Origin of the sequence: Micromonospora sp. NBC_00389 (assembly GCF_036059255.1) — a bacterium.
In the GTDB taxonomy this organism is placed as follows: Bacteria; Actinomycetota; Actinomycetes; order Mycobacteriales; family Micromonosporaceae; genus Micromonospora.
Map to the genome: position 1 here is coordinate 2,323,468 of NZ_CP107947.1, position 57,671 is coordinate 2,381,138.

Genomic DNA, 57,671 nt, shown 5'->3' on the forward strand with positions numbered 1-57,671 from the left:
ATGCCCCCGCAGGCGGCGATGAGCTGGCTGCTCGGCTCGCACCTGGTCGAGATGGTCACCCCGCCGGAGTGGCAGTTCGTGATGGGCGGCAAGGGCGACCACCGCTCGTTCGTGCTGCACCACGACGCGCTCTTCGCGCTCGCCTGGGTGCTCGGGCTGACCAAGCAGCTCGACCCGACCCTTGCCGTGGACGAGCAGCTGATGGAGCGGTTGCCGCACATCGCCGCGGGGGAGATGTTCCCGCACTGGCGATCCCGGATCCTCACCGCGCCGCAGCACCCCGCCGATGTGGCCGCCCTGCTCGACCTGCACTACTGCCTGGACTGGGCGTACCTGGAGACCGAGCGGAGCGGCCGGCCGGTGCCCGGGCTGGTCGACGCGAACGCGATCGGGCAGCGGCGTTGGGCGCTGGAGTGGGCGGTGATCCTGCGCGGGCCGTACCACGACGAGCCCCCCGGCTGGGAAGAGGTCGACCTCTCCACCTGAGCGGCCGGGTCGGGTGCCGGCACGGGAAGCGGCGGGTGGTCAGCGGGGCATCGGGCGCCAGACGGTCAGCCGCACCGCGACGGTCACCCGTACCGGCTCGGCGAGGGCCGTCACCCGGGCGGCGAGCCCGGCCGGGTCGGTGTGCCAGGCGCTGGGGCCCATCCCGACCAGCGTCGCGACCTCCGGGCCGGTCAGTGCCAGCTCCCGCCGGTGCACGGTCGACGTCGCCGGGGTGAAGTGCCCCCCGAGGCTCTCGGCGACCCGGTCGGCCTTGGCCGGGTCCACCCGCAGCAGGCCGAGGGCGCCGACCAGTTCGGTGAGGTGGTCCTCGGCTGGCGTCACCACGAGCAGGGACCCGGCCGGGTCGAGCACCCGGTGGAACTCCGCCCCGTTGCGCGGGGCGAAGACGTTCAGCAGCACGGCCGTGCCGGCGTCGGCCAGGGGCAGCCGCTGCCAGGTGTCGGCGAGCGCCGCCGCCGCGCGCGGGTGCGCCCGCGCGGCCCGGCGCAGCGCCGGCTTCGACACGTCCAGGGCGAGACCCGCGGCGTCCGGCAGCGCCGCCAGCACCGCCGCGAGGTGCCGGCCCGTCCCCGCCCCGGCATCCACCACCAGGGGGTACGACCCGACGGCGCGCTCCCCGGCCATGTGCTCCTCGGCCAAGTGCTCCCCGGCCAGGTGCTCAAGGGCCTGTGTCGCGGCGGCGGCGAGGGCGGTCGAGATCAGGTCGTAGTGGCCGGCGGAGAGGAAGTCGGCGCGGGCGGCCACCATCTCGGCGGTGTCCCCGACGTGCGGGGCGCGGCCGGCGAGCAGGTTCACGTAGCCCTGGCGGGCCACGTCGAAGCTGTGCCGGCGCGGGCAGCGCAGCGCGCTGGCACCGCCGGCGGCGACCTCGGCCAGCGGCTCGGCGCAGACCGGGCAGCGGAGCCGGTCGACGATGCGGGGGTCCACGTCAGGCGTCCAGGTAGGTCAGCACCGCGCGGACCCTGCGGTGGTCGTCGTCGCAGTCGCGCAGGTCGAGCTTCGCGAAGATCGAGTTGATGTGCTTGCTGACCGCCTTCTCGGTGACCACCATGCGCTGGGCGATCGCGCCGTTGGAGCGTCCCTCGGCCATCAGCGCCAGCACCTCGTGCTCGCGCGGGGTGAGCCGGCGCAGCGGTGCGGCCCGGGCGGGCCGGGCCAGCAACTGCGAGATCACCTCGGGGTCCATCGCCATCCCGCCGTCGGCGACCCGGTGCACCGCGGCGACGAACTGCGTCACGTCGGCCACCCGGTCCTTGAGCAGGTAGCCCACCGCCCCGGCGCCGTCGGAGAGCAGCTCCCGGGCGTAGAGCTGCTCGACGTACTGGGAGAGGACCAGCACCGGCAGGCCGGGAAGCCGTTCCCGGGCGGTCAGCGCGGCGCGCAGCCCCTCGTCGGTGTGGGTCGGCGGGAGGCGGACGTCCACCACCGCCACGTCGGGACGGTGCTCCAGCAGGGCGGCGAGCAGTTCGTCGCCGGTCTCCACGGCGGCCACCACCTCGTCGCCGTACGCGGTGAGGAGGCGGATCAGCCCGTCGCGCAGCAGTGCCAGGTCCTCGGCGATCACGACTCGCACGGCAGCTCCACGTCGACCACGGTAGGCCCACCGGCCGGCGAGCTGATCCGGACGCGGCCGTCGAAGACGGCGAGCCGCTGGCGGATGCCGGCCAGCCCGGTGCCCCGCTCCGGGTCGGCGCCGCCCCGGCCGTCGTCGGAGACGGTCAGCCGGACCGTCGTGCCGACCCGGCGCAGCCGCATCGCCACCCGCTCCGCCCCGCTGTGTCGGGCCGCGTTGGTGAGCAGCTCGGCGGCGGTGAAGTAGAGCGCCGACTCCAGCGGGGGTGCCAGCCGATCGGGCAGGTCGACGTCCAGGTCGACCGGCAGGGCCGCGCCGAGGGCGAGGGCGGCGAGGCCGCCGGCGAGCCCTCGGTCGGCCAGCACCGGCGGGTGGATGCCGCGTACCACGTCGCGCAGCTCGGACAGGGCGGTGCCGGCGCTCGTACGGGCCTCGGTGACCAGCCCGCGGGCTGCCTCCGGGTCGCGGGCCAGCAGCTCCTCGGCGAGGCCGAGGTTCATCGCCATCGCGACCAGCCGCGCCTGCGCGCCGTCGTGCAGGTCCCGCTCGATGCGGCGCAGCTCGGCCGCCTGCGCGTCGACGCTCTGGGCGCGGGTGTCGGCCAGTTCCACCACCCGCTCGGCGAGGGCAGCCCGGGCGGTCGGCGCGAGCAGCGCACGGGTCAGAGCCTCGTCCAGGTGGACCAGCCCCCGGGGCAGCCAGTACGCCCCGACCCCCACCAGCAGCCCGAGCACCACGGCCAGCCCCGCGTTGCCCAGTGAGTCGATCGGCAGGCCCAGGTAGTTGTCGACGGCGCCGGGCGCCACGGTGTGGATCGCCGGCATGGCGAGGCCCTGCGCGGCGCCGAGCCAGATACCCACGGCGAGCACCACGGCGACCGGGGCGTAGGCGAAGTGGGCGAACAGGAACGCGAGGTCCCGGTAGGTGGCCGGGTCGCCGGCCATCGTCCGCAGCCGGGCCGTCAGCCCGCCCGACACCGGCCGGTACGCCGACCGGATCGGCGGGTCGGGCACCCGGTGACGCTGCCGCTCCAGCAGCGCCCGGGTGCCGGTGAGGGTGCGGTCGAGCAGAGGCAGGCCGACGCCGAGCAGGCTGAGCCCGGCGGTCAGGAGTGTGGCCAGCGCGAAGCCGATGCCCGCGCAGGCCAGCCCTGCCGTGACGGCCAACTGGTTCAGCTCGCCCCAGGCCCGCCGCACCCCGCTCATCGGGCCATTGTCCCAGCCGTCACGGCGTCCGCCGCCAGCGCGGGGGCCGAGGCCGTGTCGCCCGCCGGCAGGGTGGCCGCACCGGGCTCGGGACGGGTACGGGCCGGCCAGAAGGCCACCCGGCCGGTGAGCGCGGTCGACGCCGGCACGAGCAACCAGGAGAGCCCGAACGTGGCGATCAGTACGCCGACGGCGACGGCGAGCCCGATCTGGGCCATCATCGGCGACGCCACGAGCACCCCGAAGCTGCCGGCCAGGATCACCCCGGCCGCGGCGACGGCGGGCCCGGCCCGGCGTACCGCCTCCTCGGCGGCCTGGCGGGGCGAGCGTCCCGCGCGCAGCTCCTCCCGTAGCCGGGCGACCATCAGGATGTTGTAGTCGGTTCCGATCGCGGTGACGAAGAGGAACACGACCAGCGGCAGCTGGAAGTTGAGCCCGGACTGCCCGCCGAGGACCTGGAACACCAGCACACTGGTGCCGAGGGTGGCGGCGAAGCCGAGCGCGACGGCGGCGAGCAGTCCCAGCGAGGCGAGCAGGCCGCGCAGCATCAGCAGCAGGAGCAGCCCGATCAGCCCGGCGGCCACCGGGAAGACCAGCCGGAGGTCCTCGTCGAGCACGGTCCGGATGTCGGCGAAGGTGGCGGTCTCCCCGCCGACGTACACCTGGGTGCCGGGCGGCGCCGCGGCGTGCGCGGCCGGCCGCAGTTGGTGCTCCACCGCGTCCATGGCGCGCTGCGAGTACGGCGGCTCGGCGAGCAGCACCTGAACCTGGGCCACGTCCCCCTTGACCTCGACCCCGCCCGGTGCCGCCACGATGGGCACCTCGGCGAGCCGTGCGGCGAACCGTTCGGCGGCGATCGCGTCCACCCCGGGCCCGGTGAGGTAGACGACGGTCGGGGAGAGGGTCCCGGCCGGCAGCCCGGAGCGGAGCCAGTCCAGGGCCCGGGCCGACTCGGAGCCGGGCGGCAGCGCGTCGAGTTCGTAGCTCGGCCGGTGGTGCAGCGCGCCGAGGCCGAGCAGCCCGAGCGCGGCGACCGTGGCCAGCACGACCCGGGCGGGCCGGCGGGCGACCAGCCGGCCGGCGCGGGCCGCCAGACCGGTCGGCGCGGCGGCACCGTCACCCGGCGTCCCGCCGTCACCCGACGCGACCAGCTTCGCCGGCCAGTACGCCCGGCGGCCGAGCAGCGAGTAGACCGCGGGGAACAGCGTCAGCGCGGCCGCCACCATGAGCAGGACGGCGACGGCCAGGGCAGGCCCGAGCACCCGGAACGATGCCAGTTGGGAGAGCACCAACGCGCCGAACGCCACCGCCACGACCAGCGCGGACACGGTGACCGGGCCGCCGATGCGGCCGACCGCGTGGACCATCGCTGCGCGCCGGTCCTCGCCGGCCCGCAGCCGTTCCCGGTAGCGGAAGAGCAGGAAGACCGCGTAGTCGGTGCCGATGCCGAGCAGCACGACCGGGAGCAGGCCCGTGGTGGAGGCGTCCAGGGCGTACCCGAAGACCTTTCCGCCCAGCGCGAGCAGGCCGGTGGCGGCCTGCGCGACCAGCAGCACCAGGAACAGGTTGACCAGCGCGATCGTGGGGCTGCGGAAGACGACGAGCAGCAGGAGCAGGATCACCAGCATCATGGCGCCGTTGACGATCATGTCGAGCAGGAAGCTGTCGGCGGCGCCGGCCGCCTCCCCGGTCCAGCCGGCGACCAGTCCGCTGCCGGCCAGCGCGTCGTCGGTGGCGTCCCGAAGCCGCCCGACGGCCGCGATGGTGGTCTCCTCGTACGCGTCCCCGGACAGGCGGGCCTCGGCCAGCCGCAGCCGCCCGTCTGGTGCGACCGCGCCGGGGGTCACCTCGGTGACGCCGGCGACCCGTAGCTCCTGCGGCAGCCGGTCGATGCGGGCGCTGTCGTCGGCGGTCAGCGGGGCCCCGTCGGCCCGGCGGACGACCAGCACCGCGCTGCTGCCGGGCTGCGCGGGGAAGATCCGCGCCGCGATGCCGGCGGCCTGCGCGGACTCGTACCGGGCCGGCAGGAAGTCGGCCTGGCTGTCGGCGGGGGGCGGTCCGGTCGGCCCGTAGACGGCGAAGGTGGCGGCGGTGAGCGCGGCGATGGCGAGCAGCCAGCCGGCGATCACCCGACCCGGACGGCGGACCACCGCTGTGGCCAATGTGGTGAACACGTGCAACTCTCCCCGCGTCGGCTTCTGGTGATGCCGTTGACGCTAGGCAGCCGGACGGGTCACTTCGATGGTGCGCGTACGCCGGTCCGATGGTGGTGCCTGCACCACCATCGGTCACCGCCGCGCGTCGTCCGGGCCGGTCAGGTGGTCGACCACGCGGTGGGCCAGCGCGTCCAGCGCGACGATCTCGTCGGGGGTGAGCAGGTCGATGAAGTGCCGGCGGACCGCCGCCACGTGGCCGGGGGCCGCCGCCTCGATGGCGCGTCGACCCTCGGCGGTGAGCGCGACGACGGCGCCCCGCCCATCCGTCGCGCACTCCTCGCGGGTGACCAGGCCGCGCTGCTGCATGCGGGTCAGGTGGTGGGAGAGTCGGCTGCGTGACCAGAGCATCCGGTCGGCCAGTTCGCTGAGTCGCAGCCGCTGGTCGGGAGTCTCCGACAGGTCGGAGAGGACGTCGTAGTCGGGCTCGGAGAGCCCCGCGTCCCGCATCAGCTCGCGGGCCAGTTCCAGGTCGAGCAGGCGGCGCATCTGCCGGTAGCCCCGCCAGGCGCTCTGCTCCTGCTCGTCGAGCCAGTGTGGTTCGTCCATGCCGACCATCCTAGCCATCTGGTTGACATGTCATCAATCCACTGCCTAAGGTTGGTGACATGTCAACCAGATTGCCGGGCCGGCTGGTCCGCCTGCTGACCGGCCTCGTGTTGTTCGGCGTCAGCGTGGCCCTGATGGTCCGCGCCGACCTGGGCCTCGCGTCCTGGGACGTGCTGCATCAAGGGCTGGCCGAGCGGACCGGGCTGCCCCTCGGCCAGGTGGTGAACCTGGTCGCCGTGGTCGTGCTGCTGCTCTGGATCCCGCTGCGGCAGCGCCCCGGGGTCGGCACCCTCGCGAACGCGGTGGTGGTCGGGTTCACCGCCGACGCCGCGCTCGCCGTCCTGCCGCCGGTGACCCCGGTCGCCGGCCGGATCGGCCTGCTGGTCGCCGGCATCCTGCTCAACGGGTTCGCCACGGCCCTCTACCTCGGGGCCCGCCTCGGGCCCGGGCCACGCGACGGCCTGATGACCGGGCTGGCCGCCCGCGGCCTGCCGATCGGGCGGGTACGCACGGCCATCGAGCTCGGCGTGCTCGCGCTGGGCTGGGCGCTCGGCGGCACCGTCGGACCCGGCACTCTCCTCTTCGCCGTCAGCATCGGACCGCTGGCGCAGCGCCTCATCCCCACGTTCACCGTGCCGGCCCCGCGCCGGCCCGCCACCACAGGAGCGACACCGCCATGCCCTGCCTGACCGTCATCGTCGCCAGCACCCGGCCCGGCCGGGTGGGCCGCCGGATCGGCGACTGGTTCACCGCCATCGCCACCGCACACGACGCCTTCGACGACGTACGCCTCGTCGACCTCGCCGAGGTGGGCCTGCCCTTCCACGACGAGCCGCATCACCCCTCCGAGGGTCACTACCTGCACCGGCACACCCGGGAGTGGAGCGCCACCGTCGACGCCGGGGACGCCTTCGTCTTCGTCATGCCGGAATACAACTACGGCTTCAGCGCGCCGCTGAAGAACGCGATCGACTACCTCTACACCGAGTGGCAGTACAAGCCGGTCGGCTTCGTGAGCTACGGCATGACCTCGGGCGGCCTGCGCGCGGTCCAGATGATCAAGCAGGTGGTGACCACCCTCAAGATGATGCCGGCCAACGAGGCGGTGACCGTGTTCCTGCGGGAGGCCCTAGACGATGCCGGCGAGCTGGTGCCGAACCCGGCGCGTGATGCCGCCGCCGAGGTGATGCTCGGCGAGCTGGACCGGCTCGCCGCCGCCCTCGCCCCGCTGCGGGTGCCGGCGTGAACGCACGGCTGTGGGAGCTGTTCGGGGAGCGGGGCCGGGGCGTGCTGGTCACCCTGCGCCGCGACGGGCGGCCCCAGCTGTCCAACCTCGACTACCTCGCCGAACCCGGCCTGATCCGCTGCTCCACCACCGGCGACCGGGCCAAGGTGCGCAACCTGCGCCGCGATCCCCGGGCCAGCCTGCACGTCACCACCGCCGACGGCGGGGCGTACGCGGTCGCGGAGGGCGTGGTCACATTCACCCCGCCGGCGGCGGCGCTCGACGACGCAGGCGTCGAGGAACTGGTCGAGGTCTACCGGCGGATCCGCGGCGAGCACCCCGACTGGGCCGAGTACCGGGCGGCGATGGTCGCTGACGGCCGGCTGGTGCTCCGGCTCGCCGTCGAGCGGGTGTACGGCTGGCGTCCCTGACCGGCGCCGGTCAGGCCATGCCGGCCGTTGCGGCCGGGCGACGCGGGGCGTCCGGCCGGACGGTGCGGAAGTTGGTGCCGGCGGGTCGCGGCACCGACCACCGGTCCGTGCCGGTCCCGTCGGCCGGCCCGGTGCGGCCGACTAGGGTCTGAGCATGGTCGCGACAATCCGTTACGAGGACATCGTCAAGGTCCCGAAGGCGCTGCTGCACGACCACCTCGACGGCGGGCTGCGGCCGGCGACAATCGTCGAGTTGGCCGCCGAGGTGGGCCACGAACTGCCCACCACCGACGCGGAGGCGCTCGGGCGCTGGTTCGTCGACGCGGCCGACTCGGGCTCCCTGGAGCGCTACCTGGAGACGTTCGCGCACACCGTGGCGGTCATGCAGACCGCGCCGGCGCTGCGCCGGGTGGCCCGCGAGTGTGCGCTGGACCTGGCCGCCGACGGCGTGGTCTACGCCGAGGTGCGCTTCGCCCCGGAGCAGCACCTCGAACAGGACCTGAGCCTGGACGAGGTGGTCGAGGCGGTGCTGGCCGGGTTCGCCGAGGGCACCGCCCTGGCCGTCGAGGCGGGTCTGAGCATCCGGGTGGGCACTCTGCTCACCGCGATGCGGCACGCGGCCCGCTCGCAGGAGATCGCCGAGTTGGCCGTGCGGCACCGGGACGGCGGGGTGGTCGGCTTCGACATCGCCGGCGCCGAGGCGGGCTTCCCGCCCACCCGGCACCTGGACGCCTTCGAGTACCTCCAGCGGGAGAACTTCCACTTCACCATCCACGCCGGCGAGGCGTTCGGCCTGCCGTCGATCTGGCAGGCGATCCAGTGGTGCGGCGCGGACCGGCTCGGCCACGGGGTACGGATCGTCGACGACATCAGCCCGGGCGGGGTGCCGGTGCTCGGCCGGCTGGCCGCGTACGTCCGGGACAAGCGGATCCCGCTGGAACTGTGCCCGTCGTCGAACGTGCAGACCGGTGCGGTGGACTCGATCGCGGACCATCCCATCGGCCTGCTGCGGGACCTGCGCTTCCGGGTCACTGTGAACACCGACAACCGGCTGATGAGCGGCACCTCGATGTCCCGGGAGATGGCGCTGTTGGTGGAGACGTTCGGCTACGGCTGGCGGGAGTTGCAGTGGTTCACCATCAACGCGATGAAGAGCGCCTTCATCCCGTTCGACGAGCGGCTGCGGATCATTGATGAGGTGATTAAGCCGGCGTACGCCAAGCTGCTGCCCTGACCAGTCAGCCGCGCGGGTGGCCGGCGAGCAGGCCGGCCACGCGGTGCAGCACCTCCCGGGCCCGGGCCGCCTCCGCACCCAGCCCGGTCTGCCGGCGCAACACCGCGGGCTCGGCGCGCAGCAGCGCCACGCCGCGTCGGACCAGCACGCGGGGCGCTTTGCGCTGCTCGGACAGGTCGCGGGCCAACCGGCGCAGGAAGGTCGCGCCGCGCGGGCGGCGCAGCGCGTACGCGCCAGCGAGCAGCCCTCGGCGCCGGCACTCCTCGACAATCTCGGCGGCGAAGATCCCTTCGGCCACGAAAAGTGGCGATCCGGCGACGTCAAATGGCCGGGTGGCCACCCGTCGATCTGCGCCGATCGCATAAACCGGCACTTCCGCCCGACCTTCGCGGGCGAGGCGGGCAATCGTCTCCACCGCGGTCAGGGCGTCCCACGACTCAGGTGATTCCCAATCGACCTGACCGTTTCGGTGCGGCAACGTAGGGTCATCGCCGTCCTTGTAGAAGTCGTCCAGGCAGAGCACCGGTAGGCCGGTTTGCTGTGCTATGTAGGACTTTCCGGAGCCAGAAGGGCCGGCGAGCAGGACAACGCGGTGCGGATGTTCCATTACCTTCAGTTACTCCGGCCAGACGGACTGCTATCAAATCGTATCAACATCTCATCACACATTCGGCCGGTGACAACCTGGGCTTTCTTCTTGCCGGGCGACATGGTGGAATCTCGGGGGTCCGACCCGCCGGGTCGGTCGCTGGGCGTTGCCCGGGGCAACGCGCTGAAGCTGTAATCGCGAGGGCGGTGACGTGAGCAAACGGCCAAAGACGGCGGGCTCCTTCCTGTCGCGGCTGCGCCGGCCGGCCAGCCGGCTCCGGGACATGCCGATCTGGTCCAAGCTCGGTCTCATCATGATCGTGCCGACCATCGCCACGGTCGTTGTGGGTACCAGTGGTCTGGTCGACCACCTGGAGACCCTCAACAATGCCAACCGGGCCGGCGACCTGGCCAACCTGTCGAGCTACTCGGGTGACCTGGTCGACACGCTGCAGGACGAGCGGACGGCCGCCGTGCTGCTGTCCGCGGCGGACGGGCTGCAGCCGAAGGCGCAGTACCAGGAGGCCTACAACCGGGTGAATTCCCGGGTCGACCAGGCGAAGGGTCCCTACCTGCAACAGCGGGCCGAGATCGAGGACCTGCCAGCCAGCCTGGAGGGCCTGCTCGACCAGATCGACCAGGACCTGAAGGATCTGCCGGGCGCCCGCAGCCAGGTGTACAACAGCAAGCTCAAGCTCACCGAGACCGTCCAGGCGTACGAGGGTCTGATCAACAACCTGCTCGCCATCCGTGAGTCGGCCACCCAGCTCGCCGGTAACAACGAGCTGAGCGACCGGATGCGAGCCGCCGCGGCCGTCGCCCGGGAGAAGGAGTTCCTCTCCGTACGCCGGGTCGTCGTGCACCGCGCACTGGACCAGAAGCAGCTGACCCCGGTGCTGCGTACCGACTACATCGCCAGCGGCACCGGCCAGCAGCAGGCGGAGCAGAGCTTCAAGGCCGTCGCCACCCCCGAAGAGGCCGCGTTCCACGATCAGACGATCGCCGGCGGTGACCGCCGCGAGGCGCAGAACTACATCGGCTGGATGGACGGCAACACCACCGGCGACATGCGCGGCGCGATCTTCGGTCCGGACCAGTGGGACTCGGCCATGACGGCCAACGCCAAGCTGATCCGCTCGGTCGAGACGAAGCTCGACCGCGACGTGGTCGCCGAGGCCGACAACCTGCGCTCGGACGTCCAGCGCCAGGTGTTCCTGGAGACCGGCCTGCTGCTCAGCATGCTGCTGCTGGCCATCCTCTTCGCCTACCTGGTCGCCCGCTCGATGGCCCGCTCGCTGCGTGAGCTGCGGCAGGGCGCCCTCTCGGTCGCCCAGTACGGTCTGCCGCAGGCGGTGGCCCGGCTGCGCGACCCGCAGGTCGTCGGGCAGTTGTCCCCGGTGCAGCTGGCCAACCAGATCGCCGAGCCGCTGCCGGTTCGCAGCAAGGACGAGTTCGGCCAGGTGACCGAGGCGTTCAACGCCGTCCACCTGGAGGCCGTCCGGACGGCCGCCGAGCAGGCGGCGCTGCGCGCCTCCGTCGCGACCATGTTCGTCAACCTGGCCCGCCGATCGCAGATCCTGGTCGACCGCCTCATCGGTCACCTCGACCGGCTGGAGCGCGGCGAGGAAGACCCGGACCGGCTGGCCGAGCTGTTCCAGCTCGACCACCTGGCCACCCGGATGCGCCGCAACGACGAGAACCTGCTGGTGCTCGCCGGCGCCGACTCCACCCGCGTCCAGCGCGAGCCGGCTGCGCTCATCGACGTGCTGCGCGCCGCGCAGTCCGAGGTCGAGCACTACACCCGGATCGAGTTCGGTGTCATCGACCGGGACATCGAGGTCGCCGCACACGCGGTCAACGACCTGGTGCACCTCGTCGCCGAGCTGTTCGACAACGCCACCGCGTTCTCCCCGCCGGATTCGCAGGTGATGGTCGAGGCCCGCCGGGTCGGCGACCGTGCCTCGCTCTACGTCGAGGACCGCGGCATCGGCATCAGCCGCGAGCAGCTGTACGAGCTCAACGAGCGGCTCGCCACGCCGCCGCAGGTGGACGTGGCCGTGTCCCGCATGATGGGCCTGGTCGTGGTCGCCCGGCTGGCGTCCCGGCACGGGGTCCGGGTCGAGCTGCGTCCCGGCGGTGACCGTGGCACGGTCGCCGACGTGACCCTGCCGACCTCGGTGCTGGTGCCCCGGGCGCTCTCCGGCCGGGTGCAGCAGCCGCCGGCGCTGCCGGCTGCCGGCGGCCCGCAGCAGCACGGTGGGCCCGCGCCGGCCTTCGGCGCGCTGCCCGCACTGGGCAACGGCCCTCGCCCGAGCGAGTCCGGCAACCAGGTCACCCTGGGCGGTCGCCCGTTCGATCCGGCCTCGCGCAACGGCGCCGGCACCCCCGCCAACACCGGTGCGTACCGCTCGATGCCGGCCTGGTCGGACCTGACCGGTGCGGCCGGGACGAACGGCGGGGACGGGTTCACCCCGCGGACGGCCAACGGCCAGCCGATCGACCCGCTGCCGCAGCGCCGGTCCGGTGACGAGCCCCAGAACACCGGTCAGCAGCAGGCCATCCCGAGGCAGTTGCCCAGCAGCCCGGAGACGCGCCCGTACTCGCCGCCGCCGGTCTCCGCGCCGCCACTGCCGCCGGTCTCTGCCCAGCCCTACTCCGGTGCGCCGGTCTCCGCCTCGCCAGCCTCCGGCCAGCCGTACTCCGGGCAGCCGTACTCGGGTGCGCCGTACACCGGTTCGCCGGTGTCCGCCGCCCCGGCCTCCGGGCAGCCGTACGCCGGCCCTCCGGTATCCGCGTCGCCGGTCTCGGCCACCCCGGCGTCCGGTCAGCCGTACTCGGCGCCACCGGCCTCCGGCCAGTCGTTCAGCGGCTTCGCGCCCCGATCCGCCCCGCCCGCGTCGACGCCCAGCGCCCCCGCACCGCCGGCCTGGCCGCCGGTGCCGGGTGGCGACCGGGACGCGGCGACCCCGCCGGTTCCCGAGCGGCTCGCCGCCGCCCTGGACATGACGACGGAACTGCCACGGGTGCAACGACCCGAGCAGTCGGCCGCCGCGGCCCAGCCGCCGGCACCGACCCCGGCGGCACCGGCGCAGAGCCGGCCCGCGCCGCGCCAGCCGCAGGCCCAGAACCGGCAGCGGTACGCGGACGAGACCATGGAGCTGCCGATCTTCCGGGAGCTCGAGTCGGCCTGGTTCCGTACCCGCCGGCCGGGTACGGATGAGGCGGCGGCCCCGGCAGCCCAGCCGGCGGCGAACGGCGGCACCGCGACACAGCAGTTCGCTACGGTCGAGGCCAGCGGTCGGGCCGTCCACAAGACACCACCCGGGACGACAGGTAACACGCCGATGGCAGACACTCCGACGGCCGGAGGAGCGCCGCGGGACAACGGGTCTACAGCGAACGGGGGCGCTCGCCCCAGCCTCGCCGAGAGCCTGCCGACCCGCCGGCCCCAACCGCAGCAGACCAACGGCTGGCAGACCGCCGCCGACGACGGCTGGCGTGCCGCCACGGCAGCGGCCAGCACGGCGCCAGTGAGCGAGACCACCACGACCGGTCTGCCGAAGCGCAAGCCGATGGCGCAGCTGGTGCCAGGCGCGGTGGAGAAGCCCACCACCTCGGTCCAGCGGCGCTCCCCGGAGGCGGTCCGTGGCCTGCTCTCCGCCTACCACCGGGGCGTGCAGCGAGGGCGTAGCACCTCGGACAACCCGACCAGCCCGGAGGCGACTCCGGGAGGGCAGCAATCCTCGCAGTCTGGCTCAGGCTCAGCGGCCGGGAGCGGGCAGAAGGAGCAAGAAGGATGACAACTACGCAGGATCTTGGTTGGCTGCTGGCCAACTTCGCCGACCGGGTTCCCGGTGTCGCGCATGCGGTCGCCGTCTCGGCGGATGGCCTGCTCCTCGCGTCGTCACGGGATCTGCCACGGGACCGGGCCGACCAGCTCGCCGCGATCGCGTCCGGTCTGGTCAGCCTTACCCAGGGGGCGGCTCGCTGCTTCGAGGGAGGCGCCGTACTGCAGACCGTCGTGGAGATGGACAATGGCTTCCTGTTCCTGATGTCCATCTCGGATGGCTCGTCCTTCGCCGTACTGGCCGCCCGCAGCTCTGACGTCGGGCAGGTCGGCTACGAGATGGCGCTGCTGGTCGACCGGGTGGGCGACGCCTTGACCCCGCAGCCGCGTGCGGCCGCGGGAATGCTGGGCTGACGTCGCGCCGATCGTGAGGTCGGCGCAACTGCAACGACAACAACGACTGGTGTCACCGGTGGGAGCCGGTACCGGGTACGAAGGAGGTGAGCGGCGACATGGCCGATCGTGACGAACCGACCGGAGCGTTGGTCCGTCCATACGCCGTTACCCGTGGTCGTACCCGTCCCCGGCTCGACATCGCGCTGGAGGCGCTCGTCGAGACGACGGTGCGCGGTCGGGCCGCTGCCAATGGCAACGGCGGCCAGGGCCGCGAACACCAGTACATCGCCGCGCTGTGTGACGGACGCGTGCAATCGCTCGCCGAGATCGCGGCGCGGATGCAGCTCCCGCTCGGTGTGGCCCGGGTGCTCATCGCCGACATGGCGACGGACGGCCTGGTCGCAGTCCACGAGCCGACCATCCTGGACGACTCCGACGACGCGGTGGGCACTGAACTGCTGGAGAGGGTGCTGAGTGGACTTCGCAGGCTCTGACATGTCGCACCGCCCGCCGAACCCGAGCGCGCGCGTGACGTCGGCGAAGATCGTTATCGCCGGTGGATTCGGCGTCGGCAAGACGACGCTGGTCGGCTCGGTCTCGGAGATCACGCCGCTGACCACCGAGGCCATCATGACCTCCGCCGGCGTGGGCGTCGACGACACCCGGCAGGTGCCGGGCAAGACGACGACCACGGTGGCCATGGACTTCGGCCGGATCTCGATCGATCGTGACCTGATCCTGTACCTGTTCGGTACGCCGGGTCAGACCCGATTCTGGTTCATGTGGGACGAACTGGTCCGGGGCGCCATCGGTGCGGTCGTGCTGGTGGACACTCGCCGGCTGGCCGACTGCTTCGCGGCGATCGACTTCTTCGAGCACCGGCGGCTTCCGTACCTGGTGGCCATCAACTGCTTCGACGGGATGCAGTACCACGACCCGCAGGACGTTCGGGACGCGCTGGCGATCTCGAGCGACGTGCCGGTGGTGGCCTGCGACGCCCGTAACCGGGAGTCGACGAAGCACGTGCTGATCTCGCTGGTCGAGTACGTGCTCACCATGCGTCGTACGCGCGCCGTCGCCCCGGCCTGATCGGGCGATCAGCGCCCGGTGGTGGCTTCGGCCGCCACCGGGCGCTAAATGCTGTCCAGGACCGGTCGGTGCGCGACGGTCGGAGATCGTGGAAGGATCCGACCCCTGGAGGGGCAGGTCCCTTCCAAGGTCTTTACATAGACGTCGTCCGGGGTGAGACCTCTCACCCCGGACGTTTGTCGTCGGTCTGCGCTTGTGTCGCTGTGCCGTCAGCCGGAGTGGCTGACAGTGCTCAGGACTGGTAGCCGGCGGAGCGGTACTCGTACTCCCGGTCGTCATCGCGGTCGCCGTGGTCGCGGCTGAAGTCCCAGCCGCCAGCGGCCTCGCGACCCGGCCGACCGCCCACTGCGAACCCGCCGATCTCCTGGCCGCGGCGCCAGCCGCGGAAGTAGCCGGTGGTGTTCTCGGCGAGGCTCGCAGCGTCACGCACTATCCGCAGTGGACGCTCTTCGCGCAGCGGGGAACCCGGGACCAGGTTGGCCTGCGGCACCCGCTTTGGCAGCCCGGCCGTCGTCTCGGCACCCACCGCGGGGCGGGCGGCCTGCTCGGCGGCCTGCCACCCGGTGTCGGCCTTCGTCGACCAGTCCAGGTCGGATTCCTCGGTCTGCCCGACGAACCAGGCCGACTTGGCCTGCGCAAAGATCAGGAGGTCACCGTCGCCCTCGTCTGCTACCGGCGGTGGCCGGTGCTCGACCGGGGGCGCCGGCCGGTGCTCGGGAGCGCGCTCGGCGCGGGCTGTGGGGCGGCTGTTGCGAGCGGCCTGCTCCGCGTCGACCAACCGCAGCGGCGGCGTCTCCAGACGCGGGTCGGCGGGCGGGTTGAGCCCTTCGCGCAGCGCCCGATCGGCCAGCGGCGGCGGCTCCACCAGCCGCAGCATGGGTGGCTCCTGGGGCAGGTCGTCCGCCAGCCAGGGCGGGGTGACGCGGCCGTCGGCGCGACCCGGGTCGGTCGGGGCGTCGATGCCACGGCCGCCGCCGTACGAGTAGGCGGCCGGGTTGTTCGGCGAACTGTCGGCCGGGTCCTCCGGGTTGTTGACCAGCGGCCAGTTGGCCCGGGAGCCCGGCGCTGCCGACTCCTGGTCGGGCCGGGGGATGGGCACCGGGATGCTGAGGTCGGTGGCGCTGAACCCGCCGGTGGGCGGCTCCTCGACCGGACGCTGCAGGTGGTTCGGGCGGGGCTGGCCGTTGGTCTTCGGGCGGGGCGGGATGACGGTGCGCTGCCGCTCGGCCCGCGCGTTGTTGATCGCGGCGGTGGTCAGCGTCGGCCGGAACGGCTCGCCGGCCTCGGCCGGCGGGACCGTGCCGCGCTGCGCCGGTGCGATCGGCGTGATCCCCGGAGGCGGGGGCGGCGGCGAGGAGACCGGCCGGTTGGTCGGACCGTCGATCCGGCTCGGACCGAACTCGGCTCGCCCGGGCGGGGCGGACACCGGCGGGCCGGCGAACGCGGCCGGGGCCACCGGAGCGGGCGCGACCGGCGGCGGGGTGACCGGAGCCGGTGCGACCGGCGGCGGCCCGAGTGGGCGGGGCGACGCCAGCGGGGCGCCGCCCGGGACCGGCTCGGGGCGGCTGCGCCGACCACCGGTGGGTGCGGGCTCGGCGGCGGCCGGGGCCGAGGTCGGCCGGACCGTCCGCAACCCGGTGCTGGTGTTGGCCATGCCGGCCAGGTCGCTGATCGACTCGCCACGACGGGTGGCGGCCCGGCGGCCGGGCGCCGGCGCGGGAGTGCTGACCCGCGAGCTGAGCGCGCTCACCAGAGCCTCGCAACCGGCGTCGCAGGCGCGCACCGAGGCGACCGCCTGCCGGACCGTCTCGGCCACCGCAGAGGTGAGCGCCCGGTTCACTGCGGCGCGGCGCGGCGTCTCGGAGATGGCGACCCGCAACGCGGTGACCGCATCGTTGATCTCGTCGGCGTCGGCCACCCCGTCCGCGGCGAGGTGCGCGGCGATGGCGTCGGCCGCCACCGAGACCTCGCGGCCCCGGGCGACGGTGCCGCCGAGCATGCCCGGCTCGGGCAGCGCGTCCAGCACCGCCAGCGAGACCGGCTCGGCCGGATCGGGGTACGCGCGCAGCGCCGCCGGGTAGAGCTCGCGCAGCACCTCGCGCAGGGCCACGGCGGCGGAGTGTCGACCGCTGGCCAGCGCGGCGTGCGCGGAGAGCACCTGCTTGTAGCCGGCGAGGTCCCGGGGTGCTGGCAGGGTGACCGCGGAGAGTGCGCCCGCCTGCAAGGCGCGGGCAAGGCCGACAGCCCGACGTTCGGCCGGCGGCGACTGCATCTCCTCCAGGGAGTCGTCGTCGGCGAACCGCTCGGCGAAGTCGTCCACCGAGTCGTCGTCGGCGATCGCCAGGGGCCGACCCGCCGCGCTCAACAGCGAGGTGACCGTGTGGTCGTCGCTGTCGGCGGCGATGGCCGCACCGCTCGGCCCGCCCGACCGCTCCACGAGCAGCGCGACGAGCTGGGCGTAGCCAGCCGGGTCGTCGCCGATCTCGCAGACATGCAGCAGACGGCCTGCGTCGTCGACCACAGCGGACGTCAGCGTCGAACCGGCCGAGGCCGATCGATCAGCCGGGTCCGCCGAGGCCAGACCGCAGTACACGCGCACGAGCGCCACGGCGTCGTCCTCCTCCCGGGACAGGTCTTTCCTCTGCCAGCAACTGATGCTCCCCGGTACGGGTCAGTCGCGCCAGTCCACGACCGCAGAGATCTTGCCGACAATGGTGCGCCAACCCAGACTTGCGGTTTGTGCCCCGATTTTCTTCAGCCGCCGTCGGCCCATGAAACCGCCGATCCCACCGTTGACGGTGGCTCGCAGCGCCTCGTCCAGATCGTCGAGGCTGGACCCGGCGGAGAGCATGTCCAACACCGCAGGCAGCCGCAACGCGTACGACAGGTCACGGGCGACCTCACCAGCCTCGATCAGCAGGGTCGAATCCCAGCTGTCGTGCCCGCCGCGCAGGTTCTCCACCACGAGGTCGAGCTCGTAGGTGTCCTCGTCCAGCGGCGCGATATCGGCCGGCTCTACCCGTTCGGCCAATTCATTCCAGCTGTCCAGTTGGGACAGATCGTTGGGCGCGCCGGATCGGACGAAACTCACCAACGACTCGGGGGTTTTGAACAGCAGCAGCTTGCCCCGATGGCTGAGGAAGGCGGGCACCTCCTCGTCGTCCGCCTCGTTGGCGACGTCCTCGTCCTCGTCGTCCTTGGTCGCGTCGGCGTCCGTGGCACCGTCGCGGCGACGGCGCGACGGCTCCTCCTCGTCGCCCTCGGCGAACTCCTCGGCCAACTCCTCGTCGAGGATGACGACGGTCTCGTCGTCCTCCTCCTCGACCACCTGACGGCGAGCGAGGAACGGGTCGTCCTGGTCCCGCTCGGTCACGTCGGTCGGGGTCAGCTCCCCCGCCGTCCGGTACGCCCGCAGCGTGAAGCCGGTGCCGGCGGGCAGGGCGATCTCCACCGGGTCGATCCGCACCTCGTCCCAGAGCGACCGGTCGGCCGGCGTCGACGCGCGGCCGGTCTCGTCGGACTCGTCGGCCTCGTCTGGCTCGGCCGGGCCGGTAGTGTCGTCGAGCTCGGGCTCGTCGGCGTCGGGCCGTTGGGGCGACTGGCGGGCCACGCTGACCTCCGTGTGCTTCGGGTTGCCCACCCGCCGGCGTCTCCGACCGGCGAGTGACTCTGGGCACATACCCTAGTCGGCGGGTCTGGGTGGCCGGTGCCCGCACCCCGAAGGCCGGGCGGTGCACCGGTTCGGGCCTGCGGGTCGGCGCCGGCAGCCACAGGTTACCGCCGGCGTCTCCGGGGGGCTGCCGGTGGCGGACCGGCCGTCGGACAAGTAGCCTTGCTACGCATGAAGGCCCAGGCGTTGCACGGCCACCTCGACGCACTGCTGCTCGCCGTTCTCGAACAGGGCGCGCTGCACGGCTACGCCATCATCGAGGCGCTGCGGGCGCGCAGCGACGGCAACCTCGACCTGCCCACCGGCACCATCTACCCGGCTCTGCGGCGGCTGGAGCGCGCCGGGCACGTGGCGAGCACCTGGAGCACGGTCAACGGCCGGGAGCGGCGGACGTATCAGCTCACCGACCCCGGCCGGCGGGCGCTGGCCGGGGAGCGGGCGGGTTGGCGCGAGTTCCGCACGACGGTCGGCCAGTTCCTCGACCCGGGCAGCCCACCTCCCGGCACCCCGGCCTGAGCCGCCCGCCGACTCAGCGGGCGGTGGCCCGCAACCAGCCGCGCGCCGCGCGGGTCAGCGAGAAGTAGGCGGCGCTGATCAGCACCGCGCCGATGATCATCGGCGGCCAGCTCAGCGCCGCGTCCCAGAGCCCGATCGACCAGGCGAAGAGAGCGCCGCCGGCCAGCATGCCGAGGACCAGGGTGCCGGTCAGGCCGGCGCCCACCGCCCGCTGCGCCACCACGAGGCCCGGCCGGGCGGACCGGCCGCTCGCCACCACCACCAGCAGACCGGCCACCGCGAACAGCAGCGCACCCATCCAGATCCAGTCGACCGAGGCGGAGAGCAGCAGGTAGACGGCCGGCGGGCGCGGGCCATCGCTCCAGGTCGCCCCGCTCCAGGTCAGGTCGCCCGCCACCACCAGCACCCCGGCCACGGCCAGCATCCGCAGCGAGAGCCCGCGCAGCGCACCCACCGCCAACTCGGCCTGCCAGGAGGGGAGCAACTGCGCCGGTGTGCCGAACTCGGCCACCGCCCGCCGCTGCGCCTCGGTGGGCGGCACCCCGTCCTCGCGGTACGCCTCGACGGCGTCCAGCAGCCCGTGCCGGGCTTCGGTCAGCAGGTCGGTCTTCAGCCGCGCGGGCCCCTGCAACCGGGCGGCCAGCTCCCGGAGGTGCTCCTCCACCAACACGTCCTCACAGCGCAGCATGGCACCACCCTGTCACGGACGTCGGTGCGCGGACGTCCGGGAAAACCCTGGTCGGTCCCGGAGGCCGGTCAGGGGGCGAGGGCCAGATACCCGCGTTCGGCCGCCGCCTGGAGCAGCCACTGGTCCCGGTACCAGCCGGGGGTGGCGATCAGCTCGGCGTGCCGGCCGCGCTGGATCACCCGGCCGCCGTCGAGGACGACGATCTCGTCCAGGTCGGCCAGCCCGCTGAGCCGGTGGCTGATCAGCAACACCGAGTGCCCGGTGGGGGTGGCGGCGAGGGCGGAGGCGAGCACCGCGTCCGCGGCGGTCGGGTCCAGCCCTTCGGTGGGCTCGTCGAGCACCAGCACCGACGGCGCGGCGAGCAGGGCCCGGGCGAGCGCGAGCCGCTGCCGCTGGCCGCCGGAGAGCTGGGCGCCCTCCTCGCCGACCAGGGTGTCCCAACCCGCAGGCTGGGCGCGTACCCAGTCCAGCAGGCCAGCGGCGGCGGTCGCTGCGGTCAGCTCCTCGTCGTCCGCCATGGCCCGGCCGAGCAGCAGGTTCTCCCGCACGGTGGCGTGGAAGACGTACGCCTCGGCGAGCAGCCCGCCGACCGCGCGGGGCAGCTCCTCCTCGGAGTACGCCGACAGGTCGCGGCCGTCCAGGGTGACCCGGCCGGACGCGGGCCGGACCGCGCCGGTCAACACGGCCGCCAGGGTGCTCTTGCCGGCGCCGCTCGGGCCGACCACCGCGATCCGCCGCCCGGCCGGCAGGTCCAGGCTCACCCGGTCCAGCGCGGGCGCGGCACCGGCCCGGTACCGCACGGTCACCTCGACGAAGCGCAGCTCGTGCGGGCCGCCCGGGTCCACGCCGTATGGCTTGAGATCGGCGGCCGGGGGAGTCGGTGCGTCCGCATCGAGCAGGGCGGCAACGCGGGTCAGGGCGGGCCGCAGCTGGGTCCACTGGCGGGACGCCGCGACCAGGGCCAGCGCCACCTCGACGGCGGTCAGGGTGCCGACGGCCAGCACGCCGATCAGTACGCCCCGCACGTCGGCGGCGAGCGCGACCAGCACCACCGCGGCAGCGGTCAGGCCGGCGACGAGAACGCCCGCCGCGTCCACCGCGAACCCGGTGGCGGCCAGCCGGCGTTCCAGCCGCGCCAGCCGTCCGGCCCGCTGCTCGGCGGCGTGCAGAGCGGTGTCGGTCGCGCCGAACGCGGCCAGGTCGGCGGCGCCGTGGGTGAGGTCGATCGCGTCGGTGGCCAGTGCGCCGCGCAGCGGGGCCACCTCGGCCGCGCTACGCCGGGTGACCGCGGTGGCCAGTACGGGCAGCGCCACCCCGGCCACGAGCAGGCCGATGGCGAGCACACCGGCGGCCGGCGGCGAGATCAGCGCCGCCCCGCCCACCGCCAACAACCCGACCAGGGCTGCCGCCGAGGCCGGCACCAGCACCCGCAGCAGCAGGTCCTGGACCGCCTCGACGTCGGAGACCAGCCGGCTCAGCACGTCCCCCGAGCGGTGCCCGGCGGTGCGGCGGGCGGCGAGGGTGGCGAAGACCCGGGCCCGAACGTCGGTGATCATGCGGAGCACGGCGTCGTGCCCGGCGAGCCGTTCGGTGTAGCGGAACACGCCCCGGCTGATCGCCAGTGCCCGGACCGCGACGATCGCCACGGTGAGCCGGTCCAGCGGCGGCTGGCCGGCGGCGCTCATCAGCAGCCAGGTCGCGGTGGCCATCAGGGCGAGCCCGGCGAACTCGGTGGCAGCGGCGAGCAGCCCCGCGCCGACGAGCCGGCTCAGGTACGGCCGGGCCAGCCGCAGCACCGTCCGCTCGGCGGTCGCCCGCCCGGCCGGTGCCGCGCCAGCCGCCAACTCCGGCATCGCGTCCAGCGGGCCCGGCCCGGCCGCCAGGGGATCGGGTGCCGTGCTCATCGGGTCACCTTCCCGGTCGGCTCGGGCGTCAGCTCGGTGACCCGGCCGTCCTCGATCCGCAGGATCCGGTCGGCGTCGGCCAGCAGCGCCGGCCGGTGCGCGACCAGCAGCGCGGTCCGCCCGGCGACCAGCCGGCGGGTGGCGTCGAGCACCACCGCCTCGGCTGCGGTGTCCAACCGGGCGGTGGGCTCGTCGAGCAGCACCACCGGGGCGTCCCGGAGGAACGCCCGCGCCAGGGCCACCCGTTGCCGCTGCCCGCTGGACAGGCCATGCCCGCGCTCGCCGAGCAGCGTGTCCAGCCCGTCCGGCAGGCCGGCCACCACGTCGTCCAGGGCCGCGTCGTGTACGGCGGCGGCGAGTGCCTCGGGCCGGGTGTCCGGCGCGCCGAGCCGGATGTTGTCGGCCAGTGAGGCGGCGAAGAGGTGGGCCCGTTGCGGCACCCAGGCCAACTGCCTGCGCCAGGCGTCCGGGTCGGCGGCGGCGAGGTCGACCCCGTCCACCGTGATCCGGCCGCTGGTCGGGGTCACGAAGCCGAGCAGCAGGCTGAGCAGTGTGCTCTTGCCGGCGCCGCTGGGCCCGATGATGGCGATCCGCTCGCCGGGCCGGACGGTCAGGGTCACGTCGCGCAGTGCGGTGGTCCGCTCGTACGCCACGGTCACCGACTCGAACCGGATCTCGCCCCGGCCGTCCGGAGTGGCCGCGCCCTCGGCGGCCCGGGGTGCGGCCGGCGCGGCGGAGATGGTGAGCGCCTCGTCCAGCGCGGTGAGCCCCTCCATGCTGGCGTGGAAGCGGCTGCCGGCGGCCCGCAGCGGCAGGTACGCCTCCGGGGTGAGCAGCAGGATCAGCAGCGCGGTCTGCAGGGCCAGGCCGCCGCCCAGCAGCCGGATGCCGACCGGCACCGCGACCAGGGCCACCGAGAGGGTGGCGACCAGCTCCAGCACCAGCGCGGAGAGGAACGCGATCCGCAGCGTCTTCATGGTGGCGACCCGGTGCCCGTCGGCCATCCGGCGGACCACCTCGGTCTGCGCCCGGGCCCGCCCGAACGCGCGCAGCGTCGGCAGCCCGGCGACCATGTCGAGGAAGTGCCCGCCCAGCAGGGAGAGCCGGCGCCACTGCCGCTCCGTGGCGGCCTGCGCCTGCCAGCCGAGCAGCGCGCCGAAGACCGGGATCAGCGGCAGGGTCAGCGCGATGATCACCGCCGAGCTCCAGTCGGCGAGGACGACCCGGGCCAGCACCGCCAGTGGCACCGTCACGCTCAGCACCAACTGCGGCAGGTACCCGGTGAAGTACGCGTCCAACGCGTCGAGCCCACGCCCGGTCAGGGTCGCGAGCTGACCGGCCCGCTGACCGGCCACCCAGGCCGGCCCGTGCCGGCCCACCGCGCCGAGCAGGTCGGCCCGCAGCGTGGCCTTGACCGTGGCGGCGACCCGCGCCGAGACCGTGCCCTGCGCCCAGACCAACGCCGAACGGGCGGCGACCGTGAGCACGAAGCCGGCCAGCGCCGGCCGGTCCAGCCGCCCGTCGAAGGCCGTGGCCAGCACCGTCGCCAGTGCGGTGGCCTGCGCGACGATCAACCCGGCGGCGAGCACGCCGAGCAGGGCGAGCACGGCAAGATCACGCCGGGCCTCGGGGACCCGGCGCAGCAGACGCGGGTCGAAGGGACGGCGGTTCACCAGTACACCGGTGCCCTGCCGTCGGTCCGTCCCCGGAAAACCCACCAACACATTGCCTGGAAGCCTAGTAGGGCCGGCAGCAGGGGCAGCACCACCCAGCCGAGCAGCCGCAGCGTCGGTGCGCTGGCGGCGGCGTCGGCCACCGTCAGCGAGGCGCCCGGGTCGGTCGTGGACACCAGCACGTAGGGCCAGAGGGCCGCGCCGACCAGCGCCACCGGCAGCGCCAGGGCCGCGCCGGTGGCGATCAGCGCCCACCCCGGCCGATGCCTGGTCAGCGCCGCGCGGGCCACCAGCAGCGCCGCCGCCAGCAGCACCGGCAGGAGTACGGCCACCGCGGGCCGCTGGACGGCGTCGCGTACCCGGGCGGAGAGCACGCCCACGACGGTGGCCAGGGCGACCGCGGTGAGCGCCACCCGCACCAGCCGGCGGGCCAACCGGCCGACCGCGGCGGCGTCGGCGGCCGGCAGCCGCAGGGTGAGGAAGGTCGCACCGTGCACCGCGACCAGGGCGACCATGGTGAGCCCGGCGGTGGCCGCGAACGGAGTGGCCAGATGCGACACCCCGGCGACGTGCCCGTCGGCCTGCCGCGGCATGCCCTGCAGCAGCGCGGCCAGCAGCACGCCCCAGCCGAGCGCGGCGAGCGCGCTGCCGACCACCACGACCCGGTCCCAACGGGCCCGAATCCGTTCGTCGGTGGGTCTGCTGCGAAGCTGCACCCCGGCGATGACCAGGATCACCCCGGTCAGCGCGCCAGCGACGGCCGGGTAGCACCCGGAGAGCAACTCGCCCTCCAGCACCGGGAAGGCACCGAAGAGGATGCCCATGGCAGCGACCAGCCAGACCTCGTTGCCGAGGAAGAACGGGCCGAGCGCGGTCAGCGTCGCCCGCCGCCCGGCCGGACCACCACCCCGGGCAAGCAGCAGCCCGACGCCGTAGTCGTACCCGGCGAGCACCAGGTACCCGCAGAAGAAGAGGCCGAGCAGGGCGTACCAGGCGAGGTCCACGGAGATCTCCTCAGGCGAGGGCGGGTTCGGGCTGGGACGGCTCGTGCGGCACTGCCGGCGGGCGGCCGAGCGGCGGGTCGCCCGCGCCGCGGGCCGCGTGCCGGGCGAGCAGGACCCAGTTGGTGACGGCGAGGGTGCCCAGCAGCAGGCTGAAGCCGATCAGCGAGGCGAGCATCACCGGTGCGCCGACCGGGGAGACCGCCTGCTCGGTGGGGAGCAGCCCGTACGCCACCCAGGGTTGACGGCCGACCTCCCGGGAGATCCAGCCGAGGATCACCGCGACGAACGGCAGCGGCAGGGCGAGCAGGACCAGCCAGAGCGGGAAGCGCAGTCGGATGATCCAGTCCCGGTAGAGCAGGGGGAGCAGGAACCAGACGCAGCCGAGGGTGAAGCCGATCAGGATCATGAAGCCCAGCCCGACGCTGGCCAGCACCGGTGGGGTGTAGTCGCCGGGGCCGAACCGGGCCGTCCACTCGGCGATCAGCGCCTGCGCCTCCGGGCCCTGGCCGAACTTGGTCGGTTGCACCGCGCCGACCGGGCCGAACTGGGCGAAGCCGAAGCCCTGCACCAGGGTGATCGCCACCGCTGCGGTGACCAGGCCGATCCGCAGCGAGGTGCGGAAGAGCGCGAAGTCGGGGGTGCGCCGGATCAGGTGCCAGGCGCTGATGGCCGCCATCAGCATCCCGCCGACCAGCAACGCCGCCGAGACCACGTGCCCGAAGGCCATGCCGAGGCTGGGGTTGGTGAGCAGCGCGCCGAAGTCGGTGAGGTGGGCGATCCCGTCGCGCACCTCGTAGCCGACCGGATGCTGCAACCAGGAGTTGGCCACCATGATCCAGAACGCCGAGGCGTACGCGGTGAGCGCCACGCCCCAGAGCAGCGCGAGGTGCACGCCCTTGCTTAGCCGATGCCAGCCGAAGATCCACATGCCGAGGAACGTGGACTCCAGAAAGAACGCCACCAGTGTCTCGATGGCCAGCGGTGCGCCGAAGACGTTGCCGACGTAGCGCGACAGGCCACTCCAGTTCAGCCCGAACTGGAACTCCATGACGATGCCGGTGGCGATGCCGAGCACGTAGTTGATCACGTAGAGCTGACCCCAGAACCGGGTGAGCCGCTCCCAGGTCGGGTTGCCGGTGACCACCCAGGCGGTCTGCATCCCGACCAGCAGGGTGACCAGCCCGAGCGTGACGACCACGAACAGGAAGTGGATCGAGGTGGTGGTGGCGAACTGCAGGCGAGCGAGGAGCAGCGTGTCCATGGCCGGCTCTCCGTAAGCGTTGGCTCCCTTGTCATAGCCACCCTACACGTAGCTTGGCTACACATTAACTACTACGCCCTGTCGTAAGAAAGTCTACGACGGGGCGTAGTAGTTCTGGGGTTCGGGAAGATCGCGCTCGAACCTGGATGTAGTGGCCTCAGGGCCGCGAGAGGCCACTAGATCCTGGATCGAGCGCGATCTTGAATGGGCGCACGCACGGGCACGGCGGCGCGGCGCGAAGTCGCGCGGTGTGCGGTGCAGTGGGTGCGGGTGCGGGTGCGGGTGCGGGTGCGGGTGCGGGTCAGTTCAGGAAGAGGCTGATCGGGAGGGCGACCAGCGTGCTGGCGACCGCGAGGGCCGCGGCGCCGAGGACCCGGGGCGGTTGGTCGCTGACCAGCAGGCGCTGCACGCGTACGTCCAGGTCCCGATCGCCCATGCCCAGCGCCCCGGCCGGGGTGATCCGGTGGCCGGCCGCAGCGAACCGGCGCAGCGCGCCCGCCAGCGGTGCCTCGGCGTGCAGTTCGCGTGCCTTGTCGTCGGCGCGCATCTCGACCAGCAGGGCGACCCGCTCGTGTGCGTCACGGACCCAGCGGAACCACGGCAACGCGCGGCAGAGCGCGGTGAACGGCAGCAGCACCAGGTCGTGCCGCTCATGGGCGTGCGCCCGCTCGTGGCTGAGCACCGCGGCCAGCTCGGCCCGGTCCAGCAGGGTCAGTGTGCCGGCGCTGACCACGACCTGCGGCTTCACCCCCGGCAGGCAGTACGCCGCGGCGCTCGGATGGTCCAGCACCAGCGCGCCGGGCGCGGCCGGGTCGTCCCGGGCGACCAGCGTGAGCAGGTCCCGGTGGCGGCGCTGGGCGCGTACGGTGCCGTGGATGCTGCGCACGGTCGTGGTGACCAGCACCGCCCCGATGCCGAAGCCCACGCCCACACCGGCCAGGTGGAAGGCGGTCTCCCCGACCGGCAGGGTGCCGTGAGCGAGGTCGGTCGTCAGGGCGAGCAGTGCGCTGCCGGTCGGCAGGTCGTACGCGCTCACTCCGAGCGCCATCGGCAGGCCCATCGCGGAGAGGCCCAGCGCCAACCCGACGGCCTGCCAGCAGATGATCGCCACCCGAGGGCTACGCCACGTCCAGGTCGACCGGGCCAGTACCTGCGCGGTCAGATAGCAGGCCAGCATGGTGGCGGCGAAGTGCGCGGCGTACGCCATGGCGCCCTACCGCTCCGCTGCCTCGTCGGCTGCCCGCCGGCCCGCCGGTCCGTCCACCCGGTCGGTCAGCTCGGCCCCTTCGGTGGGCGCGGGCCGGGTCAGCCCGGCCTCGCTCCCCAGGGCCGCGCGCAGCACCTCGGCCTCGGTGCCGGTGACCGAGCGGGCGAAGCGCACCAGCGCGGCGTCCCGGCTGCCGCCCAGGTCGAGGGCGTCGAGCATGAGCTGGGCGATGTGCGCCTCGCGGCTGGCCGCCGGCCGGTACCGCCAGGCCCGGCCCTCCCGCTCCCGCTGCACCATGCCCTTGCCGGCGAGCCGGTCCAGCACGGTCATCACCGTGGTGTACGCCAGCTCGCGGCCGTCGAGCGCGTCGGCCACCTCGCGCACGGTCACTCCGTCCGACGTGCCGGGAACCACGTCCCACAGCACGTCCATCACCGCACGCTCAAGATCGCCCAACCGAGTCACCCCGCAATCCTACCCCCGGTAGTAGATCCCCCACCCCAAGAGGTCACCCGCCCCGCCACCGACGATCACCAGGTTGGCTGGGTCAGGCGAGATCGATCCTCTCGCCAACCCCATGATCACCGGCGTGGTCGGTCCACCCGAAACACCGCTGGCCGGTGACCCCCACAGGAGGCACCGGCCAGCAAGATCGAATACCCGGGCGGACCCGGCCCAGGTCAGGGTTTCGGGGGGAGCCCACCGGCGGAGGGATCAAGCCTGACCGCCCGGAGCGGGCGGGCTCCCCCCGAAACCCCACGGCCGGGACCGACCGATCACACCCCCTTGGGGTGCCAGACGGTCTTCGTCTCCAGCAGGTTCGTCATTCGGGCCAGGCCGGGGTCGGCGGACCAGTCGTGGTCGGCCGGGGCCGGCCGGAGCACCCGCTTGAGGTTCTCCGCCGCCCTGACCTCCAGGTCGGCCGCCAGCTCGGCGTCGGTCACCCCGGTCAGGTCGATCGCGTTGACGTCCATGTGGGCGGCCAGCGTCGGCGCGGTCTCCGTGATCCTGCCGGTGAGGATGTTGACCACCCCGCCGGGCAGGTCGGAGGTGGCCAGCACCTCGGCCAGCGTCACCGCCGCCAGCGGCTCGGTCGGGGACGCCGCCACCACCACCGTGTTACCGGTGACGATCGCCGGTGCGATCACGCTGACCAGGCCGAGCAGCGCCGGGCGCTCCGGGGCGACGACGGCGACCACGCCGGTCGGCTCGGGCGAAGACAGGTTGAAGTACGGCCCGGCGACCGGGTTGGCGCCGCCGTACACCTGGGGGAGCTTGTCGGACCAGCCGGCGTACCAGACCCAGCGGTCCACCGCGGCATCCACCTCGTCGCCCGGCACGCCGAGGGCCACGAACTGCTCGCGGCGACCCTCCAGCATCTCGGCGGCCCGGTAGAGGATCTGACCCCGGTTGTACGCGGTCGCCCCGGCCCAGCCCTTCACGGCGGCGCGGGCGGCGACCACCGCGTCCCGGGCGTCCTTGCGGGAGGCCAGTGACACATTCGAGGACTGCACGAGATACGACCGTCCCGACTCGCTGCGCGGGAACTTCCCGCCGATGAAGAGCTTGTACGTCTTGCGTACCGCGACCCGCTCAGACATTGAGGTAGCCCTCCAGCCCGTGCCGGCCGCCCTCGCGACCGTAGCCCGACTCCTTGTACCCGCCGAACGGCGAGGTGGGGTCGAACTTGTTGAACGTGTTGGCCCAGACGACGCCGGCGCGCAGCCGGTCGGCCATCCAGAGGATCCGGGAACCCTTGTCGGTCCAGATCCCCGCCGACAGCCCGTACGGCGTGTTGTTGGCCTTCTCCACGGCCTCGGCCGGGGTGCGGAAGGTGAGTACCGACAGCACCGGGCCGAAGATCTCCTCGCGGGCGATCCGGTGCGCCTGGGTGACCCCGGTGAAGATGGTCGGCGCAAACCAGAAGCCCCGGTCGGGCAGCTCGCACGGCGGCGACCACCGCTCGGCGCCCTCGGCCGCGCCGGCGTCGGACAGCTCGCGGATCCGCTCCAGCTGGGCGGCGGAGTTGATCGCACCGACGTCGGTGTTCTTGTCCAGCGGGTCGCCCACCCGCAGCTGGGCCATCCGCCGCTTCAGCGACTCCAGTACCCGGTCGGCGACGTTCTCCTGGACCAGCAGCCGGGAGCCGGCGCAGCAGACGTGCCCCTGGTTGAAGAAGATGCCGTTGACGATCCCCTCGACGGCCTGGTCGATCGGTGCGTCGTCGAAGACGATGTTGGCGGCCTTGCCGCCCAGCTCCAGGGTGAGCTTCTTGCGGGTGCCGGCGACGGACCGGGCGATGGCCCGGCCGACGTCGGTGGAGCCGGTGAAGGCGACCTTGTCCACGCCGGGGTGCTCGACCAGCGTCCGGCCGGTGTCACCGGCGCCGGTGATGATGTTGACGACGCCGGCCGGCAGCTCGGCCTGCTGGCAGATCTCGGCGAAGAGCAGCGCGGTCAGCGGGGTGGTCTCCGCCGGCTTCAGCACCACCGTGTTGCCCGCGGCGAGGGCAGGGGCGATCTTCCAGGCCAGCATGAGCAGCGGGAAGTTCCACGGGATGACCTGCGCGGCGACACCGACCGGCCGCGGGTTCGACCCGAAGCCGGCGTGCTCCAGCTTGTCGGCCCAGCCGGCGTAGTAGAAGAAGTGCGCGGCGACCAGCGGCAGGTCGACGTCGCGGGACTCCCTGATCGGCTTGCCGTTGTCCAGCGACTCCAGCACGGCCAGCTCGCGGGAGCGCTCCTGGATGATCCGGGCGATCCGGAACAGGTACTTGGCCCGGTCCCGGCCCGGCATCGGACCCCAGACCTTCTCGTACGCCTTGCGGGCGGCCCGTACCGCGCGCTCCACGTCCTGCGCGCCGGCCTCGGATACCTCGGCCAGCACCTCCTCGGACGCGGGGTTGATCGACTTGAAGCTGCCGCCGTCGGTCGGGTCGACGAACTCACCGTCGATGAACAGCCCGTACGAGGGCTTGAGGTCCACCACCGAGCGGGACTCGGGGGCGGGTGCGTATTCGAACATCGGCTATCAGTCCAGGGTGAAGTAGTCGGGACCGGAGTAGGTGCCGGTCGTCAGCTTGGTGCGCTGCATCAGCAGGTCGTTGAGCAGGCTGGACGCGCCGAAGCGGAACCAGTCCGGCTCGAGCCAGTCCGGGCCGACGGTCTCGTTGACCATCACCAGGTACTTGATCGCGTCCTTGGTGTTCTTGATGCCGCCGGCCGGCTTCACGCCGACCTGCCGCCCGGTGGCGGCCCGGAAGTCGCGGACCGCCTCCACCATCACCAGGGTCACCGGCAGCGTCGCGGCGACCGGGACCTTCCCGGTGGAGGTCTTGATGAAGTCGCCGCCGGCCAGCATGGCCAGCCAGGAGGCCCGACGCACGTTGTCGTAGGTGGCCAGCTCGCCGGTCTCCAGGATCACCTTGAGGTGGGCGTCCCCGCAGGCTTCCTTGGTGGCCACGATCTCGTCGTAGACCTCCTTGTACCGCCCGGCCAGGAACGCGCCCCGGTTGATGACCATGTCGATCTCGTCGGCACCGGCCTTGACGGCGGCCCGGGTGTCGGCGAGCTTGATCTCCAGCGGCGCCTGGCCCGATGGGAAGGCGGTCGCCACGCTGGCCAGGTGCACTCCGCTGCCGCGCAGCACCTCGGCGACGTACGGGACCATCGCCGGGTAGACGCAGACGGCGCCGACGTGTGGGCAGGACGGGTCGGCCGGGTCCGGGCGCAGCGCCTTCGCGGCCAGCGCGCGCACCTTGCCGGGGGTGTCCGCCCCCTCCAGGGTGGTCAGGTCGACCATCCGGATGGCCAGGTCGATCGCCTGGGCCTTCGCGGTGGTCTTGATGGAGCGGGTGCCGAGCTGTGCCGCCCGCTGCTCCGCGCCGACCTGGTCCACGCCGGGCAGGCCGTGCAGGAAGGTCCGCAGAGCGGTCTCGGATCGTCCCAGCTCGGAGAGCTCCGACCGGGCCGACGTCGTTGTCGCCGTCATGCCGAGAAGTCTACGCACGGGAACACTGAGTGATCTTGCTCACGCCCGCCCGGTGACGCGCCGGCGTGAGCGGCGTCGCTGGTCCGGCCGCAGCCGCACCGCCACGCCGGACGGACCGGTAGGTTGAGCGATCGTGGACGTACACGTCATTGACCACCCGCTGGCCCAGTCTCGGCTGACCGCCATGCGGGACTCGCGCACCGATTCCTCGACGTTCCGGGCCGCGCTGCACGAACTGACCACCATGCTGGTGTACGAGGCGGCGCGCTCCTTCCCCGTCGAGCGGTACCCGGTGCAGACGCCGGTCACCGCCACCGTGGGCACCAGGCTGGCCAACCCGCCGCTGCTGGTGCCGGTGCTGCGGGCCGGCCTGGGCATGGCGGACGCCGCGCTCGGCCTGCTGCCCGAGTCCTCGATGGGCTTCGTCGGCCTGGCCCGCGACGAGGAGACCTACGAGCCGCGCGCGTACATGGAGTCGCTGCCCCGGGAGCTGTCCGGGCTGCCGGTGCTGGTGCTCGACCCGATGCTGGCCACCGGTGGCTCGCTGGAGCACTGCTGCCGGCTGCTGGCCGATCGGGGCTGCACCGACATCACCGTGCTCTGCGTGCTGGCCGCGCCGGTCGGCATCGAGCGGCTGGAACGCTCCGGCCTGCCGTTGCGGCTGGTCACCGCCTCGATCGACGAGGGGCTCAACGACCGGAAGTTCATCGTCCCCGGGCTCGGTGACGCTGGCGACCGCCAGTTCGGCGGCATGCCCCGCTTCTGACGCGTTACCCCGGTCGGTGCCGGGTCCGGCGGGTTCGCGCGCGGTGGTGCGCGGACCCGCTACCGTCTCCGGCCATGACTGGTGTTGCGCTCGCCGAGGAGTTGCTGCTCCTCGCCTACGACGACACGACCGGCAAGGCGACCATGCCGCGGATCAGCCTGGACCTGGGCATGGCCGCCGCGGTCCTGGTCGAGCTGGCCCTGGCCGGCCGGATCGCGTACGCCGACGGGTCCCTGACCGTGGTCGACCCGACGCCCACCGGCGAGCCGGTCACCGACGAGGTGCTCGGCCGGATCGCCGCCGACACCCCGCACACCCCGGCCTCGTGGGTGCAGCGCCTGCGGCACGGCCTGCGCGACCGGATCCTCGGTGACCTGTGCCGGCAGGGCGTGGTCCGGGACATCGACGAGACCGAGCTGGGCTTCATCCACGTGCACCGCTACCCGGTGGTGGACACGTCCGTCGAGGCGGAAACCCGGCTGCGGCTGGCCGAGGCGCTGACCGGCGTGGCCGCACCGGACGAGCGGACCGCCGCGCTGGCCACCCTGGTCGTGGTGCTCCGGATGGAATCGGCGCTCGGGGTGACCGGCGAGGCCGCCGCGGACGCCCGCCGCCGGCTGGCGGAGATCGCCACCGGCGCCGGTTTCTCCGGCGAGGTGAGCACCGACGATTCGGTGGTCCGCCCCTCGGTCGGCCTGGTCGTCGCCGCCCTGGCGAAGGCCGTCGACCAGGCCCTCGGCAAGCGCGCCTGACCCCGACACGAAAGGACCCCTTGCCCACGCACCAGGCGTCGGCAAGGGGCCCTTCCTCGCACTAGAGGCCGAGGGCGGCGGCGATCTCGGTGCGGAGCTGCGCGATCGCGGCCTGCGCGCCGGTCCGGGCCGCCGCGACGTCGCCGTCCGTGACCGGCTCGACGACCTCGAGGTACGCCTTGAGCTTCGGCTCGGTGCCGGACGGCCGGATCACCACCCGGGCTGCCCCGGTGCGCAGGATCACCACGTCCGCCTCCGGCAGCAGGTCCTGGGTGCTGTCGACCGGGTGGCCCAGCAGCGTGGTCGGGGTGGCCGCGCGGATCCGGGCCATCGCTCGGGCGATCTCCCGCAGGTCGTCCACCCGGACGGAGAGCTGGTCGGTGTGGTGCACACCGAACTCGGCGGCCAGCTCGTTCAGCCGGTCGGTCAGCGTACGACCCTGCGCCTTGAGGCCGGCGGCCAGTTCGGCCACGGTCAGCGCGGCGGTGATGCCGTCCTTGTCGCGTACGTGCTCCGGGGCGACGCAGTAGCCGAGCGCCTCCTCGTAGCCGTAGACCAGCGGCGCGCTCCCGCCGCCGGCCCGGACGATCCACTTGAAGCCGGTCAGCGTCTCGTCGTAGGGCAGCCCCCGGGCCGCGCACATCGCCCGGAGCAGTGACGACGAGACGATGGTGGTGGCGTAGAGCCCGGTCACCCCGCGGCGCATCAGGTGGTCGGCGAGCAGTACGCCCACCTCGTCGCCGCGCAGCATCCGCCAGCTCTGCCCGCCGTCGGTCGTGCCGTCGCGGACCACCACCGCGCAGCGGTCCGCGTCGGGGTCGTTGGCGATGGCGAGGTCGGCGCCGGTGGAGTCGGCCAACGCGATCAGCCGGTCCACCGCTCCCGGCTCCTCCGGGTTGGGGAATGACACGGTGGGAAACTCCGGGTCCGGCTCGGCCTGATCGGGCACCACACCGGGCACCGGGAAGCCGGCGCGGGCGAAGGCGGCGGTGAGCACCGCGGCGCCCACCCCGTGCAGCGGGGTGTACGCCACCGTCAGGTCCCGTGACCCGTCCGGCGCGATCACCGCGGTGGCCCGCTCGACGTACGAGGCGACCACGTCGTCGCCGAGCACCTGACCGGGTTGGCCCAGCGGCACCCGGGTCAGCGGGCCGACCGCGCGGATGGCGGCTTCGATACCGGCGTCGGCGGGCGGCACGATCTGCGCTCCCGCGCCCAGTTCCCCGCCCAGCTCGGCGCCGAGGTAGACCTTGTAGCCGTTGTCCTGCGGTGGGTTGTGGCTGGCCGTGACCATCACGCCAGCGACCGCGCCGAGCTGGCGCACCACGTACGCCAGCACCGGGGTGGGTAGCGGGCGGGGCAGCAGCAGAGCCGGCCGGCCGGCACCGGTGGCCACCTGGGCGGTCCGCTCGGCGAACTCGCGGGAGCCGTGCCGGGCGTCGTACCCGATCACCAGTGGGCCGGTGCCGCCCTGGGCGGCGAGCCAGCCGACCAGGCCAGCGGCGGCCTGGGTGACCACGGCGATGTTCATTCCGTTGGGACCGGCGCGCAGCGGGCCGCGGAGGCCCGCGGTGCCGAAGGTCAGCGGCCCGGCGAACCGGTCGGCCAACTCCGGGGCGCTCGCCGGCAGCCGGTCGAGCACTGCCGTCAGCTCATCCCGGCTGGCCGGGTCCGGGTCGTCGGCGAGCCAGCGCCGGGCTTGCTCGCGAATGTCGTCGATTTCAGTGGTGTCCGCCGCCATGCCCCTTGATAGCACGGCGGCGGATCACCGCTGTCGGTTCCCTCCGGCTCAGCCGTCGCCGGTGAGCTGGAACGTCCGGACCATCTCGTCGAAGATCGGCTTGCTCTCGCCGTACCGGGCGTCGCTGGAGGACAGGTAGAACGAGTAGGCCTTGCCGTCGTTGACCACCGCGTGCCACACCCCGTGGCGCATGTCGCCACCCTCGCCGCAGGTGTACTCGAATTCGACGCCAGGGCTGCCCGCCGACTCCCGCTCGCTGATGGCGACCTGCTCGTACGGCTTCTTGCAGGACGTGCTCTTGGTGCGGAGGAAGTTCTGTGCGCTCTCCGCCCAGCGCGTGGGCGTCCCGGTCCACTTCTCGGTGAGGATCCGGATCTTGCGACCGTCGTCCTCCGGGTCGATGTAGTCGGTGTAGCTGCCGCCGGTGGACTTCTTCCAGCCCTTCGGCACCAGCACCTGCACGCCCCGGGCGGAGTGCTCCTGCATCTCCACCCCCGGATCAGCCGGGGCGGACGCGGTGGGCTGGGCCTGGGGGGTGACCGGCGGGGGTTCGTCGCCGCCGCTGGACAGCGCCACGATGCCGAGCAGCAGCACCACGACCAGCCCACCGGCCGCGGCCAACTGCACCTTGCGCGGCCAGCCCTTCACGGTGCTGACCAGCTGACCACCGGTGGCACGGACCTTGCCGAGGGCGCCGCCGCCCGACGGGGCAGGCGGCGTGGCCCAGGGCTGCCCGGTGCCGGGCACCGACCACTGGTTTCCACCGCCGTAGGTGCCGCCGATGCGCTGGGTGGCCTCCGGCGCGCCGCCGTAGGCGACCTGCTGGGTGGCGTCGGACCGGCTGCCGTAACTGACCCGCTGGGTGGCGTCCGGGTGCCCGCCGGCGTCCACCCGCTGGGTGGCGTCCGCGTTGCCGCCGTAGGTGCGCCCGGTAGCGGGTCGGCCGGGAACCGGCATGGCGCCGGTGGGCGTGTGCAGCGGGCCGGCCAGCGCGTCGGCGCTGGTTTCGTCGAGCCCGGTGGCGCCGGCCGCGCCGGCCGGCTGCGGGCGTTCGCCCCGGCGCAGCGCGGCCAGCCGGTCGGTCAACGACTCGCCCGGGGCCAGCATCGCCCGGCCGCCGATCTGGTTGTCCGGCTTCGGCTCCGGCTGGGCAGGCAGGGCGAGGGGCGCCGGTCGCTGCTGCACCGGCACCACGGCGTACGGGTCGGTGACCGAGTGCACGGCGGTGGCGGTGCTGCCCAGCGGGCCGGCGAGCAGCTCGCGCAGCATGGACCGGGAGGTGTGCACGTCCAGCCGGCGGGCCGGGTCCTTCTCCAACAGGCCCATCAGCACCCGGGTCAGCGGACCGCTGCGCTGCGGCGGGGCGGGCGGGTCCTCGACGACGGCGTGCATGGTCTCGATCGGGTCGCCCTTGTCGAACGGGGGCCGCCCCTCGACCGCCGTGTAGAGCGTCACACCCAGCGAGAAGAGGTCGCTCGGCGGCCCGAACTCCTGGCCCATGGCCCGCTCAGGCGAGATGAAGTGCGGCGAGCCGAGCACCATGCCGGGGGTGGTGAGCTGCACGTCGGTGGGCATCCGGGCGACCCCGAAGTCGGTCAGCACGCAGCGCCCGTCGGTGCAGATCAGCACGTTGGCCGGTTTGACGTCGCGGTGCAGCACGCCGATCGCGTGTGCGACCTCCAACGCGCCGAGCAGCGCGATGCCGATCTTGGCAACCGCGCGCTGCGCGACCGGCCCGTCCTCGATCACCATGTCGGCGAGGCTGCGGGCGTCCAACAGCTCCATGACGATCCACGGCCGGCCGGCCTCGGTGACCACGTCGTACACCTGGACCACCGCGGGGTGCTGGATGGCAGCCGCGGCGCGGGCCTCGCGCAGGGTGCGTTCGTACATGGCGTCGCGGTCGCTGGGGGCCAGCCCCGGGGGCAGGACGACCTCCTTCACCGCCACGTCCCGGCGCAGCAGGGTGTCTGTGGCGCGCCACACCGTACCCATGCCGCCGTTGCCCACCGAGGACCGCAGCGAGTACCGGCCACCGATGGTGGTGCCGGGCGCCGCTCGTCCGTTGGCGGAACTAACCGGTCCGCCGCTCCACGTCGGGATCTGAGTCACAGAAAAGCCACCGGGGGAAATCGAGGGGGGCTGGGACACAACCCCCCTATCTTGCTGGTTCCGACGCCCGATGCGAAAGCCGACGCGACGGACGTTTATCCAACTCGACAGAACGTGGCCAACCGTTCACCTCCTGTTGAGCTGTCGGGACGCACTGTGCGGTATCCCTCACCCGACGACGCGCCCACGGGTCCTACCATCCGGGGATGAGCGAACGGCGGTCAAGTGAGTCCGGTTTCCCGATCAAGGACGTCTACTCGGCGGCCGACCTTCCGGAGGACCTGGACACCCGCCTGGGCGGCCCGGGCGAGTTCCCGTACACCCGGGGGGTCTACCCCACGATGTACACCTCCCGCCCGTGGACCATGCGCCAGTACGCCGGCTTCGGCACCGCCACCGAGTCCAACGCGCGGTACCACCAGCTGTTGCGGGCCGGCACGATGGGCCTCTCGGTCGCCTTCGACCTGCCCACCCAGATGGGCTACGACTCGGACGAGCCGATCGCGCACGGCGAGGTCGGCAAGGTGGGTGTCGCGATCGACTCCATCGACGACATGCGGCTGCTCTTCGCCGACATCCCGCTGGACAAGGTCTCCACCTCGATGACCATCAACGCGCCCGGGTCGGTGCTGTTGCTGCTCTACCAGCTCGTCGCCGAGGAGAACGGCGTCCCCGGCTCGGCGCTCAACGGCACCATCCAGAACGACATCCTCAAGGAGTACATCGCCCGGGGGACGTACATCTTCCCGCCGAAGCCGTCGCTGCGCCTGGTGGCCGACACGTTCGCGTACTGCCGCAAGGAGGTGCCGAAGTGGAACACCATCTCCATCTCCGGCTACCACATGGCGGAGGCCGGAGCGACGCCCGCGCAGGAGATCGCGTTCACCCTCGCCAACGGCGTGGAGTACGTCCGGGCCGCGCTGGCGGCGGGGCTGGCCGTGGACGACTTCGCCCCCCGGCTGTCGTTCTTCTTCGTGGCCCGCACCACGCTGCTGGAGGAGGTGGCGAAGTTCCGCGCCGCCCGGCGGATCTGGGCCCGGCTGATGCGCGACGACTTCGGCGCCAAGGATCCGAAGTCCATGATGTTGCGCTTCCACACCCAGACCGCGGGCGTGCAGCTCACCGCCCAGCAGCCGGAGGTGAACCTGGTCCGGGTCGCGGTGCAGGGTCTGGGCGCGGTGCTCGGCGGCACCCAGTCGCTGCACACCAACAGCTTCGACGAGGCGATCGCGCTGCCCACCGAGAAGGCCGCCCGGCTCGCGCTCCGTACCCAGCAGGTGCTGGCGTACGAGACGGACCTGACCGCCACCGTCGACCCGTTCGCCGGCTCGTACGTGGTGGAGGCGATGACCGCCGAGATCGAGGCCGCTGCCGTCGAGCTGATGGAGCGGGTGGCCGACCATGGCTCGGCGGTCGACGCGATCGAGGCCGGGTTCCAGAAGCGGGAGATCGAGCGGTCCGCGTACCGGATCGCCCAGGAGATCGACTCGGGCGAGCGGGTGGTGGTGGGGCTCAACCGGTTCGCGGTGGACGAGGAGGAGCCGTACGAGCCGTTGCGGGTCGACCCGACGATCGAGGCGGCTCAGGCCGAGCGGCTGGCCCGGCTGCGCGCCGAACGGGACGCCGACGCGGTGGCGCGGGCCCTCGCCGGGCTCCGGGCCGCTGCCGACGGGACGGAGAACGTGCTGTACCCGATGAAGGAGGCGCTGCGGGCCCGGGCCACGGTCGGTGAGGTCTGCGGGACGCTGCGCGAGGCGTGGGGGCTGTACCGGCCCACCGACCGGTTCTGATCGGACGATCGGCTGTTTTGCCAGGTCAAGGCGGGTTTGCTGGGCGTCGGCGGAGCTACAGTCGGAAGCGGATCCTCCGGCTAGGCCGGGGGCGGCGTGGCCCCCGACGGCGTCCGGGGTGTGCCCACCAGGTTTAGGGGTAACCCGACCGGGTGAACGCGGACGCACACGGTGTGCGGTCACGGCGGACGGGTGCGTGTGAGCGTCTTTATCCGGCTCGTTGCGGAGCGTGGTCGGCTAATTGTCGGAGTGTCCGTTCATCAGCCGGACTAATGCGACAATTCGCAACGGGGGCCCATGAGTGGCGCCGGGATTCGTGACCGCCGAGATCGGTTACGCGTTGTAGGAGGTGAGGGGCGGATGACGGCGTTCGACCGTGATCTACCTGCTGTCCCACACATCTCCGAGCGCCCTCAGCAGGGCATACGTGACGCTGCGCGGTCTGATCATTACCGTAACGAGGTTGCGCAGCGTCACCGCCGGAGGTCTAGGCTGTCTGCTGTCCCCGATGATCCATCCATCTCTAGTGATCGAGAATTCGACGTGACGAGTGCGTTGACGCTGCCCACGGGCAGCCAGCTGGCGTCGTCCTGGCCGGAGACGCCGCCCGGGTCCATCCCTCTGCCCCGCGATCTGGACCACCTCCTCGCGCTCCGCGTACCAGGGCTGATCGCTACGCGCCGTCACCTCCACTCGCACCCAGAGCTTTCCGGCACGGAGTTCGAGACGGCCGCCCTGATCGCCCGGGAGCTCTCACTGGCCGGGCTGCACCCACGGCTGCTGCCCAAGGGCAACGGCGTGATCTGCGACGTCGACGGCCGCCAGGACGGCCCGGTCATCGCGCTGCGCGCCGACATCGACGCCCTTCCGCTGCACGATCCCAAGGACGTGCCGTATCGGTCCACCGTGGAGGGCGTCTGCCACGCCTGCGGCCACGACGTGCACACCTCGATCCTGCTCGGCGTCGGCATGCTGCTGGCCCAGCTCGCCGACCTCGGTGAGCTGGACGGCCGGGTCCGGCTCATCTTCCAGCCCGCCGAGGAGATCCTGCCCTGCGGCTCGCTCGAGGTCATCGAGGCCGGCGGCCTGGACGACGTGGTGCAGATCTTCGCGCTGCACTGCGACCCGAACCTGCCGGTGGGCCAGGTCGGCCTGCGGGTCGGCCCGATCACCGCGGCCGCCGACAACGTCACCGTCCGGCTCTCCGGACCGGGCGGGCACACCGCCCGTCCGCACCTGACGGTCGACCTGGTCGACGCGCTCGGCCGGCTGATCACCGAGGTGCCCGCCCTGGTCAGCCGCCGGGTGCCGGCCAACAGCGGGCTGCTGCTGGTCTTCGGCCACGCCTCGGCCGGCACCCGCTACAACGTCATTCCCTCCGAGGCGTGCGCCTCGGGCACGCTGCGGGTGATGGACCGCGACACCTGGGAGCAGGCTCCCAAGATCGTGGCTCAGGTGGTCCGCGACGTGATCGCTCCGACCGGCGCCACGGTCGACCTGGAGTACCTGCGCGGCCGGCCGCCGGTGAGCAACGACTCCCGGGCCATCCAGGTGCTGACGGCAGCCACCGCCGCCGCGCTCGGCCCGCAAGGGATCGCCGAGACGCCGCAGAGCATGGGCGGCGAGGACTTCTCCTGGTATCTGGAGTACGTCCCCGGCGCCCTCGCCCGCCTCGGCGTGGGCCGTTCCGGCCCCAACGTCGACCTGCACCGCGCGTCCTTCGACGTGGACGAGCGGGCCATCCCGGCCGGCGTACGCGTCATGGTGCAGACCGCGCTGCGGGCACTGGCGGCGGCGCGCTGACCGGTGCCACCAGGGCCGGATCCTTCCGCCGCCGGCGCAGCACCAGCAGCAGCACCGCCAGCGGTACGCCGAGCGCCACCAGCCAGGGCAGCAGCGCGCCCAGCACGGTGAGCAGGACGGTCAGCGAGGCGACGAACGCCTTCCAGCCGCCCTTCAGCCCGACCAGGAAGCCGGTTTCGGTCTTCTCTTCGGCGGTCTTCGCCGCCGGGCCGGCCAGCGACACGGTGATCGTGGAGAGGGCGGTCAGGTCGGCCAGCCGCCGCTTCTTGGCCTCCAGTGAGGCCAGGTCCGCCTCCCGGCGACCAAGCTCGTTCTCCAGCGACACCAGGTCGGTGATCGAGGTGGCGCGGGCGAGCAGCCGGCGGGCGCTGTCCACCCGGGCCCGCTGACTGATGATCCGCGCGTCCAGGTCGACCGTCTCCTCGGTGACGTCCTGGGTGCTGATCTCCCGGCTCTGCTGCCGGCCGAGTTTGGCGATCTCGTCCACCACGCCGGAAAACTTCGGCGCCGGCACCCGCAACTGCAACTCCGCCACCGCGTCGGCCTCGGCGCTGTGTCGCTGGTCGCCACCGATGAAGCCACCGGCCCGGGTGACCACGGCAGTGACCTCGCGGGCGGCCGCGTCCACATCGTCCACCTGGACCCGCATCGCTCCGGTGTAGATGATCGCCCGCTGGTCGATCCGCAGGTCCGGTGCGCCGGCCCCGGCCGCCCCGGGCCCGCCAGCCCCGGCCGCCTCCGGTGCGCCCGCGGCGCTGTCCTTGTCCGCGGCGCCGCCGTTCGCGGCCGGCGCGTCGGCCGCCGAGCCGGCCGTGTCCCGCGCCCCGCTGTCGCCGGCACCGCACCCCGTCAACACCATCGCCGCCGCCAGTGCCGTTACCGCCAGCAGTGTGCCGTGGCGTCGTCCCGCCCGTTCGTCCATCCCCGCTCCTTCTGTCGTCAGCCGGTGTGGCGATACCTCGGACGCGGCGCGCTCGTCGGCTGGTTCCGGCAGACTGCGCTGAGGACGTCACGATTCGATAATCGAGGAGTCACGATGCGGCTCACCAAGTACGCCCACTCCTGCCTCCGGGTGGAACACGACGGGGGAGTGCTCGTCGTCGACCCCGGGGTGTTCAGCGATCCCGCAGCGCTGGAAGGTGCGGACGCGGTGCTGGTCACCCATGAACATGCCGACCACCTCGATGTGGCGGCGGTGTGTCTCCAGCTCGACCGGGGACCGCTCACGATCCACGGGCCCGCCTCGCTCGCCGGCACCCTCGGCGACGCGGCCGAGGCGCTACACCCGGTCGCGGCCGGCGAGTCGTTCACCGCCGCCGGGATCGCCATCCGCGCGTACGGCGGGCGGCACGCGGTGATCCACCCGGACATCCCGGTGGTGGACAACCTCGGTTTCCTGATCAACGACGTGGTCTACCACCCCGGGGACGCCCTGGTGGTGCCGGACGAAACCCCGGTCGACACGCTCTTCGCGCCGATCCACGCCCCCTGGTCGAAGTTCTCCGAGGTGGTCGACTTCATCCGGGCGGTCGCCCCCCGGCGTGCGTACGCGCTGCATGACGGGCTGCTCAACGCAAACGGGCTGGGCGTGCTCGACCGGCAGTACGCCGCGCTGTCCGGCACCGAGTACCAGCGTCTGGAGCCCGGTAGCCGGGTGGACGTCTGAGGCCATGCCCGGCCCCTCCCCGGAGCTGGTGGAGCAGCTCTACCGCACCCCACCGGAGCGGTTCGTGGCCGCCCGGGACGCCGCCGTGTCCGAGGCCCGCCGCGCCGGCGACCCGACCACCGCCCGGCAGTTGGCCCGACTGCGCCGCCCCACGGTGGCCGCCTGGCTGGTCAACCTGCTCGCCATCCACCGCCCCGAGCTGGTCGCCGACCTCGTCCAGCTCGCCGACGCGCTGCGTGCCGCCCAGCGGGAGTTGCGCGGGCCTCGGCTCCGGGAGCTGTCCGCGCAGCGTCGGGCGGTGGTGGCCGCCCTGGTCGCCGAGGTCCGCAAGCTCGCCGCAGCGGAGCCGGACGCCCCGCCGGCCAGCAAGCTGCCGCTGGCCGAGGTGGAGGCGACCCTGAACGCGGCGCTCTCCGACACCGAGGTCGCCGAGCAGGTCCGGGCCGGACGCCTGATCCGAGCGGCCAGCTACGCCGGCTTCGGCGAGGTGCCCCGCCCGCAGTTGCGGCTGGTCACCGGCGACGAAGAGGGGCCGGCCGTGGAACGCCCGGTCCGCCGCCCCGGTGCCCAGCGGGCCCGCCCCGAGGAGGCGGCCCCCCGTACCGACCGGGCCGCAGAGCGGGCCGAGCGGGCGGCGCAACGGGCGGCCCGCGCCGAGCGGGACCGGCAGCGCCGGGCACTGGACCGGGAACTGGCCAGGGCCCGCACCGACCAGGAGCGTGCCGAAGCCGAATTGACCGAGGCGACCGACCATGAGCGCGACGGCACCGCCGTACTCGATCGGATCGAGACCGAGCTGGCCGAGTTGGAGCGGCGGCGGGCGGTCGCGGAGCAGGATCTCAGCCGGGCCAAGCTGGCCCGGCGCGCGGCCGAGCGGGCGGTCACCGTGGCCCGGCGGCGCGCGGGCGAGGTCGAGGCGGCGGTCGAGGCGCTGGCGGCCGAAGAGGGGACTGCGGACTCCGGCGGTGGCCCGGCAGACTGACCATCGATGGACGACGACGAGCGGGCGGGCCGTCGCGGGCTGGCAGTCCCGGGTCGGGAATCCGCCGTGGCTGGTGGGCCGGTGCGCCCGGGGGTGGCGTTCGGATGACGCCGGAGCAGGTCGCCGCCGCCAGCAAGCCGGTCGTGCTCGACCTGGGCGACGGGTTCAGTCGATGCCCGACCACACTGCGCCGGGCTCGGCTGCTCGGCATCTCCGGCTGGGCCTTCTACATCAGCGGCAGGGCCGGCGCGCTCGGCGACGTACGGGCCGAGACGGCCGCCGCCGCCCTCGGCTTCATCGCCCCGGACGCGGTCGCGGACGGTTGGGACGCCGCGGCCCGGGTCCTCCGGCCGGCCGAGGTGGCTGCCGCGAGCCTCGCCGAGTGTTGCCGGTGGGGGACGCAGCACCTGGGCGCGCTGCCCGGCACCGAGCGCCTGGCCGGGCTGGTCGAGCGCGCGGTGACGGCGGCGGACGCCAGTGGCATGCCGCTCTTCGCCGCCTGGCGGGCCATGCCGCTGCCGGATCTCTCCGCCGGCGCACGGAGCGCCGCAGGGCTGCGACTGCTCCGCGAACACTTCACCGGCGCCTACCTGCTGGCGGTGCGCGCCGCCGGAATGACCCCGCTGGAGGCCGTGCTGGCCGGGCCCGAGGGGGAGGCCGGCGCGGTGGCCTGTGGCTGGCCGCCGCCGTACCCGCCGGTCGGGCCGCTGGTGCGTCGGCGGCTCTGGGCGGAGGCGGTGACCAACCGGCTGGCCGCGCCGGCGTTCGCGGTGCTCGGCGCCGCCGACGGCGCCGAGCTGGTGGAGCTGTTGCACCGGACCCGGGCCGACCTCGCCCCCACGCTGCCCCTCGGCCGGTGACGACGGGCTGTCCAAAAATGGGCGGCGCCGGCGGCGGTCGGCTGTCAGGATCACCTGCCGTGACCCTTCCCGCTGGCTGGACCACGCGCCGGCCCACCCTCGACGACGTTCCGGCGATCCTCGCGGTGGTGCACGCCGCCGACACCTTCGCCATCGGCCATCCCGACTTCGACGCCGAGGACGTCGCCGAGTCGCTGGGCGCCCCCTTCTTCGACCCCGCGCGGGACTCCTGGCTGGCGGTGGACCCGGACGACGCCGTGGTCGCCTGGGCGACCCTGGACAACCCGACCGGGGTCGGCCGGGAGTTCGTGGAGGTCTACGTCGACCCGGAGCGGGCCGCCGCGGTGCGGGCTCCGCTGCTGGCCCGGCAACTGGACCGGGTCGCCGAGCGGGCGGCCGAGCGGGGGCTGCCCGCGCTCACCGTCCGGTGCGCGGTCTTCGAGCCGGAACGCGACTGGGAACGGGACCTGCGCACGGCCGGGTTCACCCTGGCCAAGCGGTACGTCCGGATGAGCCGTCCGCTGGCCGACCTGCCCGCCGAGCCGCCCCCGCCGCCCGGCGTGACGGTCCGCCCGGTCCGCCCGGACGACGAGGCCGACCTGCGGGAGTTCCACCGGATCCACGACATCGCCTTCGGCGACACCCCGGACCACGAGCCGCTGTCGTACGAGCGGTGGCGGGCCCGGATCGGTGACGTGACCGCCTGGGACGAGTGGTTCGTCGCCGAGGTGGACGGGGTACCAGCCGGTGCGTTGCAGTCCTCGGACCAGGCGCTCGACCAGCAGGAGGGCTTCGTGCGGAGCCTGTCGGTGCTGCCCGCGTACCGCCGGCGGGGGGTGGGCGCCGCGCTGCTGCGCCGTGCCTTCGCCCGCTACGCCGAGAAGGGCCGGCAGTCGGCCGGCCTCGGGGTGGACCTCACCACCCCGACCGCGCCGCTGTCGCTCTACCGGTCGGTGGGCCTGCGGCAGACGCGGTGGACCGACATGTTCGAGGTGCTCGTCCCGGCGGCCGGTGTGTGATTGACGACCCCGGCCGGGGCCGACGAACGGTCCGGCCGGCGTCGGGAGCAGACTGAGGGCGTGCGATACGCCCTACGCCGACGCGGTGCCGGTGGGGCGGGACCGCAGCTCGGTGACGTAGTCGTCCGGCGCGCCCGCCTTCTCGGCGGCGTTCGCGATCTCCGAGAGATACCACGACGTCGGCAGGCCGCCCTCGTATCCGTCGAAGACGTAGATCCACGCGGTCACGTCGCCGTCGAGGGTGGAGACCCGGACGTGCAGCTTGCGGTACGTGCCGGCGGCCACCCCCTCAAGCTCGTCGAGCTGGGCCGCGTCGTACGGGTGGATGTCGTAGATCGCCACGAAGACGCGGTCGCCGGGGGACTCGACCAGAGTGCTCACCGCGCCCTCCCAGCCGATCACGTCCGCCCCGGCGAAGGTCAGCCGCCACCCCTCCAGCCAGCCGGTGCCCACCATCGGCGAATGCGGGCAGTAGGCGCGCATCCGGGCGGGGTCGAGATTTGAGCCGTAGGCGGCGTGATGACGCACGGCGATGACGATAGCCCTGCCGACGGGTGGGGGAGAATACGACTGTGCGTGTCGGGTGCGCTCGGGAGAAGAAAGTCACTGTGAGCATCGACGAAGGGCGAACGTTGTGAGCCGGATCGTGATCATCGGCGGGGGGCCGGCCGGGTACGAGGCGGCGCTGGTCGCCGCCCAGCTGGATGCCGATGTCACCGTGGTGGAGGCGGACGGCGCGGGCGGGGCCTGCGTGCTCTCCGACTGCGTACCGTCGAAGACCTTCATCGCCAGCTCGGGGGTGGTCACCGGTTACCGGGACACCGAGGAGTTCGGGGTGCACTCGGACGGCCTGGAGGCGGTCACCGTCGACGCGCGGGCGGTGCACGAGCGGGTCAAGCGACTCGCGCTGGCGCAGTCCGCCGACATCCACGCCAAGCTGCTCAAGGCGGGGGTCACCTTCGTGGCCGGCACCGCCCGGCTGGGCGAGGACGCTCTCGGGCACACCCACCGGGTCATCGTCACCCCGGCCGGCGGCGGCGAGGAGTACTCGATCGCCGCGTCCACCGTGCTGGTGGCCACCGGCTCGACGCCCCGCCAACTGCCCACCGCCGTACCGGACGGCGAGCGCATCCTGACCTGGCGTCAGGTGTACGACCTGCCGGAGTTGCCCGCGCACCTGATCGTGGTCGGCTCCGGCGTGACCGGCGCCGAGTTCGCCAGCGCGTACCTGGCGATGGGGGTCGAGGTCACCCTGGTCTCCAGCCGGGACCGGGTGATGCCGCACGAGGACGCCGACGCTGCCGCTGCCATCGAGCGGGTGTTCCGCAACCGGGGCATGAACATCCTCAACAACTCCCGGGCCGACGCGGTCCGGCGTACCGCGGACGGCGTCGAGGTGGAGCTCTCCGACGGCCGCAAGGTCTTCGGCTCCCACGCGCTGATCGCGGTCGGTTCGATCCCGAACACCGCCGACCTGGGCCTCGCCGAGTACGGCGTGCAGCTGGGCCGGGGTGGCTACGTCACGGTCGACCGGGTGTCCCGCACCAACGTGCCCGGCATCTACGCCGCCGGTGACTGCACCGGCGTGCTGCTGCTGGCCAGCGTCGCCGCCATGCAGGGCCGGATCGCGATGTGGCACGCGCTCGGCGAGGCGGTCCGCCCGCTGCGGCTGCGCACCGTCGCGGCGAACGTCTTCACCGACCCGGAGCTGGCCACGGTGGGCGTCTCCCAGGACGAGGTGGACTCCGGCAAGGTGCCGGCCCGGCAGGTGATGCTGCCGCTGTCCGGCAACGCCCGGGCCAAGATGGACGATCTTTCCGACGGCTTCGTGAAGCTGTTCTGCCGGCCGGCCAGCGGTCAGGTGGTCGGCGGTGTGGTGGTCGCCCCTAAGGCCAGCGAGCTGATCCTGCCGATCACCATGGCGGTGGAGAACAACCTCACCGTCAACGAGCTGGCACAGACCATCACCATCTACCCGTCGCTGTCCGGCTCGATCACCGAGGCGGCCCGCCAGCTCATGCTCCACGAGCTGGAGTGACCCGCCACCGGGCGACCGGCGTCCGGGCCAGGGTCACCGCGACGGTGCCGAGCACTGCCACCTCGGTGAGGATGAGCAGGCGCTCGGCCAGGCCGATGAGCAGGCGCTCACCGGGGTAGGCGGACCAGATCATCGCCGTCGCCAGGGCCAGGCTGAGCAGGACGAGGGTGCGCAGCGTCCGGGCGGCGGGTGCCAGGTCGGGCCGGCGGGCGAGCAGCCAGCCGGCGGCCGGCAGCGCCAGGAAGGCGACCACCGAGGCGTACCGGTGCAGGTACGCGGCGGTGGTCATGGCGGTGCCCGGCTCGTTCGTCGGCACCACCGCGGCCAGCAGCAGCCCGGCCACCCACGCGCCGAGCAGCAGCTCGGTCGGTCGATCGGAGACCGGCTGGGGCGGTCCGGCGCGGCGCAGCCCGTACAGCAGCGCCACGGTGGCGAGCGCGAGCACCACCATCGCGATGTCGATGACGCCGCCCCGGTCGGAGACCGCGAAGTCGCTGATGGTCAGCGCCCACGGGTTGAGGTCGTCGTTGACTTCGAGGTGACCGATCACGGTGAGCAGCGCCGCCAGCGCGATTCCGCCGAGGGCGAGCAGGCCGGTGCTCCGGGTTCCAGGCATGCCTCAGCCTGTCGCCGCAGAGACCCGAGCCGGATCCGGGACGGCCACCGAAATCGTCCCGGGGGACCACCCCTAGACGTACCCGGACAGCGACCGGTGCGACCCTCAGTCGATGGGGATGTCGGCTGCGGCGGCGGCGCGGGCGTGCCGGGCGCTGACCAGGGTCATCGCCCAGCCGGCCGCGGCGAAGCCGGCCGCCGCGGCGGTGGCGATGATGGCCAGCCGCCACGCCGACTCGGTCAGCGCGGTGCCGCCCAGGTGCCCGACCAGTGCGCCGTAGGTGGCCCAGCCCAGTGCGGCGACCGCCTCGTAGAGCAGGAACAGCCGGTACGGGTAGCGGCTGCGGCCGGCCGAGAAGCAGGCCGCCATCCGACCGCCAGGCACGAACCGGCACAGCAGGATGACCACCGGCCCAGGCTGGCGCAGCCCTTGGGTGACCCGGCTGGCCATTCGGCGGGCACGGCTCGGCTCGGTGTGCCGGGGCGCCCGCCGGTCCGGTGCACTCCGACCGAGCAGGTAGCAGGCCAGGTCGCCAGCGAACACACCGAGCGCGCCGACGGCGATGGTGACCGGCAGGTTGAGCCCGCCGTAGACGGTGAGCGCGCCGCTGGTGATCATGATGATCTGGGTGGGGATCACCGGGACGAAGGCGTCCGCGATCAGCAGGCTAAGCAGCACGAGGTACGCCCACGTCGGCGATGCGACGTCAGTCAGTAGTTCGGGCACGCCTGCCACCTCGCCGGATGCGGCCGATTGAGTGTCCTGAGCCTGACGGCGTGTCCGGCGTCACCGTGGACAGCCCCGTCCCGTCGTGACCGTCGACACTGCCGGGCCACCCCTGTACAACGAGGCGAACGGTCCTCGGGTGACGGCTCGACGACCGTCCCACCGGGCCCGCGTGGGGTCGGCGGATCGGCGTCCGTCGGCGTACCGTTGTGCGCGCGGCCCCGTCCGTCGGGTCCCCCGTTCCTGACGATTCGGGCCGCCCAGGGCCGCCGGCGGGTCCCGCGCCGGCGGCCCGCCCCTTCCTCCGGCACCACAAATCCGGGTGCGTCCGCGTCCGCCCGGCGGGTACCGTCGCCGCATGCGCAGCGCGGTAGTGGTGACCACGACGCCGGGTGTCCCCGGCGTGCCGCTCTGACGTAACCACCGTCGACCAGGCCCCGGGGCGATCCGCCCCCGAGGGCCGCGCGGCGTTCGGAGTCCAGGTCGCCTCCGGGTCGTACCCGATCCAGGAGCGCGACATGATTGACCACCGCAGGCTCGGCCGGGAGCTGGACCTGTTCGTCTCCGACCCGCTGGCCGGCGCAGGCCTGCCGATCTGGCTGCCGGCCGGCGCCGCCGCCCGGCACGCCGTCGAGGAGTACGTCCGGGAGTTGGAGCGCCGCTCCGGCCACCAGCACGTCTACTCGCCGCCGCTGGGCAAGCGGGAGCTCTTCGAACTCTCCGGGCACTTCGGCTACTTCGCCGACGACATGTTCCCGCCGATGCGGCTGAGCGCCGACGACGAGTTCGTGCTCCGGCCGGCACTCTGCCCACACCATGCGCTGGTCTTCCGGGCCCGGGGCCGCTCCTATCGGGAGCTGCCGCTGCGGATCGCGGAGCTGGGCGGGATGTACCGCTCGGAGCGCTCCGGGGTGCTCGGCGGGCTGTCCCGGGTACGTGCCATCTCGCTCAACGACGCGCACACCTTCTGCGCTCCGGACCAGGTGGGCGAGGAGGTCGTGGAGATCCTGGGGCTGATCCGCGCCGCGCTCGCCGCGCTCGGCGTCCGCCCGGCCGGCTTCCGGCTGTCGCTGCGCGGGCCGGGCGAGAAGTACGTCGGCGACGACGCGCAGTGGGCCCGCGCCGAGGAGTTGCTCCGGGGTGCGCTGGCAGGGGTGGACTACGTCGAGGCGCCGGGGGAGGCCGCCTTCTACGGCCCGAAGATCGACATACAGATCGTGGACGCGGCCGGCCGGGAGTCGACCATCTCCACCATCCAGCTGGACTTCGACAAGCCGGAGCGGTTCGACCTGTCGTACACCGATCGGGACGGCAGCCGGCGGCGGCCGGTGATGGTGCACCGCAGCCTGGTCGGCAGCATGGAGCGGCTGTTCGCGTACCTCATCGAGGTGCACGAGGGCGCCTTCCCGGCCTGGTACGCGCCGGTCCAGCTGATGCTGTTGCCGGTGGATGACGGGCAGGTCGACGCGGTGACCGAGCTGGCCCGGCGGGCCGTCGACGCCGGGCTGCGGGTCGAGGTCGACGCCGCCGGCTCGCTGGGCGCCCGGATCCGGGACGCGGCCCGCCGCCGCGTCCCGTACCTCGGGGTGCTCGGCTCCCGCGAGGCGGCCGACGGGCACCTCGCGCTGCGCCTGCGCGGCGGCCGCGCCCTGGACCCGATGCCCGCCGCCGCCGCGCTCGCCCTGATCAGCCGACAGGTCGCCAGCCGCGCGGCCGACCTGCTGCCGCCGGACTGACCCACCCGCCGATCCGGGGCGGATCGTCGTCGACCGAACAGTGCGCACGGCGATCCGCCCTAGACCGACGCGGGCTGGGCGTTGGCGGGCGCGGCAGGGGCGGCGGAGTCGTCGTCCACGGCGGCGCCGGTGAACTGGGAGCGGTAGAGCCGGTGGTACGCGCCCTGAGCGACGAGCAACTGCTCGTGGGTGCCCTGCTCGACGATGCGACCGTTCTCCATCATGAGGATCAGGTCGGCGTCCCGGATGGTGGAGAGCCGGTGCGCGATGACGAAGCTGGTCCGATCCGAGCGCAGCGCCGCCATCGCCCGCTGGAGCAGCACCTCGGTGCGGGTGTCCACCGAGCTGGTCGCCTCGTCCAGGATCAGCAGGGACGGCTCGGCGAGGAACGCCCGGGCGATGGTGATGAGCTGCTTCTCGCCGGCGCTGACGTTGCTGCCCTCCTCGTCGATCACCGTGTCGTAGCCGTCCGGCAGGCTGTGCACGAACCGGTCGACGAAGGTGGCCCGGGCTGCGGCGAGGATCTCCTCCTCGGTCGCGTCCGGCCGGCCGTAGGCGATGTTGTCCCGGATGGTGCCGCCGAAGAGCCAGGTGTCCTGGAGCACCATGCCGATCCGACCGCGCAGGTCGTCGCGGCGCATGGTGGTGATGTCCACCCCGTCCAGGGTGATCCGCCCGGCCTCCAGCTCGTAGAACCGCATGACCAGGTTGACCAGGGTGGTCTTGCCGGCGCCGGTCGGGCCGACGATGGCAACCGTGTGCCCCGGCTCGGCGACCAGTGACAGGTCGTCGATCAGCGGCTTGTCCGGCTCGTAGCGGAACGAGACGTGCTCGAACTCGACCCGGCCGTGCGGGTCGAGAACCCGGGCCGGTTCGACCGGGTCGGGGCTCTGCTCCTCGGCGTCGAGGACTGCGAAGACCCGCTCGGCCGAGGCCACCCCGGACTGGAGCAGGTTGGCCATCGAGGCGAGCTGGGTGAGGGGTTGGGTGAACTGGCGGGAGTACTGGATGAACGCCTGCACGTCGCCAAGGCTCATCGTCCCGGACGCCACCCGCAGCCCGCCGACCACGGCGATCGCCACGTAGCTGAGGTTCCCGATGAACATCATCGACGGCATGATGATCCCGGAGATGAACTGCGCGCCGAAGCTGGCCCGGAACAGCTCCTCGTTCTTCGCGGCGAACGCGGCCTCCACCTCGCGCTGCCGGCCGAAGACCTTCACCAGCTCGTGACCGGTGTACGCCTCCTCGATCTGGCCGTTCAGCTCGCCGGTGTGCTTCCACTGCGCGATGAACTGCTGCTGCGAGCGCTTGGCGATGCGCTGGGTGACCAGCACCGACAACGGCACCGCGACCAGGGCCACGAGGGCCAGCAGCGGCGAGATCCAGAACATCACGCCCAGCACGCCGATCACGGTCAGCAGCGAGGTGAGCAGCTGGCTGAGGGTCTGCTGGAGACTGGTCGAGATGTTGTCGATGTCGTTGGTGACCCGGCTGAGCAGCTCACCGCGGGGCTGCCGGTCGAAGTAGGGCAGCGGCAGCCGGTTGAGCTTCTCCTCCACCTCCGCCCGCAGCCGCAGCACGGTGCGCTGGACCACCCCGTTGAGCAGCCAGCCCTGCCACCACGACAACACACTCGCGGCCAGGTAGAGCCCGAGCGCCAACAAAAGCACCCGGCTCAGGGCGCTGAAGTCGATGCCCGCCCCGGGCACGATGTCCATCCGGGCCAGCATGTCGGCGAAGCTCTCGTTGCCGCTGGCCCGGGCCGCCGCGACGGCCTGCTCGGTGGTCGTCCCCGCCTCCAACTGCCGGCCGATCACCCCGTTGAAGATCAGGTCGGTGGCGTGGCCGAGGATCTTCGGCCCGGCGACACTGAAGCCGACGCTCACCACGGCCAGCGTGATGATCGCGGTCAGGTGCAGCCGGTGTGGGCGCAGCCGGCCGAGCAGCCGCCGGGCGGACGGCCCGAAGTTCATCGACTTCTCGGCGGGCATCCCGGCGCCCGCCCACGGCGGCCCGCCGCCCTGGCGGCCCGGAGGCAGCCGCTTCGGCGTCGCCGCGTCGCCGCCGGGCTGTTGCGCGTCGCCCTCCGGCGTCCGCGCGTCGCCGGCCGGCTTCTGCGTGGGTACGGCCGCGGTCCGCGACTCGTCGGGCTCGCTCATGCCGGCACCTCCGCCGTCTGCTGGGAGGCCACGATCTCGGCGTACGTCGGGCAGCTCTCCAGCAACTCCTCGTGTCGTCCCACTCCGACGACCCCTCCGTCCTCAAGCACGATGATCTGGTCGGCGTCGACGATCGTGGAGACCCGCTGGGCCACGATCACCACTGCGGCCTGCGCGGTGACCGGGCGCAGCGCCGCCCGCAGCCGCGCGTCGGTGCCGAGGTCGAGCGCCGAGAACGAGTCGTCGAACAGGTAGATCTCCGGCTGCCGGACCAACGCCCGGGCGATGGCCAGACGTTGCCGCTGCCCACCGGAGACCGTGCTGCCGCCCTGGGCGATCGGGGCGTCCAGCCCGCCGGGCATCTCGGCCACGAAGTCCCGGGCCTGGGCGATCTCCAGCGCCGCCCACAGCTCGTCGTCGGTGGCGTCCGGGTTGCCGTAGCGCAGGTTGCTGGCGACCGTGCCGGTGAACAGGTACGGCCGCTGCGGCACCAGGCCGATGCGCCGCCACAGCTCGTCGGGTGCCAGCTCCCGTACGTCCACACCGTCGACCAGCACCGCCCCGGCGGTGACGTCGACCAGGCGGGGAACGAGCGACAGCAGGGTGGTCTTGCCGGCACCGGTGCTGCCGATGATCGCCGTGGTGGTGCCCGGGGTGGCCCGGAAGGAGATGTCCCGCAACACCGGCTCGACCGCGCCCGGGTACTGGAAACGCACCCCGCGCAGCTCCAGTTCGGCCCGGGTGGGCAGCTCGGTGACCGGGTCGGCGGCGGGGACCACCGACGAGTCGGTGTCCAGCACCTCGATGATCCGCTCGGAGCAGACCGCGGCCCGGGGCACCATCATCAGCATGAAGGTGGCCATCATCACGGCCATCAGGATCTGCATCAGGTACTGAAGGAAGGCGGTGAGCGCGCCGACCTGGATCGCACCGGCGTCAACCCGCTGCGCGCCGAACCAGAGCACCGCCACGCTGGAGACGTTCAGCACCAGCATGACCACCGGGAAGATCAGGGCCAGCAGTCGGCCGGTACGCAGCGCGGTGGCGGTCAGGTCGGCGTTGGCGACGCCGAAGCGATCCGTCTCGTACGGCTCGCGGACGAAGGCGCGGACCACCCGAATGCCGGTGATCTGCTCGCGCAGCACGCGGTTGACCGTGTCGATCCGGGTCTGCATCAGCCGGAACCCCGGGACCATCCGGCGGATGATCGCGCTGAGCGCGACGGCCAGCACCGGCACGCTGACCAGCATCAGCCAGGAGAGCCCGAGATCCTCCCGCAGCGCCATGAACACGCCGCCGACGCTCATGATCGGTGCGGCGACGAGCATGGTGCAGCTCATCAGCACGAGCATCTGCACCTGCTGCACGTCGTTCGTGTTGCGGGTGATCAGCGACGGCGCGCCGAACCGGGCCACCTCGCGGGCGGAGAAGCGGTTGACGTGCCCGAACAGCGACGCGCGGACGTCCCGACCGAAGCCCATCGCGATCCGCGCGCCCAGGTAGACCGCCGCGATCGAGCAGATGATCTGGATCAGGCTGACCAGCAGCATCCAGCCGCCGGTGCGCACGATGTAGTCGGTGTCGCCGCGGGCCACGCCCTGGTCGATGATGTCGGCGTTGAGGCTGGGCAGGTAGAGCGAGGCCATGGTGCCCACGAACTGGAGCAGCACGACCGCCGTCAACGGTTGGTGGTAGGGACGCAGATGATTGCGCAACAGTCGGATCAGCACGACGGATCCTTCGGTTCGTTGTCACGTCCGGCCATCCGCGGGTCGTCCCCGCTGCCGATGACCTCGAGCAGGAATTCGCGGATGACCTGGGCCTTCGCCGGGTCGGCGTCGACCGAGGTGAGCGGAATTCCGGAGTGCATCAGCGTGGTGAGCGCCGCCACCCGCTCTCGCCCAGCGGGCGTGATGGCGAGCCGGACGCTGCGCCGGTCGCTCTCGTCGCGCTGCCGCTCGACCAGCCCGTCGCGGGCCAGCGTGTCCACGATGCCGGTCAGGGTCGCCGGGCGCACGAAGCCCTTTTCGGCGACCTTCCGGTGGGGCAGCTCGCCGTGTCGGGCGAGCGTCATCAGCGTCACCATGCCAGCCTGGGTGAGGCCGTGCTCCTCGGCGAGGTAGCGGTTCCACCGCTGCCCGACCAGGTGCCCGGCCACCACCACCAGCCGGCCGAGCGGCACATCCTGGAGTGAGACGAGTTCCACGGAAGGCAGGTTAGCCCCCTGATAGTCAGGGGCCAAATGAAATAACCGCCGCAGTAGCCACGAACGCGATCTGCAGGGCGGTGCGCGGGCCGAGCGGGGTGACCGGCTTCCCGCCCAGGGTCAGCCCTCGGCGGGCGGCCGAGACGTTGGCCGGGAACATCGCGAGCATGAGAAGGCCGAGCCCGGCCGCGGCCAGGCGGGCGGTCGCCGGCACCAGCAGGCCGACCGCGCCGACCAGTTCCAGTACGCCGGTCAGGGTGACCAGCAGGGCCGGCCTGGGCAGGGCGGGCGGGACCATCGCGATCAGGCCGGCGCGCCGCTGGCCGACGAAGTGCGCGACGCCGGTCAACACGAACATCAGGGCCAGCCCGACCCGTAGTGCGGGGTGCCAGCCGTCCAGTGCGGTGATGCCGGCCAGGCCGGCCAGGCGGGCCAGTGCGGTGCCGACCACCAGGGCGATCAGGGGTGCCATCGAATCCTCCTCGGGAAAACTTGTCAGTGACAAGATTGCCGCCTGGGCCGGCATCTTGTCAATGGCAAGATATGATTCGGGCATGACCGAAACGCGCGCGTACCACCACGGCGACCTGCGCCATGCCCTGCTCGCCGCTGCGGTGGAGGCGATCGAGGAGGTCGGGCCGGCCGCGTTGAGCCTGCGCGACCTGGCCCGCAGGGCCGGCGTCTCGCATGCCGCGCCCGCGCACCACTTCGGCGACAAGGCGGGTCTGCTCACCGCGCTGGCAGCCCAGGGCTTCGACCTGTTGGCGCAGACGCTGGTCAGGGCGGGTGACGACATGTTGGCGGCCGGTGTCGCGTACGTCGACTTCGCCGTCCAACGCCGGGCGCACTTCGAGGTGATGTTCCGGCCCGAGCTCTACCGGGCCGACGACGCCGAGTTGGTCGCCGCGCAGGGGCAGGCCCGGGCCGCACTGCGGGCCGGGGTGGGCGCACTGCCCGCCCGTGGCGCGCCCGCCGATGCCGACCGGGACTCGCTCGCGGCCTGGTCGATCGCGCACGGCTTCGCGACCCTCTGGCTGGCGGGCGCACTGCCGGACCGGGTCGGTGACGACCCGCGCGTGGCCGCCCGTGCCGTACTGCGCCGGCTCGTCAACTGACCACCACGTGGCGGCCTGCGCCGACCCTCACCAGCTGGTGGGCAGCGGCATCCCCTCGGTGTAGCCGGCGGCGCTCTGTACGCCGACGACCGCCCGCTCGTGGAACTGCGTCAGGTCCCGCGCGCCGGCATAGGTGAAGGCGCTGCGTACCCCGGCGATGATCTCGTCGATCAGGTCCTCGACGCCGGGCCTGGCCGGGTCCAGGTGCATACGGGCCGAGGAGATGCCCTCCTCGAACACCGCCTTGCGGGCCCGGTCGTACGGGCTGTCGTCGGCGGTACGGGCGCTGACCGCCCGCGCCGAGGCCATCCCGAAGCTCTCCTTGTACCGCCGGCCGTCCGCGTCCGTGTAGAGGTCACCGGGAGACTCGTAGGTGCCGGCGAACCAGGAACCGATCATGACGTTCGAGGCGCCGGCGGCGAGCGCGAGCGCCACGTCGCGCGGGTGCCGTACGCCACCGTCGGCCCAGACGTGCCGGCCGAGCTCCCGGGCCGCCGCCGAGCAGTCGAGCACGGCGGAGAACTGCGGCCGGCCCACCCCGGTCATCATCCGGGTGGTGCACATCGCCCCCGGGCCGACGCCGACCTTGATGATGTCGGCACCCGCCTCGACGAGGTCGCGTACCCCCTCGGCGGTGACCACGTTGCCGGCCGCCACCGGCACCCCCGGGTCCAGCTTGCGGACCGCCTGCAGGGCGGAGATCATCCGCGCCTGGTGGCCGTGCGCGGTGTCCACGACCAGCGTGTCCACCCCCGCCTCCAGCAGCGCGGCGGCCTTGCCGGTGACGTCCCCGTTGATCCCGATCGCGGCGGCGATCCGCAGCCGACCCCGGTCATCCACCGCCGGCGTGTAGAGGGTGGCCCGCAGCGCGCCCTGCCGGGTCAGCACCCCGACCAGCCGGCCGTCGGCGTCCACCACGGGGGCGAGTCGGCGTCGACCCGCCGAGAGCAGGTCGAAGCCGGTACGCGGGTCCGCGTCCGCCGGAACGGTGTGCAGCTCGGTGGACATCACGTGCCGCAGCTGGGCGAACCGGTCCACGCCCAGGGTGTCCGCCTCGGTGACCACGCCCATCGGTCGGCCGGCCTCGTCGACCACGATCACCGCGCCGTGCGAGCGCTTCGGCAGCAGGTGGATGGCGTCGCCCACGGTCTCGGTCGGGCCCAGGGTGATCGGTGTGTCGTAGACCAGGTGCCGCTGCTTGACCCAGGCGACGACGTTCGCCACCACCTCGATCGGGATGTCCTGCGGGATTACCGCGATCGCGCCCCGCCGGGCCACCGTCTCGGCCATCCGCCGGCCGGCGACCGCGGTCATGTTGGACACCACCAGCGGGATGGTGGTGCCGGTGCCGTCGCCGGTGGCCAGGTCGACATCGAGCCGGGAAGCCAGGTCGGAGCGGGCCGGCGCCATGAAGACGTCGGTGTAGGTCAGGTCGTGCGCGGGGACCGCGCCGTGAAGAAACCGCACCCGGCCATCATTCCTGCCTGCGGCCACCCGTGCCCCCGTCGGTGCCGCAAACCACCCCCGCAACGCCTCGCCTGCGGACAAAGCGTGCGGAAGGGGTACCCGTCAGGCGATGGTGCAGATGGCGGCACCGGCGGTGATCACGGCACCGACCTCGGCGGTGAGCCCGCTGACCGTGCCCGCCTTGTGGGCGTGCAGCGGCTGCTCCATCTTCATCGCCTCCAGGACCACCACCAGGTCGCCCTCGGCCACGGTGTCGCCGTCCGCCACCGCGATCTTGACGATGGTGCCCTGCATCGGTGAGGTGAGCGCGTCGCCGCCGACCGGGGCGCCGGCCTTGGCTCCGCCGCCGCGCCGGGTCGGCTTGCGCGCGGCTGGCGCGGCGGTGGTCGTACCCCCGACGAAGCCGGCGGGGAGGCTGACCTCCAGCCGCTTGCCACCCACCTCGACCACCACGGTCTCGCGTTCGGCCGGCGCCTCGGCGGCGCTGGCGGCCGCGGCGAACGGCGGCACGGTGTTGTGGAACTCGGTCTCGATCCACCGGGTGTGCACGGTGAACGGCTCGGCGGTGAAAGCCTCGTCCCGTACCACCAGCCGGTGGAACGGCAGCGCGGTGGCCATCCCGTCGATCACCATCTCGTCCAGCGCGCGCCGGGCCCGCTCCAGCGCCTCGGTCCGCGTCTCACCGCTGATGATCACCTTGGCCAGCAGCGAGTCGAAGTTGCCGCCGATCACGTCTCCGGCCGAGATGCCGGTGTCCACCCGTACGCCGGGGCCGGTGGGCAGCCGCAACGCGGTGACCGTGCCCGGGGCGGGCAGGAAGTTGCGGCCCGGGTCCTCGCCGTTGATCCGGAACTCGATGGAGTGCCCACGCGGCGTCGGGTCCTCGGTGATCCGCAGCTTCTCGCCGTCGGCGATCCGGAACTGCTCGCGGACCAGGTCGATGCCGGCGGTCTCCTCGGTGACCGGGTGCTCGACCTGGAGCCGGGTGTTGACCTCCAGGAAGGAGATGGTGCCGTCGGCGCCGACCAGGTACTCCACCGTGCCGGCGCCGTGGTAGCCGGCCTCGCGGCAGATCGCCTTGGCGCTGTCGTGGATCTGCGCGCGCTGAGCGTCGGTGAGGAACGGCGCGGGCGCCTCCTCGACGAGCTTCTGGTGCCGCCGCTGCAACGAGCAGTCCCGGGTGCCCACCACGATCACGTTGCCGTGCTGGTCGGCGAGGACCTGCGCCTCGACGTGCCGCGGCTGGTCCAGGTAGCGCTCGACGAAGCACTCGCCCCGGCCGAACGCCGCGACCGCCTCCCGGGTGGCCGACTCGAACAGCTGGGGGATCTCCTCCATGGTCCGGGCCACCTTGAGGCCGCGCCCGCCGCCACCGAAGGCGGCCTTGATGGCGACCGGCAGGCC

At 73.1% G+C, this 57,671-nt stretch carries 50 protein-coding genes and 2 pseudogenes (2 of these 52 only partly in view); 21 read left to right on the plus strand and 31 right to left on the minus strand.

From position 1 onward, the window contains the following. Window positions 1-486, plus strand: the 3' portion of a protein-coding gene (locus tag OG470_RS11190; protein ID WP_328423385.1) for a DUF4272 domain-containing protein. 195 nt of this gene lie to the left of the window's left edge; only the last 486 of its 681 coding nucleotides appear in the window; its start codon lies off the left edge, out of view; it ends in the stop codon at window positions 484-486. A 39-nt stretch (window positions 487-525) separates the two neighbouring features. Here the strand turns inward: OG470_RS11190 and OG470_RS11195 are convergent, their stop codons facing one another. The 5 genes from OG470_RS11195 to OG470_RS11215 all read right to left on the minus strand — a co-directional run bounded on the left by OG470_RS11195 (window position 526) and on the right by OG470_RS11215 (window position 6,047). Continuing rightward, a complete protein-coding gene (locus OG470_RS11195) occupies window positions 526-1,434 on the minus strand; it encodes a putative RNA methyltransferase (protein ID WP_328423386.1) in 909 nt (302 codons plus the stop codon). 1 nt (window position 1,435) lies between these two features. Beyond that, window positions 1,436-2,080, minus strand: coding sequence for a response regulator transcription factor (locus OG470_RS11200; protein ID WP_328423387.1), 645 nt, complete (start codon window positions 2,078-2,080; stop codon window positions 1,436-1,438). Continuing rightward, on the minus strand, window positions 2,068-3,285 hold the full coding sequence (locus tag OG470_RS11205) for a sensor histidine kinase (RefSeq protein ID WP_328423389.1): 1,218 nt from the start codon (window positions 3,283-3,285) through the stop codon (window positions 2,068-2,070). The genes OG470_RS11200 and OG470_RS11205 overlap by 13 nt, the downstream gene beginning before the upstream one ends. Continuing rightward, window positions 3,282-5,459, minus strand: coding sequence for an MMPL family transporter (locus tag OG470_RS11210; protein WP_328423391.1), 2,178 nt, complete (start codon window positions 5,457-5,459; stop codon window positions 3,282-3,284). Before OG470_RS11210 ends, OG470_RS11205 begins: the two co-directional genes overlap by 4 nt. Before the next feature lie 114 nt (window positions 5,460-5,573). Then, window positions 5,574-6,047, minus strand: coding sequence for a MarR family winged helix-turn-helix transcriptional regulator (locus OG470_RS11215; protein WP_328423393.1), 474 nt, complete (start codon window positions 6,045-6,047; stop codon window positions 5,574-5,576). Window positions 6,048-6,088: 41 nt separating this feature from the next. On the opposite strand from OG470_RS11215, the gene yczE reads away from it, so the two are divergent. The 4 genes from yczE (at window position 6,089) to OG470_RS11235 (ending at window position 8,937) form a co-directional block, all read left to right on the plus strand. Next, the gene (gene yczE, locus OG470_RS11220) at window positions 6,089-6,736 is read left to right on the plus strand and encodes a membrane protein YczE (RefSeq protein WP_328426293.1); all 648 of its coding nucleotides are present in this window, start codon (window positions 6,089-6,091) and stop codon (window positions 6,734-6,736) included. Next, window positions 6,724-7,293 carry an NADPH-dependent FMN reductase gene (locus tag OG470_RS11225; protein ID WP_328423395.1) on the plus strand — a complete coding sequence of 190 codons (570 nt, stop codon included), beginning with the start codon at window positions 6,724-6,726 and terminating at the stop codon, window positions 7,291-7,293. The genes yczE and OG470_RS11225 overlap by 13 nt, the downstream gene beginning before the upstream one ends. After that, the gene (locus OG470_RS11230; RefSeq protein WP_328423397.1) at window positions 7,290-7,703 is read left to right on the plus strand and encodes a PPOX class F420-dependent oxidoreductase; all 414 of its coding nucleotides are present in this window, start codon (window positions 7,290-7,292) and stop codon (window positions 7,701-7,703) included. Before OG470_RS11225 ends, OG470_RS11230 begins: the two co-directional genes overlap by 4 nt. A 154-nt stretch (window positions 7,704-7,857) precedes the next feature. After that, window positions 7,858-8,937, plus strand: a complete 1,080-nt coding sequence (locus OG470_RS11235; RefSeq protein WP_328423399.1) for an adenosine deaminase — start codon at window positions 7,858-7,860, stop codon at window positions 8,935-8,937. 4 nt (window positions 8,938-8,941) lie between these two features. Here OG470_RS11235 and OG470_RS11240 read toward each other — a convergent pair whose 3' ends face one another. Beyond that, window positions 8,942-9,544, minus strand: a complete 603-nt coding sequence (locus tag OG470_RS11240; RefSeq protein WP_328423400.1) for a uridine kinase family protein — start codon at window positions 9,542-9,544, stop codon at window positions 8,942-8,944. A gap of 193 nt (window positions 9,545-9,737) precedes the next feature. Between OG470_RS11240 and OG470_RS11245 the strand changes: the two genes are divergently transcribed. The 4 genes from OG470_RS11245 (at window position 9,738) to OG470_RS11260 (ending at window position 14,797) form a co-directional block, all read left to right on the plus strand. Next, window positions 9,738-13,325 (plus strand): sensor histidine kinase, encoded by a 3,588-nt coding sequence (locus OG470_RS11245; protein WP_328423401.1) that lies wholly within the window; start codon window positions 9,738-9,740, stop codon window positions 13,323-13,325. Continuing rightward, window positions 13,322-13,726, plus strand: a complete 405-nt coding sequence (locus OG470_RS11250) for a roadblock/LC7 domain-containing protein (protein ID WP_007455462.1) — start codon at window positions 13,322-13,324, stop codon at window positions 13,724-13,726. The genes OG470_RS11245 and OG470_RS11250 overlap by 4 nt, the downstream gene beginning before the upstream one ends. A 98-nt stretch (window positions 13,727-13,824) precedes the next feature. Next, window positions 13,825-14,202: a DUF742 domain-containing protein gene (locus OG470_RS11255; RefSeq protein WP_030329021.1), complete on the plus strand. Its 378-nt coding sequence runs from the start codon at window positions 13,825-13,827 to the stop codon at window positions 14,200-14,202. Between the two features lies 1 nt (window position 14,203). Continuing rightward, window positions 14,204-14,797, plus strand: a complete 594-nt coding sequence (locus OG470_RS11260) for a GTP-binding protein (RefSeq protein WP_328423405.1) — start codon at window positions 14,204-14,206, stop codon at window positions 14,795-14,797. Window positions 14,798-15,029: 232 nt separating this feature from the next. On the opposite strand, the pseudogene OG470_RS37200 reads toward OG470_RS11260, so the two are convergent. The 3 genes and pseudogenes from OG470_RS37200 to OG470_RS11270 all read right to left on the minus strand — a co-directional run. After that, window positions 15,030-15,497, minus strand: a pseudogene (locus tag OG470_RS37200) (transposase); the annotation flags it as partial. 281 nt (window positions 15,498-15,778) lie between these two features. Beyond that, window positions 15,779-17,429: pseudogene (locus OG470_RS11265) on the minus strand (transposase); the annotation flags it as partial. 39 nt (window positions 17,430-17,468) lie between these two features. Beyond that, window positions 17,469-18,437, minus strand: a complete 969-nt coding sequence (locus OG470_RS11270; protein ID WP_328423407.1) for a DNA primase — start codon at window positions 18,435-18,437, stop codon at window positions 17,469-17,471. A gap of 201 nt (window positions 18,438-18,638) precedes the next feature. Between OG470_RS11270 and OG470_RS11275 the strand changes: the two genes are divergently transcribed. Continuing rightward, entirely contained in the window at window positions 18,639-18,983 is a 345-nt protein-coding gene (locus OG470_RS11275) for a PadR family transcriptional regulator (RefSeq protein WP_328423409.1), read from the plus strand. Between the two features lie 13 nt (window positions 18,984-18,996). On the opposite strand, the gene OG470_RS11280 is transcribed toward OG470_RS11275, so the two are convergent. The 10 genes from OG470_RS11280 to deoC all read right to left on the minus strand — a co-directional run bounded on the left by OG470_RS11280 (window position 18,997) and on the right by deoC (window position 30,710). Beyond that, complete coding sequence (locus OG470_RS11280; RefSeq protein WP_328423411.1) at window positions 18,997-19,671, minus strand: permease prefix domain 1-containing protein; 675 nt, start codon at window positions 19,669-19,671, stop codon at window positions 18,997-18,999. 68 nt (window positions 19,672-19,739) lie between these two features. Then, window positions 19,740-21,575, minus strand: a complete 1,836-nt coding sequence (gene cydC / locus OG470_RS11285; RefSeq protein WP_442931098.1) for a thiol reductant ABC exporter subunit CydC — start codon at window positions 21,573-21,575, stop codon at window positions 19,740-19,742. Next, a complete protein-coding gene (gene cydD / locus OG470_RS11290) occupies window positions 21,572-23,248 on the minus strand; it encodes a thiol reductant ABC exporter subunit CydD (RefSeq protein ID WP_328423413.1) in 1,677 nt (558 codons plus the stop codon). The genes cydC and cydD overlap by 4 nt, the downstream gene beginning before the upstream one ends. Beyond that, window positions 23,245-24,252 (minus strand): cytochrome d ubiquinol oxidase subunit II, encoded by a 1,008-nt coding sequence (locus tag OG470_RS11295; protein ID WP_328423415.1) that lies wholly within the window; start codon window positions 24,250-24,252, stop codon window positions 23,245-23,247. Before OG470_RS11295 ends, cydD begins: the two co-directional genes overlap by 4 nt. Window positions 24,253-24,262: 10 nt before the next feature. Next, window positions 24,263-25,513, minus strand: coding sequence for a cytochrome ubiquinol oxidase subunit I (locus tag OG470_RS11300; RefSeq protein WP_328423417.1), 1,251 nt, complete (start codon window positions 25,511-25,513; stop codon window positions 24,263-24,265). Window positions 25,514-25,814: 301 nt separating this feature from the next. After that, window positions 25,815-26,720 carry a M56 family metallopeptidase gene (locus OG470_RS11305; protein WP_328423419.1) on the minus strand — a complete coding sequence of 302 codons (906 nt, stop codon included), beginning with the start codon at window positions 26,718-26,720 and terminating at the stop codon, window positions 25,815-25,817. A 6-nt stretch (window positions 26,721-26,726) separates the two neighbouring features. Continuing rightward, complete coding sequence (locus OG470_RS11310; RefSeq protein WP_328423421.1) at window positions 26,727-27,185, minus strand: BlaI/MecI/CopY family transcriptional regulator; 459 nt, start codon at window positions 27,183-27,185, stop codon at window positions 26,727-26,729. Between the two features lie 311 nt (window positions 27,186-27,496). Beyond that, complete coding sequence (locus tag OG470_RS11315) at window positions 27,497-28,321, minus strand: aldehyde dehydrogenase family protein (RefSeq protein WP_328423423.1); 825 nt, start codon at window positions 28,319-28,321, stop codon at window positions 27,497-27,499. Further along, window positions 28,314-29,744 carry an aldehyde dehydrogenase family protein gene (locus OG470_RS11320; protein WP_328423425.1) on the minus strand — a complete coding sequence of 477 codons (1,431 nt, stop codon included), beginning with the start codon at window positions 29,742-29,744 and terminating at the stop codon, window positions 28,314-28,316. Before OG470_RS11320 ends, OG470_RS11315 begins: the two co-directional genes overlap by 8 nt. A 6-nt stretch (window positions 29,745-29,750) precedes the next feature. Further along, window positions 29,751-30,710, minus strand: coding sequence for a deoxyribose-phosphate aldolase (deoC, locus tag OG470_RS11325; protein WP_328423427.1), 960 nt, complete (start codon window positions 30,708-30,710; stop codon window positions 29,751-29,753). A gap of 133 nt (window positions 30,711-30,843) precedes the next feature. Between deoC and upp the strand changes: the two genes are divergently transcribed. Beyond that, on the plus strand, window positions 30,844-31,476 hold the full coding sequence (gene upp, locus OG470_RS11330; RefSeq protein WP_328423429.1) for a uracil phosphoribosyltransferase: 633 nt from the start codon (window positions 30,844-30,846) through the stop codon (window positions 31,474-31,476). Between the two features lie 74 nt (window positions 31,477-31,550). Beyond that, entirely contained in the window at window positions 31,551-32,228 is a 678-nt protein-coding gene (locus tag OG470_RS11335) for a GOLPH3/VPS74 family protein (protein ID WP_328423431.1), read from the plus strand. Window positions 32,229-32,289: 61 nt separating this feature from the next. Here OG470_RS11335 and OG470_RS11340 read toward each other — a convergent pair whose 3' ends face one another. Continuing rightward, window positions 32,290-33,969: a phospho-sugar mutase gene (locus OG470_RS11340; protein WP_328423433.1), complete on the minus strand. Its 1,680-nt coding sequence runs from the start codon at window positions 33,967-33,969 to the stop codon at window positions 32,290-32,292. A gap of 48 nt (window positions 33,970-34,017) precedes the next feature. After that, a complete protein-coding gene (locus OG470_RS11345; protein WP_328423435.1) occupies window positions 34,018-36,081 on the minus strand; it encodes a serine/threonine-protein kinase in 2,064 nt (687 codons plus the stop codon). Between the two features lie 206 nt (window positions 36,082-36,287). Between OG470_RS11345 and OG470_RS11350 the strand changes: the two genes are divergently transcribed. Further along, on the plus strand, window positions 36,288-37,871 hold the full coding sequence (locus OG470_RS11350) for an acyl-CoA mutase large subunit family protein (RefSeq protein WP_328423437.1): 1,584 nt from the start codon (window positions 36,288-36,290) through the stop codon (window positions 37,869-37,871). Window positions 37,872-38,414: 543 nt separating this feature from the next. Beyond that, window positions 38,415-39,674: an amidohydrolase gene (locus OG470_RS11355; RefSeq protein WP_328423438.1), complete on the plus strand. Its 1,260-nt coding sequence runs from the start codon at window positions 38,415-38,417 to the stop codon at window positions 39,672-39,674. On the opposite strand, the gene OG470_RS11360 is transcribed toward OG470_RS11355, so the two are convergent. After that, window positions 39,631-40,617, minus strand: coding sequence for a DUF4349 domain-containing protein (locus OG470_RS11360; protein WP_442931189.1), 987 nt, complete (start codon window positions 40,615-40,617; stop codon window positions 39,631-39,633). The two genes, OG470_RS11355 and OG470_RS11360, sit on opposite strands and share 44 nt — an antisense overlap. 93 nt (window positions 40,618-40,710) lie before the next feature. Here OG470_RS11360 and OG470_RS11365 point away from each other — a divergent pair, with 93 nt between their 5' ends. From OG470_RS11365 to OG470_RS11380, 4 genes are all read left to right on the plus strand, one after another. Continuing rightward, complete coding sequence (locus tag OG470_RS11365) at window positions 40,711-41,340, plus strand: MBL fold metallo-hydrolase (RefSeq protein ID WP_328423439.1); 630 nt, start codon at window positions 40,711-40,713, stop codon at window positions 41,338-41,340. A 4-nt stretch (window positions 41,341-41,344) separates the two neighbouring features. Next, a complete protein-coding gene (locus OG470_RS11370; protein ID WP_328423440.1) occupies window positions 41,345-42,322 on the plus strand; it encodes a hypothetical protein in 978 nt (325 codons plus the stop codon). A 104-nt stretch (window positions 42,323-42,426) separates the two neighbouring features. After that, window positions 42,427-43,182: an SCO6745 family protein gene (locus OG470_RS11375; RefSeq protein WP_328423441.1), complete on the plus strand. Its 756-nt coding sequence runs from the start codon at window positions 42,427-42,429 to the stop codon at window positions 43,180-43,182. 59 nt (window positions 43,183-43,241) lie between these two features. After that, complete coding sequence (locus tag OG470_RS11380) at window positions 43,242-44,201, plus strand: GNAT family N-acetyltransferase (RefSeq protein ID WP_328423442.1); 960 nt, start codon at window positions 43,242-43,244, stop codon at window positions 44,199-44,201. 72 nt (window positions 44,202-44,273) lie between these two features. On the opposite strand, the gene OG470_RS11385 is transcribed toward OG470_RS11380, so the two are convergent. Beyond that, the gene (locus OG470_RS11385; protein WP_328423443.1) at window positions 44,274-44,729 is read right to left on the minus strand and encodes a gamma-glutamylcyclotransferase; all 456 of its coding nucleotides are present in this window, start codon (window positions 44,727-44,729) and stop codon (window positions 44,274-44,276) included. 106 nt (window positions 44,730-44,835) lie between these two features. Here OG470_RS11385 and OG470_RS11390 point away from each other — a divergent pair, with 106 nt between their 5' ends. Next, window positions 44,836-46,239 (plus strand): NAD(P)H-quinone dehydrogenase, encoded by a 1,404-nt coding sequence (locus OG470_RS11390; protein WP_328423445.1) that lies wholly within the window; start codon window positions 44,836-44,838, stop codon window positions 46,237-46,239. On the opposite strand, the gene OG470_RS11395 is transcribed toward OG470_RS11390, so the two are convergent. Continuing rightward, window positions 46,217-46,855 (minus strand): DUF998 domain-containing protein, encoded by a 639-nt coding sequence (locus OG470_RS11395; protein ID WP_328423447.1) that lies wholly within the window; start codon window positions 46,853-46,855, stop codon window positions 46,217-46,219. The genes OG470_RS11390 and OG470_RS11395 overlap by 23 nt on opposite strands. A gap of 105 nt (window positions 46,856-46,960) precedes the next feature. Further along, window positions 46,961-47,581 (minus strand): DedA family protein, encoded by a 621-nt coding sequence (locus OG470_RS11400; RefSeq protein WP_328423449.1) that lies wholly within the window; start codon window positions 47,579-47,581, stop codon window positions 46,961-46,963. 518 nt (window positions 47,582-48,099) lie between these two features. On the opposite strand from OG470_RS11400, the gene thrS reads away from it, so the two are divergent. After that, window positions 48,100-49,317: a threonine--tRNA ligase gene (gene thrS / locus OG470_RS11405; protein ID WP_328423451.1), complete on the plus strand. Its 1,218-nt coding sequence runs from the start codon at window positions 48,100-48,102 to the stop codon at window positions 49,315-49,317. Window positions 49,318-49,376: 59 nt separating this feature from the next. Here thrS and OG470_RS11410 read toward each other — a convergent pair whose 3' ends face one another. The 4 genes from OG470_RS11410 to OG470_RS11425 form a co-directional block, all read right to left on the minus strand. Further along, on the minus strand, window positions 49,377-51,311 hold the full coding sequence (locus tag OG470_RS11410; RefSeq protein ID WP_328426301.1) for an ABC transporter ATP-binding protein: 1,935 nt from the start codon (window positions 51,309-51,311) through the stop codon (window positions 49,377-49,379). A 164-nt stretch (window positions 51,312-51,475) separates the two neighbouring features. Beyond that, complete coding sequence (locus tag OG470_RS11415; protein WP_328423453.1) at window positions 51,476-53,209, minus strand: ABC transporter ATP-binding protein; 1,734 nt, start codon at window positions 53,207-53,209, stop codon at window positions 51,476-51,478. Continuing rightward, entirely contained in the window at window positions 53,203-53,685 is a 483-nt protein-coding gene (locus tag OG470_RS11420; protein ID WP_328423455.1) for a MarR family winged helix-turn-helix transcriptional regulator, read from the minus strand. The genes OG470_RS11415 and OG470_RS11420 overlap by 7 nt, the downstream gene beginning before the upstream one ends. Window positions 53,686-53,710: 25 nt before the next feature. Continuing rightward, window positions 53,711-54,157, minus strand: coding sequence for a DoxX family protein (locus OG470_RS11425; protein WP_328423457.1), 447 nt, complete (start codon window positions 54,155-54,157; stop codon window positions 53,711-53,713). A gap of 82 nt (window positions 54,158-54,239) precedes the next feature. On the opposite strand from OG470_RS11425, the gene OG470_RS11430 reads away from it, so the two are divergent. Next, window positions 54,240-54,800, plus strand: coding sequence for a TetR/AcrR family transcriptional regulator (locus tag OG470_RS11430; RefSeq protein ID WP_328423459.1), 561 nt, complete (start codon window positions 54,240-54,242; stop codon window positions 54,798-54,800). 27 nt (window positions 54,801-54,827) lie between these two features. Here OG470_RS11430 and OG470_RS11435 read toward each other — a convergent pair whose 3' ends face one another. Together OG470_RS11435 and OG470_RS11440 are read right to left on the minus strand one after the other, a co-directional pair. After that, on the minus strand, window positions 54,828-56,267 hold the full coding sequence (locus tag OG470_RS11435) for a GuaB1 family IMP dehydrogenase-related protein (RefSeq protein WP_328423461.1): 1,440 nt from the start codon (window positions 56,265-56,267) through the stop codon (window positions 54,828-54,830). 102 nt (window positions 56,268-56,369) lie between these two features. Beyond that, window positions 56,370-57,671, minus strand: partial view of an acetyl/propionyl/methylcrotonyl-CoA carboxylase subunit alpha gene (locus OG470_RS11440; RefSeq protein WP_328423463.1) — the 3' portion only. The gene runs 450 nt beyond the window's last position; the window shows 1,302 of its 1,752 coding nt (coding positions 451-1,752); its start codon lies beyond the right edge, outside the window; it ends in the stop codon at window positions 56,370-56,372.

Coding starts and splice junctions, on each gene's coding strand:
- OG470_RS11205 (WP_328423389.1), bottom strand. CDS start 3,285: ATGAGCGGGGTGCGGCGGGCCTGGGGCGAGCTGAACCAGTTGGCCGTC.
- OG470_RS11215 (WP_328423393.1), bottom strand. CDS start 6,047: ATGGACGAACCACACTGGCTCGACGAGCAGGAGCAGAGCGCCTGGCGG.
- OG470_RS11225 (WP_328423395.1), top strand. CDS start 6,724: ATGCCCTGCCTGACCGTCATCGTCGCCAGCACCCGGCCCGGCCGGGTG.
- OG470_RS11235 (WP_328423399.1), top strand. CDS start 7,858: ATGGTCGCGACAATCCGTTACGAGGACATCGTCAAGGTCCCGAAGGCG.
- OG470_RS11240 (WP_328423400.1), bottom strand. CDS start 9,544: ATGGAACATCCGCACCGCGTTGTCCTGCTCGCCGGCCCTTCTGGCTCC.
- OG470_RS11250 (WP_007455462.1), top strand. CDS start 13,322: ATGACAACTACGCAGGATCTTGGTTGGCTGCTGGCCAACTTCGCCGAC.
- OG470_RS11255 (WP_030329021.1), top strand. CDS start 13,825: ATGGCCGATCGTGACGAACCGACCGGAGCGTTGGTCCGTCCATACGCC.
- OG470_RS11260 (WP_328423405.1), top strand. CDS start 14,204: ATGTCGCACCGCCCGCCGAACCCGAGCGCGCGCGTGACGTCGGCGAAG.
- OG470_RS11275 (WP_328423409.1), top strand. CDS start 18,639: ATGAAGGCCCAGGCGTTGCACGGCCACCTCGACGCACTGCTGCTCGCC.
- OG470_RS11280 (WP_328423411.1), bottom strand. CDS start 19,671: ATGCTGCGCTGTGAGGACGTGTTGGTGGAGGAGCACCTCCGGGAGCTG.
- cydC (WP_442931098.1), bottom strand. CDS start 21,575: ATGAGCACGGCACCCGATCCCCTGGCGGCCGGGCCGGGCCCGCTGGAC.
- OG470_RS11300 (WP_328423417.1), bottom strand. CDS start 25,513: ATGGACACGCTGCTCCTCGCTCGCCTGCAGTTCGCCACCACCACCTCG.
- OG470_RS11305 (WP_328423419.1), bottom strand. CDS start 26,720: ATGGCGTACGCCGCGCACTTCGCCGCCACCATGCTGGCCTGCTATCTG.
- OG470_RS11315 (WP_328423423.1), bottom strand. CDS start 28,321: ATGTCTGAGCGGGTCGCGGTACGCAAGACGTACAAGCTCTTCATCGGC.
- OG470_RS11320 (WP_328423425.1), bottom strand. CDS start 29,744: ATGTTCGAATACGCACCCGCCCCCGAGTCCCGCTCGGTGGTGGACCTC.
- deoC (WP_328423427.1), bottom strand. CDS start 30,710: ATGACGGCGACAACGACGTCGGCCCGGTCGGAGCTCTCCGAGCTGGGA.
- OG470_RS11335 (WP_328423431.1), top strand. CDS start 31,551: ATGACTGGTGTTGCGCTCGCCGAGGAGTTGCTGCTCCTCGCCTACGAC.
- OG470_RS11340 (WP_328423433.1), bottom strand. CDS start 33,969: ATGGCGGCGGACACCACTGAAATCGACGACATTCGCGAGCAAGCCCGG.
- OG470_RS11350 (WP_328423437.1), top strand. CDS start 36,288: ATGAGCGAACGGCGGTCAAGTGAGTCCGGTTTCCCGATCAAGGACGTC.
- OG470_RS11365 (WP_328423439.1), top strand. CDS start 40,711: ATGCGGCTCACCAAGTACGCCCACTCCTGCCTCCGGGTGGAACACGAC.
- OG470_RS11370 (WP_328423440.1), top strand. CDS start 41,345: ATGCCCGGCCCCTCCCCGGAGCTGGTGGAGCAGCTCTACCGCACCCCA.
- OG470_RS11375 (WP_328423441.1), top strand. CDS start 42,427: ATGACGCCGGAGCAGGTCGCCGCCGCCAGCAAGCCGGTCGTGCTCGAC.
- OG470_RS11395 (WP_328423447.1), bottom strand. CDS start 46,855: ATGCCTGGAACCCGGAGCACCGGCCTGCTCGCCCTCGGCGGAATCGCG.
- thrS (WP_328423451.1), top strand. CDS start 48,100: ATGATTGACCACCGCAGGCTCGGCCGGGAGCTGGACCTGTTCGTCTCC.
- OG470_RS11410 (WP_328426301.1), bottom strand. CDS start 51,311: ATGCCCGCCGAGAAGTCGATGAACTTCGGGCCGTCCGCCCGGCGGCTG.
- OG470_RS11425 (WP_328423457.1), bottom strand. CDS start 54,157: ATGGCACCCCTGATCGCCCTGGTGGTCGGCACCGCACTGGCCCGCCTG.
- OG470_RS11430 (WP_328423459.1), top strand. CDS start 54,240: ATGACCGAAACGCGCGCGTACCACCACGGCGACCTGCGCCATGCCCTG.